This is a genomic window from Pseudomonas sp. BCRC 81390 (genome assembly GCF_030341915.1).
Classification (GTDB): domain Bacteria; phylum Pseudomonadota; class Gammaproteobacteria; order Pseudomonadales; family Pseudomonadaceae; genus Aquipseudomonas.
Genome location: NZ_JATAAG010000010.1, coordinates 261999 through 318057, shown reverse-complemented (window position 1 = coordinate 318057; position 56059 = coordinate 261999). Strand labels below are relative to the sequence as shown.

The 56059-nt window shown below is 63.4% G+C and carries 53 protein-coding genes and 1 other RNA gene; 39 read left to right on the top strand and 15 right to left on the bottom strand.

Annotated elements, in window-relative coordinates:
* The first annotated feature begins 207 nt into the window (after window positions 1–207).
* Both cysD and cysN read left to right on the top strand, forming a co-directional pair.
* Window positions 208–1125, top strand: coding sequence for a sulfate adenylyltransferase subunit CysD (gene cysD / locus QSV36_RS05940; RefSeq protein ID WP_186685362.1), 918 nt, complete (start codon window positions 208–210; stop codon window positions 1123–1125).
* A gap of 15 nt (window positions 1126–1140) precedes the next feature.
* A complete protein-coding gene (gene cysN, locus QSV36_RS05935; protein WP_289130777.1) occupies window positions 1141–3042 on the top strand; it encodes a sulfate adenylyltransferase subunit CysN in 1902 nt (633 codons plus the stop codon).
* A gap of 64 nt (window positions 3043–3106) precedes the next feature.
* Here cysN and QSV36_RS05930 read toward each other — a convergent pair whose 3' ends face one another.
* Window positions 3107–3586 (bottom strand): Lrp/AsnC family transcriptional regulator, encoded by a 480-nt coding sequence (locus tag QSV36_RS05930; protein WP_289130774.1) that lies wholly within the window; start codon window positions 3584–3586, stop codon window positions 3107–3109.
* Window positions 3587–3713: 127 nt separating this feature from the next.
* Between QSV36_RS05930 and QSV36_RS05925 the strand changes: the two genes are divergently transcribed.
* Entirely contained in the window at window positions 3714–4907 is a 1194-nt protein-coding gene (locus QSV36_RS05925; protein ID WP_289130772.1) for a methionine gamma-lyase, read from the top strand.
* Between the two features lie 183 nt (window positions 4908–5090).
* Here QSV36_RS05925 and QSV36_RS05920 read toward each other — a convergent pair whose 3' ends face one another.
* Complete coding sequence (locus tag QSV36_RS05920) at window positions 5091–5525, bottom strand: Z-ring associated ZapG family protein (protein ID WP_003257164.1); 435 nt, start codon at window positions 5523–5525, stop codon at window positions 5091–5093.
* A 135-nt stretch (window positions 5526–5660) separates the two neighbouring features.
* Between QSV36_RS05920 and QSV36_RS05915 the strand changes: the two genes are divergently transcribed.
* The 3 genes from QSV36_RS05915 (at window position 5661) to zapE (ending at window position 8851) form a co-directional block, all read left to right on the top strand.
* Window positions 5661–6296, top strand: coding sequence for an alpha/beta hydrolase (locus QSV36_RS05915; RefSeq protein ID WP_289130770.1), 636 nt, complete (start codon window positions 5661–5663; stop codon window positions 6294–6296).
* A gap of 25 nt (window positions 6297–6321) precedes the next feature.
* Entirely contained in the window at window positions 6322–7671 is a 1350-nt protein-coding gene (locus tag QSV36_RS05910) for a tryptophan--tRNA ligase (RefSeq protein WP_289130768.1), read from the top strand.
* An 85-nt stretch (window positions 7672–7756) separates the two neighbouring features.
* On the top strand, window positions 7757–8851 hold the full coding sequence (gene zapE / locus QSV36_RS05905; protein WP_289130765.1) for a cell division protein ZapE: 1095 nt from the start codon (window positions 7757–7759) through the stop codon (window positions 8849–8851).
* 33 nt (window positions 8852–8884) lie between these two features.
* Here zapE and QSV36_RS05900 read toward each other — a convergent pair whose 3' ends face one another.
* Window positions 8885–9805 carry a GlxA family transcriptional regulator gene (locus tag QSV36_RS05900; protein ID WP_289130907.1) on the bottom strand — a complete coding sequence of 307 codons (921 nt, stop codon included), beginning with the start codon at window positions 9803–9805 and terminating at the stop codon, window positions 8885–8887.
* Window positions 9806–10017: 212 nt separating this feature from the next.
* The gene (locus QSV36_RS05895; protein WP_289130762.1) at window positions 10018–11058 is read right to left on the bottom strand and encodes an NADP(H)-dependent aldo-keto reductase; all 1041 of its coding nucleotides are present in this window, start codon (window positions 11056–11058) and stop codon (window positions 10018–10020) included.
* A 258-nt stretch (window positions 11059–11316) separates the two neighbouring features.
* On the opposite strand from QSV36_RS05895, the gene rplM reads away from it, so the two are divergent.
* From rplM to QSV36_RS05860, 7 genes are all read left to right on the top strand, one after another.
* Window positions 11317–11745: a 50S ribosomal protein L13 gene (gene rplM / locus QSV36_RS05890; protein ID WP_003260798.1), complete on the top strand. Its 429-nt coding sequence runs from the start codon at window positions 11317–11319 to the stop codon at window positions 11743–11745.
* Window positions 11746–11759: 14 nt separating this feature from the next.
* On the top strand, window positions 11760–12152 hold the full coding sequence (gene rpsI, locus QSV36_RS05885) for a 30S ribosomal protein S9 (RefSeq protein WP_003260797.1): 393 nt from the start codon (window positions 11760–11762) through the stop codon (window positions 12150–12152).
* 263 nt (window positions 12153–12415) lie between these two features.
* The gene (gene petA / locus QSV36_RS05880; protein WP_170032444.1) at window positions 12416–13009 is read left to right on the top strand and encodes a ubiquinol-cytochrome c reductase iron-sulfur subunit; all 594 of its coding nucleotides are present in this window, start codon (window positions 12416–12418) and stop codon (window positions 13007–13009) included.
* Window positions 13009–14220 (top strand): cytochrome b, encoded by a 1212-nt coding sequence (locus QSV36_RS05875; protein ID WP_289130758.1) that lies wholly within the window; start codon window positions 13009–13011, stop codon window positions 14218–14220. The genes petA and QSV36_RS05875 overlap by 1 nt, the downstream gene beginning before the upstream one ends.
* Window positions 14220–14999 carry a cytochrome c1 gene (locus tag QSV36_RS05870; RefSeq protein ID WP_225779170.1) on the top strand — a complete coding sequence of 260 codons (780 nt, stop codon included), beginning with the start codon at window positions 14220–14222 and terminating at the stop codon, window positions 14997–14999. Before QSV36_RS05875 ends, QSV36_RS05870 begins: the two co-directional genes overlap by 1 nt.
* A gap of 117 nt (window positions 15000–15116) precedes the next feature.
* Window positions 15117–15740, top strand: coding sequence for a glutathione S-transferase N-terminal domain-containing protein (locus QSV36_RS05865; RefSeq protein ID WP_063913318.1), 624 nt, complete (start codon window positions 15117–15119; stop codon window positions 15738–15740).
* A 10-nt stretch (window positions 15741–15750) separates the two neighbouring features.
* Window positions 15751–16179: a ClpXP protease specificity-enhancing factor gene (locus QSV36_RS05860; protein WP_289130752.1), complete on the top strand. Its 429-nt coding sequence runs from the start codon at window positions 15751–15753 to the stop codon at window positions 16177–16179.
* 50 nt (window positions 16180–16229) lie between these two features.
* On the opposite strand, the gene QSV36_RS05855 is transcribed toward QSV36_RS05860, so the two are convergent.
* The 5 genes from QSV36_RS05855 to QSV36_RS05835 form a co-directional block, all read right to left on the bottom strand.
* The gene (locus QSV36_RS05855; protein WP_289130751.1) at window positions 16230–16448 is read right to left on the bottom strand and encodes a YgdI/YgdR family lipoprotein; all 219 of its coding nucleotides are present in this window, start codon (window positions 16446–16448) and stop codon (window positions 16230–16232) included.
* A gap of 97 nt (window positions 16449–16545) precedes the next feature.
* Window positions 16546–17124 (bottom strand): BON domain-containing protein, encoded by a 579-nt coding sequence (locus tag QSV36_RS05850; protein ID WP_170032432.1) that lies wholly within the window; start codon window positions 17122–17124, stop codon window positions 16546–16548.
* A complete protein-coding gene (locus tag QSV36_RS05845; RefSeq protein ID WP_012274070.1) occupies window positions 17121–17714 on the bottom strand; it encodes a phosphoheptose isomerase in 594 nt (197 codons plus the stop codon). The genes QSV36_RS05850 and QSV36_RS05845 overlap by 4 nt, the downstream gene beginning before the upstream one ends.
* Before the next feature lie 86 nt (window positions 17715–17800).
* On the bottom strand, window positions 17801–18172 hold the full coding sequence (locus QSV36_RS05840; RefSeq protein WP_289130748.1) for a YraN family protein: 372 nt from the start codon (window positions 18170–18172) through the stop codon (window positions 17801–17803).
* Entirely contained in the window at window positions 18172–19989 is a 1818-nt protein-coding gene (locus tag QSV36_RS05835) for a penicillin-binding protein activator (protein WP_289130747.1), read from the bottom strand. The genes QSV36_RS05840 and QSV36_RS05835 overlap by 1 nt, the downstream gene beginning before the upstream one ends.
* A 186-nt stretch (window positions 19990–20175) precedes the next feature.
* On the opposite strand from QSV36_RS05835, the gene rsmI reads away from it, so the two are divergent.
* From rsmI to lpxC, 18 genes are all read left to right on the top strand, one after another.
* Window positions 20176–21051, top strand: a complete 876-nt coding sequence (gene rsmI, locus QSV36_RS05830; RefSeq protein WP_289130745.1) for a 16S rRNA (cytidine(1402)-2'-O)-methyltransferase — start codon at window positions 20176–20178, stop codon at window positions 21049–21051.
* A gap of 67 nt (window positions 21052–21118) precedes the next feature.
* Window positions 21119–21478, top strand: an RNA gene (gene rnpB / locus QSV36_RS05825) — RNase P RNA component class A.
* A gap of 307 nt (window positions 21479–21785) precedes the next feature.
* Entirely contained in the window at window positions 21786–22241 is a 456-nt protein-coding gene (mraZ, locus tag QSV36_RS05820) for a division/cell wall cluster transcriptional repressor MraZ (RefSeq protein ID WP_004575120.1), read from the top strand.
* A complete protein-coding gene (gene rsmH, locus QSV36_RS05815; protein WP_502945635.1) occupies window positions 22238–23185 on the top strand; it encodes a 16S rRNA (cytosine(1402)-N(4))-methyltransferase RsmH in 948 nt (315 codons plus the stop codon). Before mraZ ends, rsmH begins: the two co-directional genes overlap by 4 nt.
* Window positions 23182–23475, top strand: coding sequence for a cell division protein FtsL (ftsL, locus tag QSV36_RS05810; protein ID WP_056801817.1), 294 nt, complete (start codon window positions 23182–23184; stop codon window positions 23473–23475). Before rsmH ends, ftsL begins: the two co-directional genes overlap by 4 nt.
* Window positions 23475–25217: a peptidoglycan D,D-transpeptidase FtsI family protein gene (locus QSV36_RS05805; RefSeq protein ID WP_289130905.1), complete on the top strand. Its 1743-nt coding sequence runs from the start codon at window positions 23475–23477 to the stop codon at window positions 25215–25217. The genes ftsL and QSV36_RS05805 overlap by 1 nt, the downstream gene beginning before the upstream one ends.
* Complete coding sequence (locus QSV36_RS05800) at window positions 25214–26704, top strand: UDP-N-acetylmuramoyl-L-alanyl-D-glutamate--2,6-diaminopimelate ligase (RefSeq protein ID WP_289130738.1); 1491 nt, start codon at window positions 25214–25216, stop codon at window positions 26702–26704. The genes QSV36_RS05805 and QSV36_RS05800 overlap by 4 nt, the downstream gene beginning before the upstream one ends.
* Entirely contained in the window at window positions 26697–28064 is a 1368-nt protein-coding gene (locus tag QSV36_RS05795; protein ID WP_289130736.1) for a UDP-N-acetylmuramoyl-tripeptide--D-alanyl-D-alanine ligase, read from the top strand. Before QSV36_RS05800 ends, QSV36_RS05795 begins: the two co-directional genes overlap by 8 nt.
* Window positions 28064–29146 (top strand): phospho-N-acetylmuramoyl-pentapeptide-transferase, encoded by a 1083-nt coding sequence (gene mraY / locus QSV36_RS05790; protein ID WP_015271711.1) that lies wholly within the window; start codon window positions 28064–28066, stop codon window positions 29144–29146. Before QSV36_RS05795 ends, mraY begins: the two co-directional genes overlap by 1 nt.
* A gap of 6 nt (window positions 29147–29152) precedes the next feature.
* Window positions 29153–30499 (top strand): UDP-N-acetylmuramoyl-L-alanine--D-glutamate ligase, encoded by a 1347-nt coding sequence (gene murD, locus QSV36_RS05785; RefSeq protein WP_289130734.1) that lies wholly within the window; start codon window positions 29153–29155, stop codon window positions 30497–30499.
* A complete protein-coding gene (gene ftsW, locus QSV36_RS05780; protein WP_372241534.1) occupies window positions 30496–31710 on the top strand; it encodes a putative lipid II flippase FtsW in 1215 nt (404 codons plus the stop codon). The genes murD and ftsW overlap by 4 nt, the downstream gene beginning before the upstream one ends.
* Complete coding sequence (murG, locus tag QSV36_RS05775; RefSeq protein ID WP_289130731.1) at window positions 31700–32779, top strand: undecaprenyldiphospho-muramoylpentapeptide beta-N-acetylglucosaminyltransferase; 1080 nt, start codon at window positions 31700–31702, stop codon at window positions 32777–32779. Before ftsW ends, murG begins: the two co-directional genes overlap by 11 nt.
* Window positions 32772–34220 (top strand): UDP-N-acetylmuramate--L-alanine ligase, encoded by a 1449-nt coding sequence (murC, locus tag QSV36_RS05770; RefSeq protein ID WP_225779162.1) that lies wholly within the window; start codon window positions 32772–32774, stop codon window positions 34218–34220. Before murG ends, murC begins: the two co-directional genes overlap by 8 nt.
* Window positions 34217–35173, top strand: coding sequence for a D-alanine--D-alanine ligase (locus tag QSV36_RS05765; RefSeq protein ID WP_289130729.1), 957 nt, complete (start codon window positions 34217–34219; stop codon window positions 35171–35173). The genes murC and QSV36_RS05765 overlap by 4 nt, the downstream gene beginning before the upstream one ends.
* 5 nt (window positions 35174–35178) lie before the next feature.
* Window positions 35179–36048: a cell division protein FtsQ/DivIB gene (locus tag QSV36_RS05760; protein ID WP_186675142.1), complete on the top strand. Its 870-nt coding sequence runs from the start codon at window positions 35179–35181 to the stop codon at window positions 36046–36048.
* 14 nt (window positions 36049–36062) lie between these two features.
* Window positions 36063–37319, top strand: a complete 1257-nt coding sequence (gene ftsA, locus QSV36_RS05755) for a cell division protein FtsA (protein WP_015271706.1) — start codon at window positions 36063–36065, stop codon at window positions 37317–37319.
* A 55-nt stretch (window positions 37320–37374) separates the two neighbouring features.
* Window positions 37375–38571: a cell division protein FtsZ gene (ftsZ, locus tag QSV36_RS05750; protein ID WP_003251871.1), complete on the top strand. Its 1197-nt coding sequence runs from the start codon at window positions 37375–37377 to the stop codon at window positions 38569–38571.
* Window positions 38572–38683: 112 nt separating this feature from the next.
* Window positions 38684–39595, top strand: a complete 912-nt coding sequence (gene lpxC, locus QSV36_RS05745) for a UDP-3-O-acyl-N-acetylglucosamine deacetylase (RefSeq protein WP_112250319.1) — start codon at window positions 38684–38686, stop codon at window positions 39593–39595.
* A 190-nt stretch (window positions 39596–39785) separates the two neighbouring features.
* Here the strand turns inward: lpxC and QSV36_RS05740 are convergent, their stop codons facing one another.
* Window positions 39786–40241 carry a DUF721 domain-containing protein gene (locus QSV36_RS05740; RefSeq protein ID WP_289130904.1) on the bottom strand — a complete coding sequence of 152 codons (456 nt, stop codon included), beginning with the start codon at window positions 40239–40241 and terminating at the stop codon, window positions 39786–39788.
* 390 nt (window positions 40242–40631) lie between these two features.
* On the opposite strand from QSV36_RS05740, the gene secA reads away from it, so the two are divergent.
* The 4 genes from secA to QSV36_RS05720 all read left to right on the top strand — a co-directional run bounded on the left by secA (window position 40632) and on the right by QSV36_RS05720 (window position 46487).
* Window positions 40632–43367 (top strand): preprotein translocase subunit SecA, encoded by a 2736-nt coding sequence (gene secA / locus QSV36_RS05735; RefSeq protein ID WP_289130724.1) that lies wholly within the window; start codon window positions 40632–40634, stop codon window positions 43365–43367.
* Window positions 43368–43557: 190 nt separating this feature from the next.
* A complete protein-coding gene (gene argJ / locus QSV36_RS05730; RefSeq protein ID WP_225779159.1) occupies window positions 43558–44775 on the top strand; it encodes a bifunctional glutamate N-acetyltransferase/amino-acid acetyltransferase ArgJ in 1218 nt (405 codons plus the stop codon).
* 138 nt (window positions 44776–44913) lie between these two features.
* Window positions 44914–45546: a glutathione S-transferase family protein gene (locus QSV36_RS05725; protein WP_289130721.1), complete on the top strand. Its 633-nt coding sequence runs from the start codon at window positions 44914–44916 to the stop codon at window positions 45544–45546.
* A complete protein-coding gene (locus QSV36_RS05720; protein ID WP_289130718.1) occupies window positions 45543–46487 on the top strand; it encodes a Nudix family hydrolase in 945 nt (314 codons plus the stop codon). Before QSV36_RS05725 ends, QSV36_RS05720 begins: the two co-directional genes overlap by 4 nt.
* Window positions 46488–46526: 39 nt before the next feature.
* On the opposite strand, the gene QSV36_RS05715 is transcribed toward QSV36_RS05720, so the two are convergent.
* The 3 genes from QSV36_RS05715 to QSV36_RS05705 are packed head-to-tail and all read right to left on the bottom strand — an operon-like array spanning window position 46527 to window position 50081.
* Complete coding sequence (locus QSV36_RS05715; RefSeq protein WP_289130716.1) at window positions 46527–47093, bottom strand: cob(I)yrinic acid a,c-diamide adenosyltransferase; 567 nt, start codon at window positions 47091–47093, stop codon at window positions 46527–46529.
* A 1-nt stretch (window position 47094) separates the two neighbouring features.
* Window positions 47095–49125 (bottom strand): sensor histidine kinase, encoded by a 2031-nt coding sequence (locus QSV36_RS05710; RefSeq protein ID WP_289130714.1) that lies wholly within the window; start codon window positions 49123–49125, stop codon window positions 47095–47097.
* 38 nt (window positions 49126–49163) lie between these two features.
* Window positions 49164–50081 carry a putative 2-dehydropantoate 2-reductase gene (locus QSV36_RS05705; RefSeq protein ID WP_289130712.1) on the bottom strand — a complete coding sequence of 306 codons (918 nt, stop codon included), beginning with the start codon at window positions 50079–50081 and terminating at the stop codon, window positions 49164–49166.
* 100 nt (window positions 50082–50181) lie between these two features.
* On the opposite strand from QSV36_RS05705, the gene QSV36_RS05700 reads away from it, so the two are divergent.
* The 3 genes from QSV36_RS05700 to QSV36_RS05690 all read left to right on the top strand — a co-directional run bounded on the left by QSV36_RS05700 (window position 50182) and on the right by QSV36_RS05690 (window position 52984).
* Window positions 50182–50667, top strand: coding sequence for a YajQ family cyclic di-GMP-binding protein (locus tag QSV36_RS05700; protein ID WP_170032394.1), 486 nt, complete (start codon window positions 50182–50184; stop codon window positions 50665–50667).
* Window positions 50668–50780: 113 nt separating this feature from the next.
* On the top strand, window positions 50781–51623 hold the full coding sequence (locus QSV36_RS05695) for a mechanosensitive ion channel family protein (RefSeq protein WP_289130707.1): 843 nt from the start codon (window positions 50781–50783) through the stop codon (window positions 51621–51623).
* A 116-nt stretch (window positions 51624–51739) separates the two neighbouring features.
* A complete protein-coding gene (locus QSV36_RS05690) occupies window positions 51740–52984 on the top strand; it encodes an MFS transporter (RefSeq protein ID WP_289130704.1) in 1245 nt (414 codons plus the stop codon).
* Between the two features lie 64 nt (window positions 52985–53048).
* On the opposite strand, the gene QSV36_RS05685 is transcribed toward QSV36_RS05690, so the two are convergent.
* On the bottom strand, window positions 53049–54596 hold the full coding sequence (locus tag QSV36_RS05685; RefSeq protein WP_289130701.1) for an AmpG family muropeptide MFS transporter: 1548 nt from the start codon (window positions 54594–54596) through the stop codon (window positions 53049–53051).
* A gap of 43 nt (window positions 54597–54639) precedes the next feature.
* On the bottom strand, window positions 54640–54993 hold the full coding sequence (locus QSV36_RS05680; RefSeq protein WP_225779150.1) for an MGMT family protein: 354 nt from the start codon (window positions 54991–54993) through the stop codon (window positions 54640–54642).
* Between the two features lie 152 nt (window positions 54994–55145).
* Between QSV36_RS05680 and QSV36_RS05675 the strand changes: the two genes are divergently transcribed.
* Window positions 55146–56059 (top strand): DUF481 domain-containing protein (locus QSV36_RS05675; RefSeq protein ID WP_289130698.1); only part of this gene is annotated, 914 nt, incomplete at its 3' end.

Here is a 56059-nt window from a genome sequence, read left to right as displayed (position 1 = left end):
GGGATCGCATCAAGCCTGAGGCAATGCAGTACCTGTGGGAGCGGGTTTACCCGCGAAAGGGCCGGGCCTGGACGCGCGAAAATTCAGTCATATCGTTAGATTTTTTCGATCTAGCCCGCCTCCTAAATAGAAGCACCCGCTGTGATAAAGTGGCTCGCTCGAACACGGCCCGTAGGCCGTCCATAAGATCGTTTTTCGTGAGTAGCCATGGTCGACAAACTGACGCACTTGAAACAGCTGGAGGCGGAGAGTATCCACATCATCCGCGAGGTGGCCGCCGAGTTCGACAACCCGGTGATGCTGTACTCGATCGGCAAGGATTCCGCCGTGATGCTGCACCTGGCGCGCAAGGCCTTCTTCCCGGGCAAGTTGCCGTTCCCGGTCATGCATGTCGACACCCAGTGGAAATTCCAGGAGATGTACCGCTTCCGCGACAAGATGGTCGAGGAAATGGGCCTGGAGCTGATCACCCACGTCAACCCGGAAGGTGTGGCGCAGGGTATCAACCCGTTCACCCATGGCAGCTCCAAGCACACCGACATCATGAAGACCCAGGGCCTGAAGCAGGCGCTGGACAAATATGGCTTCGATGCCGCCTTCGGTGGCGCGCGCCGCGACGAGGAGAAGTCGCGGGCCAAGGAGCGCGTATACTCGTTCCGTGACAGCAAGCACCGCTGGGACCCGAAGAACCAGCGCCCCGAGCTGTGGAACGTGTACAACGGCAAGGTCAACAAGGGCGAGTCGATCCGGGTGTTCCCGCTGTCGAACTGGACCGAGCTGGACATCTGGCAGTACATCTACCTCGAAGGCATCCCTATCGTGCCGCTGTACTTCGCCGCCGAGCGCGAGGTCATCGAGAAGAACGGCACCCTGATCATGATCGACGACGAGCGCATCCTCGAGCATCTGACCGATGAAGAGAAGGCGCGCATCGTCAAGAAGAAGGTGCGTTTCCGTACCCTTGGCTGCTACCCGTTGACGGGTGCTGTCGAGTCGCAAGCCGAGACCCTGACGGACATCATCCAGGAAATGCTCCTGACCCGTACGTCCGAACGCCAGGGCCGTGTCATCGACCACGATGGCGCCGGCTCCATGGAAGACAAGAAACGCCAAGGCTACTTCTAATTTCAGGGTTACTCCATGTCGCACCAATCTGATCTGATCAGCGAGGACATCCTCGCCTACCTGGCCCAGCACGAGCGCAAGGAACTGCTGCGTTTCCTGACCTGCGGCAACGTCGACGACGGCAAGAGCACCCTGATCGGGCGCCTGCTGCACGACTCGAAGATGATCTACGAGGACCACCTCGAGGCCATCACCCGTGATTCGAAGAAGGTCGGCACCACCGGCGAAGAGGTCGACCTGGCGCTGCTGGTCGACGGCCTGCAGGCCGAGCGCGAGCAGGGCATCACCATCGACGTTGCCTACCGCTACTTCTCCACGGCCAAGCGCAAGTTCATCATCGCCGACACCCCGGGCCACGAGCAGTACACCCGCAACATGGCCACCGGCGCGTCCACCTGCGACCTGGCGATCATCCTGGTCGATGCCCGCTACGGCGTGCAGACCCAGACCCGCCGCCACAGCTACATTGCCTCGCTGCTGGGCATCAAGCACATCGTCGTCGCGGTCAACAAGATGGACCTCAAGGGCTTCGACCAGGGCGTGTTCGAGTCGATCAAGGCCGACTACCTGAAGTTCGCCGAGGCCATCAACCTGGTGCCGAGCAGCCTGCACTTCGTGCCGATGTCGGCGCTCAAGGGCGACAACGTGGTCAACCACAGCGAGCGCTCGCCGTGGTACGCCGGCCCGACGCTGATGGAAATCCTCGAAACCGTCGAGGTCTCGGCCGACCGCAACTTCACCGACCTGCGTTTCCCGGTGCAGTACGTCAACCGCCCGAACCTGAACTTCCGCGGCTTCGCCGGCACCATCGCCAGCGGCGTGGTGCACAAGGGCGACGAAATCGTCGTGCTGCCGTCGGGCAAGAGCAGCCGGGTCAAGTCCATCGTCACCTACGAAGGTGAGCTGGAAAACGCCGGTCCCGGCCAGGCCGTGACCCTGACCATGGAAGACGAGATCGACATCTCCCGTGGCGACCTGCTGGTGCATGCCGACAACGTCCCGCCGGTCACCGACCAGTTCGATGCCATGCTGGTGTGGATGGCCGAGGAGCCGATGCTGCCGGGCAAGAAGTACGACATCAAGCGCGCCACCAGCTACGTGCCGGGCTCGATTGCCAGCATCACCCACAAGGTCGATGTGAACACCCTGGAGCAGGGTGCTGCCAGCGCGCTGCAACTGAACGAGATCGGTCGGGTCAAGGTGTCCCTGGACGCCCCTATCGCCCTGGACGGCTATGACAGCAACCGCACCACCGGTGCGTTCATCGTCATCGACCGCCTGACCAACGGCACTGTCGGCGCTGGCATGATCATCGCCCCGCCAGTGCTGCCGCATGGCAGCACCGGCCACCACGGCAAGCAGGCCCACGTTTCCACCGAAGAGCGCGCCCTGCGCTTCGGCCAGCAGCCGGCCACCGTGCTGTTCAGCGGCTTGTCCGGCGCTGGCAAGAGCACCTTGGCCTATGCCGTGGAGCGTAAGTTGTTCGACATGGGCCGTGCGGTGTACGTGCTCGATGGCCAGAACCTGCGCCATGACCTGAACAAAGGCCTGCCGCAGGACCGTGCCGGCCGCACCGAGAACTGGCGCCGCGCCGCCCATGTGGCGCGCCAATTCAACGAAGCCGGCCTGCTGACCCTGGCTGCGTTCGTGGCCCCGGATGCCGAAGGCCGCGAACAGGCCAAGGCGCTGATCGGCAAGGAGCGTCTGGTGACCGTTTACGTCCAGGCCTCGCCGTTGGCCTGCCGTGAGCGTGACCCGCAGGGCCTTTATGCTGCCGGTGGCGATAACATCCCGGGTGAAAGCTTCCCGTACGATGTGCCGCTGGATGCCGACCTGGTGATCGACACCCAGACCACCAGTGTCGACGAGGGCGTGAAACAGGTGCTGGAGGTACTGCGTCAGCGTGGCGCGATCTAAGCGCTAGGCCGCAAGAAAAACCCCGCCTCGGCGGGGTTTTTTTTACAAGACGTCGCCAAGGTGTTCAGATGTGTTTTTCCGATACCGGAATCACTCGCCGTTCCTTGACCGCTTTGTAGGAAAAACTTGAGTAGATCTCTTTCACCCCGGGCAACCGCTGCAGGACTTCGCGGGTGAACTCACCGAACGACTCCAGGTCCCGCGCGAGGATCTCCAGCAGGAAGTCGTAGCGCCCGGAAATGTTATGGCAGGCGACGATCTCGGGAATCTCCATCAACCGTCGCTCGAATGCCAGCGCCATGTCCTTGGTGTGCGAATCCATCATGATGCTGACAAACGCGGTCACGCCGAAACCCAGCGACTTGGGCGAAAGGATCGCCTGGTAGCCGGTGATGTAGCCGTTGTCCTCCAGCAGCTTTACCCGCCGCCAGCAGGGCGAAGTGGTCAGTGACACCTGGTCGGCCAGTTCGGCAATGGTCAGGCGGGCGTTGTCCTGCAGGGCAGCGAGCAGGGCGCGGTCGGTACGGTCGAGGCTCGAAGGCATTTCTTGCCCTCCTGATCCGGTAATTATTGTTTTTGTTCCAGCAAGCGCACGGATATGTGGGCCATTTTGGAAAAAATCGGGCAGCTCGGTGGCATAAGCTTATAACAAACCACAAGAGGCTGTTGCCATGCGCGGCTCCGATAACAACACCGGTTTTTCCACACGAGCCATTCATCATGGCTACGACCCGCTTTCCCACGGTGGCGCGCTGGTGCCGCCGGTGTACCAGACCGCTACCTACGCCTTCCCCGACGTCGAGTACGGCGCTGCGTGCTTTGCCGGCGAACAACCGGGGCACTTCTACAGCCGCATTTCCAACCCCACCCTGGCCCTGCTCGAACAACGCATGGCCTCGCTTGAGGGGGGGGAAGCGGGGTTGGCCCTGGCGTCGGGCATGGGCGCCATTACCTCGACCATCTGGACCCTGCTGCGGCCCGGTGACGAGCTGATCGTCGGGCGCACCTTGTACGGTTGCACCTTCGCCTTCCTGCACCATGGCATTGGCGAATTCGGGGTCAAGATCCGCCATGTCGACCTCAACGACAGCAAGGCTTTGAAAGCGGCGATCAACAGCAAAACGCGGATGATCTACTTCGAAACCCCGGCCAACCCCAACATGCAACTGGTGGATATCGCGGCGATTGCCGAGGCCGTACGCGGGCATGATGTGCAAGTGGTGGTCGACAACACCTACTGCACGCCGTACCTGCAGCGGCCGCTGGAGCTGGGGGCTGACCTGGTGGTGCATTCGGCCACCAAGTACCTCAGTGGCCATGGCGATATCACCGCCGGCCTGGTGGTGGGGCGCAAGGCGCTGGTCGACCGCATCCGCCTGGAAGGCTTGAAGGACATGACCGGGGCGGTGCTGTCGCCACACGATGCCGCGCTGTTGATGCGTGGCATCAAGACCCTGGCGCTGCGCATGGACCGTCATTGTGCCAATGCCTTGCAGGTTGCAGAGTTTCTCGCGCGGCAGCCGCAGGTGGAACTGATCCACTATCCGGGGTTGCCATCGTTTGCCCAGTACGAACTGGCGCAGCGGCAGATGCGTCTGCCAGGCGGGATGATCGCCTTCGAACTCAAGGGCGGTATCGAGGCGGGGCGGCGCTTCATGAATGCTTTGCAACTGTTTGCCCGGGCCGTGAGCCTGGGCGATGCCGAGTCGCTGGCGCAGCATCCGGCGAGCATGACGCATTCCAGCTATACCGCGAAGGAACGGGTACATCACGGGATTTCGGAAGGGCTGGTGCGCTTGTCGGTGGGGTTGGAGGACGTGGAGGACCTGCTGGCGGATATCGAGCAGGCAATGGGGCACCTGTAGGAGCGGCCTGGTGTCGCGAAGGGGCGCGTAGCGGCCCCAGGGATTCAGCCGCCCTGCAAGATCGCCGGGGCTGCTGCGCAGCCCTTTCGCGACACAAGGTCGCTCCTACAAGGGGCGCGCGCAGGCATGAAGATCGCGCTCACAAAAAAGGCCTCTATCGAGGCCTTCTTCATGTTCGGCAGATTAACGCTTGAGCCCGTAGCTCTCGTCGAGCATGCCCGGCGAGTTCGGCGCTTTCGGTGCATAGTCGCGCGGCACCTCGGCGTCCTTCGGCGGGGTCAGGCGGTCACGCGGGCCTTGCGCTGCCTCGGAGTGCAGGGCCGCCAGCAGGCGTTGGCGAGTGACGTCGTCGAGGGCCAGGCTGTTGGCGCCTTCGGCCAGGTGGTCCTGCACGTCCTGATAGCTCTGGGTCAGTTTCTTGACCAGTACGGCAGTGCTGTTGAAATGAGTTACCACTTCGTTCTGATAGCTGTCGAAGCGCTTCTGGATATCATCCAGTTGACGTTGGGTGCTGCTCGGCGCGGCATTGGGCAGCAGGCGAGCGACGACGAAACCGACCACCACGCCGATGACCAGGGCCAGGGTCGGCAACAACCAAACAAGGAGCGAGAGTTCCACGAGTCCTTCCTCTATAAACGGCTTTGCTTTACGTTAACGGCTCAGACCTGCGCTGTATACCGCGAGCGATCGCAAATCAGAACAGAATTCCTCACCTAGACGAATCGACCCCTTTCGAGGTCACGGAGTAGTGCCTTGCTTGTCCGCGAAACCCCCTTGTTCATCGATGGCCCCAGCGGCCAGCTGGAAGCCTTGTATCTGGAGGTGGCCGATGCCCGTGGTGCGGTGCTGATCTGCCACCCCAACCCGGTCCAGGGCGGCACCATGCTCAACAAGGTGGTCTCGACCCTGCAACGCACCGCCCGCGATGCTGGCTATGTGACCTTGCGCTTCAACTACCGCGGCGTCGGCCAGAGCGCCGGCAGCCACGACATGGGCGCTGGCGAAGTGGCCGATGCCGAGGCGGCCGCGTCCTGGCTGCGCGAAAAACACCCGGGCCTGCCGTTGGTGCTGATGGGCTTTTCGTTCGGCGGTTTCGTCGCTACCAGCCTGGCCGGCCGCCTGGAAGCGGCCGGGGCAGAGCTGCAGCACCTGTTCATGATTGCCCCGGCAGTGATGCGCCTCACCCCGGCGTTCCCGCTGCCGCAACAGTGCCCGATCACCGTGGTGCAGCCGGACGCCGATGAAGTCGTCGCGCCGCAGCTGGTTTACGATTGGTCTGACAGCCTGTCGCGCCCCCATGAGCTGCTGAAAGTGGCAGAATGCGGACACTTCTTCCATGGCAAGCTGACCGATCTGAAGGATCTGCTGCTGCCGCGCCTTTCGAACTGAGCCAAGCCTGAATAAGCGAACACCCATGACCACGCGCATCCTTACCGGTATCACCACCACCGGCACTCCGCACCTGGGCAACTATGCCGGCGCCATCCGCCCGGCCATCCTTGCAAGCCAGCAACCCGGTGTCGACTCGTTCTACTTCCTGGCTGACTACCACGCGCTGATCAAGTGCGACGACCCGTTGCGCATCCAGCGTTCGCGCCTGGAAATCGCCGCCACCTGGCTGGCCGGTGGCCTCGACCCGGACAAGGTGACGTTCTACCGCCAGTCCGACATCCCGGAAATCCCCGAACTGACCTGGCTGCTGACCTGCGTCAGCGCCAAGGGCCTGCTCAACCGCGCGCACGCCTACAAGGCCTCGGTGGACAAGAACCTGGAAAACGGCGAAGACCCGGACGCCGGCGTGACCATGGGCCTGTACAGCTACCCGGTGCTGATGGCCGCCGACATCCTGATGTTCAACGCCAACAAGGTGCCGGTCGGGCGTGACCAGATCCAGCACGTGGAAATGGCCCGTGACATCGGCCAGCGTTTCAACCACCTGTTCGGCCAGGGCAAGGACTTCTTCGCCCTGCCGGAGGCGGTGATCGAGGAGAGCGTGGCGACCCTGCCGGGGCTGGACGGGCGCAAGATGTCCAAGAGCTATGACAACACCATCCCGCTGTTCACCAGTGCCAAGGAAATGAAGGACGCCATTTCGCGCATCGTCACCGACTCGCGTGCACCCGGCGAAGCGAAAGACCCTGACAACGCCCACCTGTTCACCCTGTTCCAGGCCTTCTCGACGCCGGCGCAATGCGCCGAGTTCCGCGAAGAGCTGCTGCAGGGCCTGGGCTGGGGCGAGGCCAAGCAGCGCCTGTTCCAGCTGCTGGACGGCCAACTGGCGGAAAAGCGCGAGTACTACCACCAGCTGATTGCCCGCCCTGCCGACCTGGAAGACATACTGCTGGCCGGTGCTGCCAAGGCGCGCAAGATCGCCACGCCGTTCCTGGAACAACTGCGCGAAGCCGTTGGCCTGCGTTCGTTCCGCGCCAGTGTGCAGGCCAGCACCGAAGTGAAGAAAAAGGCCGCCAGGAGCGCGCGTTTCGTCAGTTTCCGTGATGAAGACGGCAGCTTCCGCTTCCGCCTGCTGGGTGCCGACGGCGAACAGTTGCTGCTGTCGCGCAGCTTCGCCGACGGCAAGAGCGCCGGCGCCGTGAGCAAGCAGTTGCAGCAGGGTGGCGAGGCGGATGTGCGCGTCGAGGGCCTGGGCTTCGGTCTGTGGCTGAATGGCGAACAGGTCGCCGACGGGCCGCGGTTCGACAACGCCGAGGCGCGTGATGTGGCTATCGAAAGCCTCCGCGTAGCGCTTCAGCCACCACAGGACTGAGGCATATTGACGCAAGTCTGATTGCCATTAAGCGGGCCTGTCGCTACAGTGACGGCCCGTTTTTTTGTTGCCCCGCTAGCGAATCATGACGCCCCTAGAACGATATCAAGCAGATCTGAAACGTCCCGACTTCTTTCATGACGCGGCGCAGGAAACTGCGGTGCGTCACCTGCAGCGCCTGTACGACGACCTCGTGCACGCGCAGAACAACAAGCCGGGCGTGTTCGGCAAGCTGTTCGGCAGGAAGGAGCAGACACCAGTCAAGGGCCTGTACTTCTGGGGTGGGGTAGGGCGCGGCAAGACCTACCTGGTCGATACCTTCTTCGAGGCGCTGCCGTTCAAGCAGAAGATGCGTACGCACTTCCACCGCTTCATGAAGCGTGTGCACGAGGAAATGAAAACCCTCAAGGGCGAGAAGAACCCGCTGACCATCATTGCCAAGCGCTTCAGCGAAGAAGCCAGGGTGATCTGCTTCGATGAATTCTTCGTCTCGGACATTACCGACGCGATGATCCTCGGCACGCTGATGGAAGAGCTGTTCAAGAACGGTGTATCGCTGGTGGCGACCTCCAACATCGTGCCGGACGGCCTGTACAAGGACGGTCTGCAGCGCGCGCGCTTCCTGCCGGCCATCGCCATGATCAAGCAGTACACCGACGTGGTGAACGTCGACAGCGGGGTCGACTATCGTCTGCGTCACCTGGAGCAGGCCGAACTGTACCACTACCCGCTCGATGAGGCGGCGCACCAGAGCCTGCGCGCCAGCTTCAAGGCATTGACCCCTGAATGCACCCAGGCGGTCGAGAACGACGTGCTGATGATCGAGAATCGTCCGATCCAGGCCTTGCTGACCTGTGACGACGTGGCGTGGTTCGACTTCCGCGCCCTGTGCGACGGTCCGCGTAGCCAGAACGACTACATCGAGCTGGGCAAGATCTTCCATGCCGTGCTGCTGAGCAACGTGGAGCAGATGGGCGTCACCACCGACGACATCGCCCGCCGCTTCATCAACATGGTGGACGAGTTCTACGACCGCAACGTCAAGCTGATCATCTCGGCCGAGGTTGAGCTGAAGGACCTGTATACCGGCGGGCGCCTGGCCTTCGAGTTCCAGCGTACCCTGAGCCGGTTGCTGGAGATGCAGTCGCACGAATTCCTGTCTCGCGCGCACAAGCCGTAAGACGCCGGGGGCTGCAAAGCAGCCCCTTGGCCCTCAAGCCTCCTGCATGAACTGCTGCCGATACTGGTTCGGCGACAACTCCGTGTGCTGGCGAAACAGCCGGGCAAAGAAACTGGCATCGTCATAACCGACCTCGTAGCTGATGGTCTTGATGCTCTTGCGCGTACTCGACAGCAAGCCCTTCGCTGTCTCGATCCGCAGCCGTTGCAGGTAATGCAGCGGCTTGTCGCCGGTCGCTCCCTGGAAGCGGCGCATGAAGTTGCGGATGCTCATGCCATGGTTGCGGGCCACGTCCTCGAAGCGGAACTTGTCGGCGAAGTGCTCTTCCAGCCAGTGCTGGATCTGCAGGATGACCAGGTCCTGATGCAGCTTCTGACCGCCAAAACCCATGCGCCCCGGGGTGTAGTTGCGCTGCACCTCGTAGAGGATGTCGCGTGACACGGCGCGGGCCACATTGGCGCCGCAGAAGCGTTCGATCAGGTAGATGTACAGGTCGCAGGCCGAGGTAGTGCCGCCAGCGCAATACAGGTTGTCGGCGTCGGTCAGGTGCTTGTCCTGGTTCAGGCGGATCTTCGGGAAACGTTCGGCAAAGCTGTTGAAGAAGCGCCAGTAGGTGGTGGCCTCCTTGCCGTCGAGCAGGCCGGACTCGGCCAGCCAGAACACGCCGCTGGCCTCGGCGCACAGCACCGCGCCACGGGCATGCTGCTCGCGCAGCCATGGCAGCACCTGTGGATAACGCTGCAGCAGGTTGTCGAAATCGTCCCAGAAGGCCGGCAGGATGATCACGTCGGCATCGTCCAGGCCACCATCGACCGGCAGTTGCACGTTGCTGAAGCTGTCCACGGGTAGGCCGTCCGGGCTCACCAGGCGAATCTCGAACATAGGCTGCAGGCCCAGGCCAAGCTGCTTGCCGTAGCGCAGGCTGGCGAGGTGGAAGAAGTCCTTGGCCTGCATCAAGGTCGAAGCGAACACCTTGTCAATGGCCAGGATGCTGACGCGCCGCAGCGACGCGGAGGGTTGGGTAAACATCATTGTCATTGTTCTTATAGGGTAGAGTGGTCAATCACCGGCTGGATCGTCTTATTTTTTGGCGATGGTGTCCAGCCCGATACACCGCGCTGGTTCTTCGCGGGCTTACCCGCGAAGAAGGCGGTACAGGATGACCCTCAAGGCGCCGGGTTCGGCTGCTCCTGGTGAATCGCCTCGATCGCCGCCAGCAGTTCATCGCTCAGCTTCAGTTCCAGGCTGGCCAGGTTGCTGTCCAGTTGCTCCAGGCTGGTCGCGCCGATGATATTGCTGGTCACGAACGGTTGCCGGGTGACGAATGCCAGCGCCATCTGCGCCGGGTCCAGGCCGTGCTCGCCGGCCAGCTGCACATAACGGCTGCAGGCGGCCACGGTCTGCGGGTTGGAGTAGCGGGCAAAGCGGCTGAACAGGGTCAGGCGTGCGTTGGCTGGCCGCGCGCCGTTCTCGTACTTGCCCGACAGCATGCCGAAGGCCAGTGGAGAGTAGGCCAGCAGGCCGCACTGCTCGCGGATGGCCACTTCCGCCAGGCCAACTTCGAAGCTGCGGTTGAGCAGGTTGTACGGGTTCTGGATCGACACCGCCCGCGGCCAGCCGCGGCTTTCGGCCAGTTGCAGGAACTTCATGGTGCCCCACGGCGTTTCGTTGGACAGCCCGACATGGCGGATCTTGCCGGCGCGCACCTGCTCATCGAGCACCTCGAGGGTTTCTTCCAGCGGGGTGAAGTGGTCCTGTGGCAGGTGCTGGTAGCCCAGCTTGCCGAAGAAATTGGTGCTGCGCTCCGGCCAGTGCAACTGGTAAAGGTCGATGCGGTCGGTGTGTAGGCGCTTGAGGCTCTCGTCCAGCGCCGCGACGATGTGCTGGCGGTTGTGCTTGAGCTGGCCGTCGCGAATGTGGCTGATGCCGTTGCCCGGGCCCGCAACCTTGCTGGCCAGTACCCAGTCGTCGCGATCGCCACTGGCGCGGAACCAGTTGCCGATGATGCGCTCGGTGGCGGCGTAGGTTTCGGGGCGGGGCGGCACCGGGTACATTTCGGCGGTGTCGATGAAGTTGACCCCGGCGGCCTTGGCCCGGGCAATCTGCTCGAAGGCCTCGGCCTGGTCATTCTGTTCGCCCCAGGTCATGGTGCCCAGGCACAGGGCGCTGACGTTGAGGTCGGTACGGCCGAGCTGGCGGTATTCCATCGGGTGGACACTCCTTGGCAATGAAAGCTCATCAAAGCAGGTTGAAAAATTTCGCGCAATCTGGATAATTCGGCCCCTCTCCGTGTGGCGGAAGTGATGCACCACCACGCAGGAAGAACCCCGTCGAACGTTGGCGTGCCTGACCCGAGCCCCCAAAAGCGTCAGTGTTCGGCTGCGCGCTTGCCCTTGGCAAGCTGTGCACTATCCAGTAAGATTCGCCGTCTATTTTTCGCTGGGCGGCCTCTGAGGCTTTAGAGAATGAAAACTTTTACTGCTAAACCGGAAACAGTAAAGCGCGAGTGGTTCGTAGTCGACGCCGCTGGCCAGACCCTGGGTCGTCTGGCTACCGAAATCGCTAGCCGTCTGCGTGGCAAACACAAGCCAGAATACACCCCTCACGTTGACACCGGCGACTACATCGTCGTTATCAACGCCGAGCAGGTTCGTGTGACTGGTGCCAAGTCTTCCGACAAGATGTACTACTCCCACTCCGGTTTCCCGGGCGGTATCAAGGAAATCAACTTCGAGAAGTTGATCGCCAAGGCCCCTGAGCGTGTTATCGAAACTGCGGTCAAAGGCATGCTGCCGAAGAACCCGCTGGGTCGCGACATGTACCGCAAGCTGAAAGTGTACGCGGGTGCTGCTCACCCACACACTGCTCAGCAGCCTCAAGAACTGAAGATCTAACGGGATAGTTCATTATGTCGGCGACTCAAAACTACGGCACTGGCCGTCGCAAGACCGCAACCGCTCGCGTATTCCTGCGTCCGGGTACTGGTAACATTTCCATCAACAACCGTTCTCTGGACGTGTTCTTCGGTCGTGAAACCGCTCGCATGGTTGTTCGTCAGCCGCTCGAGCTGACCGAAACCGTCGAGAAGTTCGACATCTACGTCACCGTTTCCGGTGGTGGTGTCAGCGGTCAGGCCGGTGCGATCCGTCACGGTATCACCCGCGCTCTGATGGAATACGACGAAACCCTGCGTGGCGCTCTGCGTCGTGCTGGCTACGTCACCCGCGACGCTCGTGAAGTCGAGCGTAAGAAAGTGGGTCTGCGTAAAGCGCGTAAGCGTCCTCAGTACTCCAAGCGTTAATACCGCTTCGGCAGTCGAAAAAAGCCCGGTTCCTTGGAACCGGGCTTTTTTTATGTCTTGAACTAACCTGTCAGCATGTCAGTGACCACTTGTCGCATAGACGCAGATCAAGCAAAGCGCGGGTAGGCGCCCTTGGTCGGGGTAATCACCTTGTCAGTGTGTGGATTTGTTTCTTACCATGGCGGCCAATTTTTAGTGCCACTGACACAACCTAAGTACAGGTCTGGTTCAACAGGCCAAGCAAGCTGATGGGAGAGGACTGAATGAGCAATGACGGCGTCAACGCAGGCCGGCGCCGCTTCCTCGTAGCCGCGACATCCGTAGTCGGGGCGGCGGGGGCAGTGGGGGCTGCGGTACCGTTCGTGGGGTCATGGTTTCCCAGTGCCAAGGCGAAAGCCGCAGGTGCACCGGTGAAGGTCAATATTGCCAAGGTCGAGGCCGGGCAGCAGATGGTGGCCGAGTGGCGGGGCCAGCCGGTGTTCATCGTACGGCGAACGGATGAAATCCTCGGCAACCTGAAAAAAGTTGCCGGTGATCTCGCCGACCCTGAGTCCAAGGCTTCGGTGCAGCCGACCTACGTCGACCCGCAGGTCCGTTCGATCAAGCCGGAAATCCTCATCCTCGTCGGTTTGTGCACACACCTCGGCTGCTCACCCACCTTCCGCCCGGAAGTCGCGCCTGCCGACCTCGGCCCGAAATGGGTGGGTGGTTATTTCTGCCCATGCCACGGCTCCCACTACGACCTGGCTGGTCGTGTCTACAAGTCGCAGCCGGCACCTCTCAACCTGCCCGTACCACCGCACTCTTACGAGTCGGACGAGATCGTCGTCATCGGCGTTGACCAGGAGAACGCATGATGAGCAAGTTCATGGACTGGATTGATGCTCGCTTCCCCGCCACCAAGATGTGGGAAGACCACCTGAGCAAGTATTACGCACCCAAGAACTTCAACTTCCTGTACTTCTTTGGCTCCCTCGCGTTGCTGGTGCTGGTCAACCAGATCGTCACCGGTGTGTGGCTGACCATGAGCTTCACCCCCTCGGCGGAAGAGGCGTTCGCCTCGGTCGAGTACATCATGCGTGACGTGGAATACGGCTGGATCCTGCGCTACCTGCACTCCACCGGTGCCTCGGCGTTCTTCATCGTGGTCTACCTGCACATGTTCCGCGGCCTGCTCTACGGCTCCTACCAGAAGCCGCGCGAGCTGGTATGGCTGTTCGGCATGCTGATCTACCTGGCGTTGATGGCGGAAGCCTTCATGGGCTACCTGCTGCCGTGGGGGCAGATGTCCTACTGGGGCGCCCAGGTGATCATCTCGCTGTTCGGGGCCATCCCGGTGATCGGTGGCGACCTCACCCAGTGGATCCGCGGTGACTACCTGATCTCCGGCATTACCCTGAACCGCTTCTTCGCCCTGCACGTCGTCGCCCTGCCGATCGTGATCCTCGGCCTGGTGGTGTTGCACATTCTTGCCCTGCACGAAGTGGGCTCGAACAACCCGGATGGCGTCGACATCAAGAAGAGGAAAGATGAAAACGGCATCCCGCTGGACGGCATTCCGTTCCACCCTTACTACACCGTCAAGGACATTGTCGGCGTGGTGGTGTTCCTCTTCGTGTTCTGCGCCGTGGTGTTCTTCTTCCCGGAAATGGGCGGCTATTTCCTGGAAAAACCGAACTTCGAGCAGGCTAACGCCTTCAAGACACCTGAGCACATTGCGCCTGTGTGGTACTTCACGCCGTTCTACGCGATCTTGCGGGCAGTGCCTGACAAGCTGATGGGCGTGATCGCCATGGGGGCTGCCATTGCCGTGTTGTTCGTGCTGCCCTGGCTCGACCGCAGCCCGGTGCGCTCCATGCGCTACAAGGGCTGGATCAGCAAGCTCTTCCTGCTGGTGTTCTGCATCGCCTTCGTCATCCTCGGCGTGCTCGGTGTACTGGCGCCGACACCTGGGCGTACCTTGCTGTCGCAGGTGTGCACGGTGTTGTACTTCGCCTACTTCCTGCTGATGCCGTTCTATACAAGGCTCGAGAAGACCAAACCGGTTCCGGAAAGGGTGACTGGCTGATGAAAAAGTTGATTGCAGTATTTTTGCTGGCAGTGATGCCTGCCTTTTCCTTCGCGGCCGAAACCGGTGTGGAGCTGGACAAGGTCGACATCGACCTGAGCGACAAGGCCGCCATGCAGGACGGTGCGCGGACCTTCGCCAACTATTGCATGGGGTGCCACAGCGCCAAGTTCCAGCGTTACGAGCGGGTCGCCGATGACCTGGGCATCCCTCACGAACTGATGCTCGAGAAGCTGGTGTTCACCGGTGCCAAGATTGGTGACCACATGCAGATCGGCATGAAGCCCAGTGACGCCAAGACCTGGTTCGGTGCCGCACCGCCCGACCTGACCCTGGTGGCCCGGGTGCGCGGCACCGACTGGTTGTACACCTACCTGCGCAGCTTCTATGAAGACCCGTCGCGGCCGTACGGGGTGAACAACAAGGTGTTTCCGAACGTGGGCATGCCTAACGTGCTGGTCGGCCTGCAAGGAAACCAGGTGATCGGTTGCAAGCAGGTGCAGACCGTGACCGATGGCAAGAAGCAGTTCGACCCGTTGACCGGCAGCCCGATTACCCATGAAGCCTGCGACCAGCTGACCATTACGCCGAATTCCGGTACCCTGACGGCCGAGCAGTTCGACGAGAAGGTCAAGAACCTGGTGACCTTCCTGGCCTATTCGGCCAACCCGGTCAAACTGGAAAGCCAGCGCATCGGTACCTACGTGTTGCTGTACCTGGCTTTCTTCTTCGTATTCGCCTATTTGCTCAAGCGTGAATACTGGAAGGACGTGCACTGATCACGCAGTAGTTTCTGGTTGTTGAACGCGCCCGTGGAGGCCAGGCAGAACTGCCTGGCCTCCACGGGCGCGTTTTCATTTACAGTTTCACAAGCATCCCGTGCGAGGAGGCGCTACATGGGCGCAACCAACAGGTTAGCCTGCTATTCCGACCCCGCTGATCACTATTCTCATCGGGTACGCCTGGTGCTGGCCGAGAAGGGTATCAGCGTGCAGGTCATCGATGTCGACCCTGGCCGCCTGCCGCCCAAGCTGGTCGAGGTGAACCCTTACGGGAGCGTGCCGACCCTGGTCGATCGTGACCTGGCGTTGTATGAATCCACCGTGGTGATGGAATACCTCGAGGAGCGCTACCCGCATCCGCCGCTGATGCCGGTATACCCGGTGGCGCGCGGCAACAGTCGTTTGCTGATGCACCGCATCCAGCGCGACTGGTGTGCCCTGGCCGATACCGTGCTCGATCCGCGCAGCAGCGAGGCTGCCCGTGCCGAGGCGCGCAAGGCCCTGCGCGAAAGCCTGACCGGGGTCTCGCCGTTATTCGGCGAGTTCGCCTGCTTCATGAGCGAGGAGCAAAGCCTGGTCGATTGTTGTCTACTGCCCATACTCTGGCGTTTGCCGGTTTTGGGTATCGAGTTGCCGCGGCAAGCCAAGCCGTTGCTGGATTACATGGAGCGGCAGTTCGCCCGCGAGCCTTTCCAGGCGAGCCTGTCCTCCGTAGAACGTGAAATGCGCAAGCTTTAAGGAGCCGTTGATGAACTCCAGTCGCCCCTATCTGGTTCGAGCACTGTACGAGTGGATCGTCGACAACGATTGCACCCCCCATATGCTGGTAAATGCCGAGTACCCAAAGGTCCAGGTGCCAGACGGTTTCGCCAGTGATGGCCAGATTGTCCTGAATATCTCACCGAACGCCGTGCGCAACCTGCACATGGACAATGACGCTGTCAGCTTCGAAGGCCGTTTCAGTGGCGTGTCCCATTCGCTGTTCGTGCCGTCTGGCGCCATCTTGGGCATCTATGCCCGGGAGAATGGCCAAGGCATGGTCTTCGAGCTGGAGCCGTCGCAGGATGACATGCTCGACGACGATGATGACGTGCAGCCGGATGATGACGGCCCACCGGAGGGGGGTGGGCAGCCACCGCGCCCGAGTGGCCGGCCAAGCCTCAAAGTGGTCAAGTAATGAAAAAAGGCGACCTGTCCAGGTCGCCTTTTTTTGCCGCCAGTATCGGATTACAGGTCGCTGATGGTGCGAATCTGGTCCTTGTTGATGCGGGTGCGTTTGCCGTCGAGTTGCTGGAACTCGTAGAAACCGGTATCGGCGTCGTACTCCGGTACGTCGACCGTCTGGATCTCACGGCCGTCGTTGAGGGTGATCTGGCTAGGGGTCGAGCAGCCGGCCAGGGTGGCGAAGGTGCCGATCAGCAAGGCAGGCAGCAGAAGCTTTTTCATGCGGTGTTTCCTGGATATCTGAAAGGGGTGGAGCATGGTTGCCTGCCATGGCCCAATCGCCGGCGTGCCAACGAACAGGGGCATGGCAGGCAATGAATCAGTCGATGTACTCGAACAGCTTGACGATCTTCTGCACGCCCGACACGCCCTGCACCACGGCGGTGGCCGAGTTGGCCTCCTGCTGGGTGACCAGGCCGAGCAGGTAGACGATACCGTTTTCGGTAATGACCTTGATGCGCGAGCTGGGCACGGCATTGTCGGTCAGCATCTGGGCCTTGATCTTGGTAGTCAGCCAGGCGTCATTGTTGCGCGCCAGGATGGAGGAGGGCTGCATCACCTGCAGCTCGTTGTGCACTTTCTTCACCCGCTGCACCTGGCTGGCGGTTTGCTCGGCGAGGCTCTTGAGGTCGGCGCGCGGGGTCTGGCCTGCCAACAGGACGATGCCGTTGTAGCTGGTGACGACGATGTGCGAGCCCTTGTCCAGGTCAGGACTGGCCTTGGCGATGTTGACCGCGGCCTTGGTTTCGATCAGCGAATCGTCGATCTTGCTGCCGATGGTGCGCGTGCCGCGGTCGTCTTCGATCGGCGAATTGCGGGTAGAGGTCAGTACCGAGCTGCAACCGGTAATGCTCAGGCACAGGGTCAGGGCCATCAGGCCGAGGCGCATAGGGGTCATTCTTCACTCCCGAACAGTTGGCTGTCGATCAGGTCGCACAGGCAGTGGATCGCCAGCAGGTGGACTTCCTGGATACGCGCGGTAACCGTCGAAGGTACGCGGATCTCCACGTCTTCAGGCAGCAGCAGTGAAGCCATGCCGCCGCCGTCGCGGCCAGTCAAAGCTACGACAATCATTTCGCGGTCATGTGCGGCCTGGATCGCCTGGATCACGTTTGCCGAGTTGCCGCTGGTAGAGATTGCCAGCAGAACGTCGCCGGGCTGGCCCAGGGCGCGGATCTGCTTGGAAAAGACCTCGTTATAGCTGTAGTCGTTGGCAATCGAGGTCAGGGTCGAGCTGTCGGTAGTCAGCGCGATAGCCGGCAGGCTCGGGCGCTCGCGCTCGAAACGGTTGAGCAGCTCCGAGGAAAAGTGCTGGGCATCACCGGCCGAGCCGCCGTTCCCGCAAGCGAGCATCTTGCCCTCGTTGAGCAGCGCGTTGACCATGACCAGGCTGGCCTGCTCGATGTGCGGTGCCAGGATGTCCATTGCCTGTTGCTTGGTATCGATGCTGGCCTGGAACAGCCGGCGAATTCGGGATTGCATGTCCATCTGGTGACCTTAAGTAGGGCGGTGGCCGGCGCGACGCGCAACAAGGACCAGCCCGCGAAACATAGAGCAAAAAAATCGAAGTGGGTTCAGCATTCGAAGGCGTTTTTCAGCCATTGCAGCGGCGTGCCTGCGTGGTGGCTACCCTGCAGGGCGACTACATCGAAGCGGCAGGGCTGGTTGCCCCAGTGGGCCTCCTGCTGCAGGAACAGGCTGGCGGCGAGCACCAACCGTTTCTGCTTGCGCCCGTCGATACTGCCGAGGGCGCCACCGAAGCCCGCGTGCAACCGGTAGCGGACTTCGACGAATACTACTGTATCGGCGTCGAGCATGACCAGATCAAGCTCACCGCCTTTGCATCGCCAGTTGCGCGCCAGCAGTTGCAGACCCTGTCCTTGAAGGTATTCAAGGGCCTGGGTTTCTGCGGCCTGGCCGGCACGGGTGGGCGACGCAGCGGCCATCAGCGCGGGGTGTCAGGCAGGCGCTTGACCTGGCCACTGGCGAACTCGGCCCAGGGCAACTGGCGCTCGACCCGCTGGCTGGCGTTGATGCTCAGGCTGCCCGAAAGGCCCATTACCCGGTTGTCCGGCAGCGCTTTCAGCTGGCCCAGGCGCGGCGCCAGGCTATAGGCATCGACGCCCATGGCATACAGGCGACCCAGGCTGCCGGCAGCTTGTGGCCATTGCTGTACCACCTGCTGGCGCAGGCTGTTGCTGGTGTCCAGCAGCCACGGCGTTTCGCAGAAGCGGATGCCGTTCATGTCGTTGTACTGGTTGACGTCGCCGCTGGCGCTGTACAGGTTCGAGGTGGCGTAGACCGGCACGTCACCGGCGTACTGGAAGTTCAGCGTCGGCTTGATCTGCTGCGCCTGTTGCGGGGTCGAGGCGAGGAAGATGAAGTCGATGTCCTGGCGGCGCGACGGCTGTGCGGCAATGCTGCCACCGACCGTGCTCTGCAGGCTCTTGGCGCGGCCTTCGCTCTGGCGCAGCTGGAACAGGTCGGCAATCTGCTGGGCCAATGCGACTGGCTGGGCAATGCGCTCGGCAGCAAGCAGGGTGCCGCCATTGCCTTCCCACTCCTGGCGGAAGGCGGCCAGGACGCGGTCACCCCATTCGCCACTCGGCACCAGGGCCACGGCGCGCTGCATGCCATCGGCACGGGCGCGGCGCGCCACTTCACGGGCTTCGTCCTCGGCAGCCAGGCCGAACTGGAACAGCTGCGGTGGCGCCTTTTGCCCGGCGTCGGCGTAGTTCAGCGCCAGGGTGGTGATCGGCAGTTGCGGTTTGCTGGCCAGTTGCTTGACCAGTGGCTTTTCCAGCGGGCCGATGACCAGTTGCACGCCAGCGGCCTGGGCCTGGCGGTAGAAATCGTCGAGCGAGCCGATGCGCGAGCTGTCGAACACCTGCACCGCCGGGGCCGGCTGGCCGGCTTGCTGGGCCTGGAAGTGCGCTGCCATGAAACCGTCACGCAGGGCGCGGGCGACACCGGCCAGCGGGCCGTCCTGGGGCAGCAGCAGGGCGATCTTGGTCAGCGGCTGGCTGGCCAGCTCCTTGAGCTTGGTCAGCGCCAGTGGCAGTTGTTGCGCGGCTGGGTGGCCGGGGTGCTGCTTGACCCAGGCGTCGATAGCGGCCTGTTGCTGCTCCAGGGTGCCGGCGCTTTTCACCGCCAAGGCCAGGCTGGCCCAGCCGGCCAGGGTCTGGTCATTAGCTGGCTGCTGCAGTTGCTCTGCCGGCAGCGAGGCGACCAGGGCCCAGATGGCGTCGTGGTTGGCGCTGGCAGCCTGGCCGCTGAGCAGTGGTGCCAGCAGCACACGCTGCTGCGCGGCGGCCAGGGCCTGGCCATCGGCTTCGAGGGCGGCGGCGTGCACGCTGTAGGTGCGCACTTGCTGTTCTTCCGGCAGCTCGGCGACGCGCTGCAGGCTGGGGTGGGCCAGGGCTGCCAGGGCGGCCTTGGGCTGGTTGCGGCTCATGGCCAGCTCGGCGCCGAGGGTGCTGGCAAACACCTGCTGGGCCGGCTTGAGCGTGTCCAGCGGCACCTGCTCGAGGATGCGTGCGGCGCGCGGGAAGTCCTTCTGCTTGTAGGCCAGGTCCGCCGCGCTCAGGCGCAGCAGGGCTGCGTCTTCCGCGGACTTGCTGGAAGCGGCCTTCTCGAGCAGTTGCTCGATGCTGGCGTCCGGGGTGCGCGGCAGTTCGCCCAGGCTGGATGAGGGCGAGCTGGCGCAGGCTGCCAGCAGGGCAGCAAGGCAGAGGGCTGTGAACAGCCGCAGGCAAGCGATCATGTAAAGGTCCTGTTACTCGATCAAGGTGGCCGGCAATTGTACCCAAGCGTTGGCCGGGGCGCGATGTTGCTGTGTCGATCCTTCACTATAGGCGCCCAGCCACCGCTCGCCGGCGAAGTTCTTTGCGCCCTGTTGCAGGCGCTCGGGCTACAATGGCGGCTTTGATCCGAACGACAGGTGTACGCAGTGACTGATGTGGCAGGGGCTTCGAAATCCACCGTGGGGACGCTGTATGTGGTCGCAACCCCCATCGGCAACCTCGACGACATGAGCGCCCGGGCGCTGAAAGTGCTGGCAGACGTGGCCCTGATCGCGGCCGAAGATACCCGTCATTCGATTCGCCTGCTGCAGCACTTCGGCATCGACACGCCGCTGGCCGCCTGTCATGAACACAACGAGCGCGACGAGGGCGGGCGTTTTCTCGCCAAGCTGCTGGCCGGCGAGAATGTGGCGCTGGTTTCCGATGCGGGCACGCCGCTGATTTCCGACCCCGGCTACCACCTGGTGCGCCAGGCGCGCGCGGCGGGGGTGAATGTGGTGCCGGTACCGGGCGCCTGCGCGCTGATCGCCGCCTTGTCGGCCGCCGGCCTGCCGTCGGACCGCTTCATCTTCGAAGGCTTCCTGCCGGCCAAGGCGGCGGGGCGCCGGGCGCGCCTGGAGCAGGTAAAGGAAGAACCGCGCACGCTGATCTTCTATGAGGCCCCGCACCGCATCCTGGAATGCCTCGAGGACATGGAGGCGGTATTCGGTGGTGAGCGCCCGGCGTTGCTGGCGCGCGAGCTGACCAAGACCTTCGAGACGCTCAAAGGCTTGCCCCTGGCCGAACTGCGCGCGTTCGTGGCCGGCGACAGCAACCAGCAGCGCGGCGAGTGCGTGGTGCTGGTCGGTGGCTGGAGTGCGCCGGAGGGTGAGCAGGCGATCAGTAGCGAGGCGCAGCGCGTGCTTGGGCTGCTGCTGGCCGAGTTGCCGCTCAAGCGGGCGGCAGCGCTGGCTGCGGAAATTACCGGGGTGCGCAAGAACCTGTTGTACCAATTTGCCCTGGAAAAGCAGAAGGCTGAGTAGTGGCACGTTGATATAGCTGCCGGTATTGCTTGTTCTTGGGCGCGCGTGCCGTTAATCTTGACGGCGGAGAGTCGATCGGACAGTCGCTGCCTGTTTTTGTTCCGCAAGAACGGGGGGAGGAAAGTCCGGGCTCCATAGGGCAGAGTGCCAGGTAACGCCTGGGAGGCGCGAGCCTACGGAAAGTGCCACAGAAAATAACCGCCTAAGCACTTCGGTGCCGGTAAGGGTGAAAAGGTGCGGTAAGAGCGCACCGCACGGCTGGCAACAGTACGTGGCTAGGTAAACCCCACTCGGAGCAAGACCAAATAGGGTTCCATCAGGCGTGGCCCGCGTCGGAACCGGGTAGGTTGCTAGAGGCGTCCAGCGATGGCCGTCGTAGAGGAATGACTGTCCTCGACAAAACCCGGCTTACAGATCGACTCTCCACCTTCCTTCCCTGCTTGATTCGATAGCAGATGCTCGCTGGTAATACCGAAAAGATCTTACTCTTCATAAATCACTTTAACTTCGAACTCCATCGGCTTGTGCGGGTTTGATTTTTCTTATGTTTTTTTCTCCTCGGCAGTCCTTCCCCCTTCCTTTAATGCGCTAAATCTCGGTCCTGTAAGGCTTTTCCTTCCGAACGTGCCTTGACGGTGCTGCGGGCGGATTCCTATAGTGTGCGCAAGTGGCAGAAAGTGGGATGAAGTGGGTTTTCTGGCACAAAAAAGATAACATTGTGGGGAATCGCAGCCGTGTTCCGCGGAGCCAACGCCGTCAGCCTCGATGCCAAGGGACGTCTCGCCATGCCGAGCCGGTACCGTGACGAGCTCGATTCGCGTTGCAATGGTCAGCTGATCGTGACCATCGACGCCGTTGACCCCTGCTTGTGTGTTTATCCCCTCGATGAGTGGGAACAGATAGAAGCCAAGTTGCGTGCCTTGCCATCGTTGCGTGAGGAAAACCGCCGCCTGCAGCGTTTGCTGATCGGTAACGCGGTTGACCTGGAGCTCGATGGCAGCGGGCGTTTCCTGGTGCCGCCCCGTTTGCGTGAGTACGCCAAGCTCGACAAGAAGGCGATGCTGGTGGGGCAACTGAACAAATTCCAGCTGTGGGATGAAGATGCCTGGAACGCGGTTTCGGCAGCCGACCTCGCAGCTATTCAACAACCGGGCGCCATGCCCGACGAATTGCGTGACCTGATCCTGTGACCATAGATAGCGGCTTCAACCACATTACCGTCCTGCTCGACGAGGCTGTCGAGGCATTGGCCCTGCGCGCCGACGGTTGCTATCTGGACGGCACCTTCGGCCGTGGCGGACACAGCCGGCTGATTCTCAGCAAGCTCGGGCCGCAAGGGCGGCTGCTGGGGTTCGACAAGGATCCACAGGCGATTGCCACCGGGCAAGCGCTGGCGGCCGAAGACGGCCGCTTTGTCATTGTGCAGCGCAGCTTTGCCGAGCTGGGCGCGGAAGTGGCCGAGCGCGGCCTGCATGGCAAGGTCAGCGGCGTGTTGCTGGACCTGGGCGTGTCCTCGCCGCAGCTGGATGACCCCGAGCGGGGCTTCAGCTTCCTCAATGATGGCCCGCTGGACATGCGCATGAACCCGGACCAGGGCATCAGCGCCGCCGAGTTCATCGCCACCGCACCTGAAGAAGAAATTGCCCGGGTATTCAAGGAATACGGCGAAGAGCGTTTCGCCAAGCGCATGGCCCGCGCCGTGGTGCAGCGCCGCGAACAGCAGCCGTTTACCCGCACCGGCGATCTTGCCGAAGTGCTGAAAGTTGCCAACCCGGCCTGGGAGAAGGGCAAGAACCCGGCGACTCGTGCGTTCCAGGGGCTGCGCATTCACGTCAATAACGAACTTGGTGACCTCGAGGCGGGTCTGGAAGCCGCGATCGATGCGCTGGAAGTGGGTGGCCGCCTGGCGGTGATCAGCTTCCATTCGCTGGAAGACCGCATCGTCAAGCTGTTCATGCGCAAGCTGGCCAAGGGCGAGGCTGACAACCTGCCGCGCAACCTGCCGGTACAGCACAAGGTCTTCGAACCGAAAATCCGGCTTATCGGCAAGGCGCAGTTCGCCTCCGACGCCGAGCTCAAGGCCAACCCGCGGGCGCGCAGCGCCGTCATGCGAGTGGCGGAGAAGCTGCGGTGAGCAGGTTGTTTGCCAAGCCCTTGCCAGGCGGAAGCTTCCTGATGCTTCTGCTGTTCGTTGCCGTGCTGGTTTCGGCCATCGCCGTGTCCTACAGCGCGCACTGGAACCGTCAGTTGCTCAATACCCTGTACGGCGAGCTGAACGAGCGCGACAAGGCGCAGGCCGAGTGGGGCCGGCTGATCCTCGAGCAAAGCACCTGGACGGCTGCCAGTCGTATCGAAAGCCTGGCTTCCGAGCAGCTGAAGATGCGCGTGCCCTCCGCTGACGAAGTACGGATGGTGGCGCCATGATGAAGCTCGAAGGGGCACTGTACCCGTGGCGCTTCCGCGTGGTGATCGGCTTGCTGGCAATCATGGTCGGTGCCATCTGCTGGCGCATCATCGACCTGCAGGTGGTCGACCGTGACTTCCTCAAGGGCCAGGGCGATGCACGCAGCCTGCGTCATATTCCCATCCCGGCACACCGCGGCCTGATCACCGACCGTAACGGCGAGCCACTGGCGGTCAGTACTCCGGTAACCACCCTGTGGGCCAACCCCAAGGAAATGCAGGCCTCCAAGGATCGCTGGCCACAGCTGGCCGCTGCATTGGGCCAGAACCCGCAACAGCTGACCGAGCGCCTGACCCAGCAGGCCAGCAAAGAGTTCATCTACCTGGTCCGCGGCCTGACTCCGGAACAGGGCCAGCACGTGCTCGACCTGAAAGTACCGGGCGTGTACGGCCTGGAAGAATTCCGCCGCTTCTATCCGGCCGGTGATGTCACAGCGCATATGGTCGGCTTCACCGACCTCGACGACCACGGTCGTGAAGGGGTGGAGCTGGCCTATGACGAGTGGCTGGCCGGAGTGCCCGGCAAACGGCAGGTGATCAAGGACCGGCGCGGCCGGCTGATCAAGGACATCCAGGTAACCAAGAACGCCAAGGCCGGAAAGACCTTGGCGTTGTCGATAGACCTGCGCCTGCAGTACCTGGCTACCCGTGAATTGCGAAATGCCATTGCCGAGCAGGACGCCAAGGCCGGCAGCCTGGTGATCATGGACGTCAAGACCGGCGAGGTCCTGGCGATGGTCAACCAGCCGACCTACAACCCCAACAACCGCCGCAGCATGTTCCCGGCCGCCATGCGTAACCGGGCGATCATCGACGTGTTCGAGCCGGGCTCCACGGTCAAGCCGATTTCCATGAGCGCGGCGCTGGAAAGCGGCCGCTGGAAACCGACCGACAAGGTCGAGGTGTACCCGGGCAGCCTGCAGATCGGCCGCTACACCATCAAGGACGTGTCCAAGAGCGAGGGCCCGATCCTCGACCTGACCGGCATCCTGATCAACTCCAGTAACGTCGGCATGAGCAAGATCGCCTTCGACATCGGTGGCGAGGCCATCTACCGGGTCATGTCCCAGGTCGGCCTGGGCCAGTACACCGGCCTTGGCTTCCCTGGCGAACGCGTCGGCAACCTGCCCAACCACCGCGAATGGCGCAAGGCCGAGACCGCGACCCTGTCCTATGGCTATGGCGTGTCGGTAACCGCCCTGCAACTGGTGCATGCCTACGCGGCGCTGGCCAACGACGGCAAGATGGTGCCGCTGTCGATCCTCAAGGTCGACAAGGCACCGGAAGCGGTGCAGGCCATTCCGAAGGAAACCGCCGAAACCATCCAGGGCATGCTGCAGCAGGTGATCGAAGCGCCGCGCGGCGTGTTCCGCGCCCAGGTGCCGTTCTACCACGTGGCCGGCAAGTCCGGTACCGCGCGCAAGGCGACCGTGGGTTCCAAGGGTTACACCGAGAACGCCTACCGCTCGCTGTTCGCCGGCTTCGGGCCGATGAGCGATCCGCGCTACGCGATCGTCGTGGTCATCGATGAGCCGGGCAAGGGCGGCTACTTCGGTGGCCTGGTTTCGGCGCCGGTGTTCAGCAAGGTCATGTCCGGCACCCTGCGCCTGATGAACGTGCCGCCGGACAACCTGCCGCCACCAGCCCCCGTCGAACAACCGCAAGTCACTGCCGCAGCAGCCGCCAAGGGAGGGCGTGGATGATGACAATGCCATTGAGCAAGCTTTTCGCCCACGCCAGCCGTGACCCGCTGATCCGTGAACTGACCCTGGACAGCCGCAACGTGCGCCCGGGTGACCTGTTCCTGGCTGTGCCGGGGGCCAAGGTTGATGGCCGCGAGCATATCGCCGATGCCCTGGCCCGTGGCGCTGCCGCCGTGGCCTACGAAGAGCAGGGCGCCAACGTGCTGCCGCTGACCGAGGTGCCGCTGATCCCGGTCAAAGGCCTGATCGCCCAGCTTTCGGATATCGCCGGTCGCTTCTATGGCGAACCGAGCCGCCAGCTGGACCTGGTGGGCGTGACCGGCACCAACGGCAAGACCAGCGTCACCCAGCTGGTGGCCCAGGCCCTTGACCTGCTCGGCCAGCGATGCGGCCTGATCGGCACCCTGGGTAGCGGCTTCTACGGTGAATTGCAGAGCGGTCGTCTGACCACGCCGGACCCGATCGCCGTGCAGTCGACGCTCAACGACCTGAAAAAGGCTGGCGCCAAGGCCGTGGCCATGGAAGTGTCTTCCCACGCCCTGGAGCAGGGCCGTGTCGCCGCGCTGGAGTTCGACATCGCGGTGATGACCAACCTGTCCCGCGACCACCTCGATTACCACGGCAGCATGGAAGCCTACGAGGCCGCCAAGGCCAAATTGTTCGCCTGGCCAAACCTGCGCTGCCAGGTGGTCAACCTGGACGACGCCTTCGGTCGCCGGCTGGCCGACGACTTTGCCCGGCGGCCGAGTTTCGACCATATCGAGACCCGCTTACTCAGTTACAGCCTGGAAAACCCGGGCGCCTCGCTGTTCTGCCGGGAAGCGCTGTTCAGTGACGATGGCGTGCGGGCGACCCTGGTTACTGCCCAGGGCGAGCGTACCTTGCGCAGCCAGCTGCTGGGCCGCTTCAACCTCAGCAACATGCTTGCCGCCGTGGCCACCCTGCTGGCGCTGGACTACGCGCTGGACGAAATCCTCGAGGTCACCCCGCAATTGCAAGGGCCGGTAGGCCGCATGCAGCGCCTGGGCGGTGGTGACAAGCCGCTGGTGGTAGTCGACTACGCGCACACGCCGGACGCCCTGGAGAAAGTGCTTGAAGCCCTGCGCCCGCACGCCCACGGCAAGCTGCTGTGCCTGTTCGGCTGCGGTGGTGACCGTGACCGCGGCAAGCGCCCGCTGATGGCCGAAGTGGCCGAGCGCCTGGCCGACCGCGTTCTGGTCACCGATGACAACCCGCGCAGCGAAAACCCGCAGCGCATCTTCGACGACATCCGTCCCGGTTTTGCCAAGCCAGGCGCGGTCGAGTTCATTGCCGGCCGTGGCGAAGCCATCGCGCACCTGATCGCCACGGCGTCGGCCAACGACGTGCTCGTGCTGGCGGGCAAGGGACACGAGGATTACCAGGAGATCAATGGCCAGCGCCATGCGTTCTCCGACCTGATCGAAGCCGAGAAGGCACTTGCAGCCTGGGAGGCGCCACATGCTTAAGCCGATGTCACTCAGCCAGCTGACCACAGCACTGGGTGGTCAGCAGATGGGTACAGACGCGACGTTCACCGGCGTCAGTATCGACAGCCGTAGTGTCAGCGCCGGGCAATTGTTCGTCGCCCTGGCTGGCCCGCGTTTCGATGGCCATGACTACCTGGCCGATGTGAAGGCCAAGGGCGCCGTGGCGGCGTTGGTCGAACGCGAAGTGGGCGATGTCGACCTGCCGCAGCTGCTGGTCGCCGACTGCCGCCTGGCCCTCGGCCAGCTTGGCGCGCTGAACCGTGCAGCCTTCGACAAGCCGGTGGTGGCCATTACCGGCTCCAGCGGCAAGACCACGGTCAAGGAGATGCTGGCCAGCATCCTGCGTACCCGTGGCCTGGTACACGCCACCCGCGGCAACCTCAACAACGACCTCGGCGCGCCGCTGACCCTGCTGGAAATTGCCCCCGAGCACAGCGCCGCAGTGATCGAGCTGGGTGCATCGCGGATTGGCGAGATCCGCTACACCGTCGGCCTGACCCAGCCCCAGGTGGTCATCATCAACAATGCCGGTACCGCCCACGTCGGCGAGTTCGGCGGCCCGGAGAAGATCGTCGAAGCCAAGGGCGAAATCCTCGAAGGCCTCAGCGAGGGCGGCACTGCCATTCTCAACCTCGCGGACAAGGCGTTCGATATCTGGCGCAAGCGCGCCGGCAACCACCGTATTGTCAGCTTTGCCCTGGACAACCCGCAGGCCGACTTCCACGCCAGCGACATCGGTCGTGACGCTCGTGGCTGCCCGTCGTTCACCTTGCACGGGCCTGCCGGCAGCGTGCCGGTGCAGCTGAACCTGCTGGGCACGCACAACGTCAGCAACGCCCTGGCCGCTGCCGCTGCAGCGCATGCCGTTGGTCTGAGCCTGAGCGGTATTGCTGCCGGCCTGGCTGCCGTGCAACCAGTCAAGGGCCGTACCGTAGCGCAGATCGCAGCGAACGGTGTGCGGGTGATCGACGACAGTTACAACGCAAATCCCACCTCCATGTGCGCAGCCATTGATATACTCGCCGGCTTTTCCGGGCGCACCGTTCTGGTGCTTGGAGATATCGGCGAACTGGGGCAATGGGCGGAAGAAGGCCACCGTCAGGTGGGCGCTTACGCGCAAGGCAAGGTCGACGCACTTTATGCAGTGGGGCCCAACATGGCCCATGCAGTGAAAGCGTTCGGCGCCAATGGGCACCATTTCGCTACTCAAGCTGAGCTGATCGGCGCAGTCAGTGCCGAGAATGCCAGCGACACCACTATCTTGATCAAGGGCTCGCGCAGCGCTGCGATGGAAAACGTCGTGGCGGCATTGTGCGGTGCCAGCGGGGAGAAACATTAATGCTGCTGCTGTTGGCCGAGTATCTGCAACAGTTCCACAAGGGCTTCGCGGTCTTCCAGTACCTGTCCCTGCGCGGGATCCTTGGTGTACTGACCGCGTTGTCGCTGGCGCTGTGGCTGGGGCCGTGGATGATCCGTACCCTGCAAATCCGCCAGATCGGCCAGGCCGTACGTAACGACGGCCCGCAATCGCACCTGTCCAAATCCGGCACCCCGACCATGGGTGGCGCGCTGATCCTGTCCGCCATTGCCGTCAGCACCCTGCTGTGGGCCGACCTGACCAACCGTTACGTGTGGGTGGTGCTGATCGTGACCCTGGCCTTCGGTGCCATCGGCTGGGTCGACGACTACCGCAAGGTGATCGAGAAGAATTCGCGCGGCCTGCCAAGCCGCTGGAAGTATTTCTGGCAGTCGGTGTTTGGCCTGGCTGCGGCGGTGTTCCTGTACAAGACCGCGCCGACCAGCGTCGAGACCACGCTGATCCTGCCGTTCATCAAGGATGTCACCATCCCGCTGGGCATTGGCTTCGTCGTGCTGACCTACTTCGTCATCGTCGGCTCGAGTAACGCGGTCAACCTCACCGACGGCCTCGACGGCCTGGCGATCATGCCGACGGTGATGGTCGGCGGCGCCCTGGGCATCTTCTGCTACCTGTCGGGTAACGTGAAGTTCGCCGAATACCTGCTGATTCCCTACGTGCCGGGCTCCGGCGAGCTGATCGTGTTCTGCGGCGCCCTGATCGGTGCCGGCCTGGGCTTTCTGTGGTTCAACACCTACCCGGCCCAGGTGTTCATGGGTGACGTCGGCGCACTGGCGCTGGGCGCCGCGCTGGGCACCATCGCCGTGATCGTCCGCCAGGAGATCGTGCTGTTCATCATGGGCGGCGTGTTCGTCATGGAAACCCTGTCGGTGGTGATCCAGGTCGCCTCCTTCAAGCTGACCGGCAAACGGGTGTTCCGCATGGCACCGATCCACCACCACTTTGAACTCAAAGGCTGGCCGGAGCCACGGGTGATCGTCCGCTTCTGGATCATCACCGTGATCCTGGTGCTGATCGGCCTTGCAACCCTGAAACTGAGGTAGATGAGCGTGTCTCTGATCGCTTCCGACCAATTCCGCATCGTTGTCGGCCTCGGCAAGAGCGGCATGTCCCTGGTTCGCTTCCTGGCGAGCCGGGGCATTGCCTTTGCGGTCGCCGACACTCGCGAGCAACCGCCGGAACTGGACACCCTGCGCCGTGATTACCCGCAGGTGGAAGTGCGCTGTGGTGAGCTGGACGTGGACTTCCTGTGCCGCGCCAACGAGCTGTACGTGAGCCCCGGCCTGGCCCTGGCCACCCCGGCGCTGCAGCAGGCGGCGGCGCGTGGCGTGAAGCTGTCGGGTGACATCGAACTGTTCGCCCGCCATGCCAAGGCGCCGATCATTGCCATCAGTGGTTCCAATGCCAAGAGCACCGTGACCACCCTGGTCGGCGACATGGCCGCCAAGGCTGGCAAGCGTGTCGCGGTTGGCGGCAACCTCGGTACCCCGGCGCTGGACCTGCTGGCCGACGACGTCGAGCTGTACGTACTGGAACTGTCCAGCTTCCAGCTGGAAACCACCGACCAGCTCAACGCTGAAGTGGCGACCGTGCTGAACATCAGCGAAGACCACATGGACCGCTACAGCGGCCTGCCGGCTTATCACCTGGCCAAGCACCGGATCTTCCGTGGGGCGCGCCAGGTCGTGGTCAACCGCCAGGACGCGCTGAGCCGGCCGCTGCCGGTGGAAGGCCGGCCATGCTGGACCTTCGGTCTCAACCAGCCGGACTTCAAGGCCTTTGGCCTGCGTGAAGTCGACGGCGAGAAATACCTGGCATTCGAGTTCCAGCTGCTGATGCCGGTGCGTGAGCTGAAGATTCGTGGCGCCCACAACCAGAGCAACGCACTGGCGGCGCTGGCCCTGGGGCATGCTGCCGGCCTGTCGTTCGAACCCATGCTCGAAGCCTTGCGCGAGTTCACCGGCCTGGCTCACCGGTGCCAGTGGGTACGCGAGCGCAACAGGGTGAACTGGTACGACGATTCCAAGGCCACCAACGTCGGTGCCGCCCTGGCCGCCATCGAAGGCCTGGGCGCCGATATCGAGGGCAAGCTGGTGCTGATTGCCGGTGGTGATGGCAAGGGTGCCGATTTCGCCGCACTGCGCGAGCCGGTCCAGCGCTTCTGCCGCGCCGTGGTGCTGCTTGGCCGTGATGCCGAGCGCCTGGCCCAAGCCCTTGGCGATGGCGTGCCGCTGGTGCGGGTCAGGACGCTCGACGAGGCCGTGCAGCAATGCGCCGAACTGGCCCAGGCCGGCGATGCCGTGCTGCTGTCGCCGGCCTGCGCCAGCCTCGACATGTTCCGCAACTTCGAAGAACGCGGGCGCCTGTTCGCCCAGGCAGCAGGAGGCCTTGCATGATCTTCGGCATCCTCAAGCCGTACCCGTCGCCGCTGATCAGCGGTCGCGGCATCGACCTGGACTTTCCGATGCTGGCCGGCTGCCTGGCACTGCTGGGCCTGGGCCTGGTGATGATCACCTCGGCCTCCTCGGAAGTGGCGGCGGTGCAGTCGGGCAACCCGCTTTATCACATGTTCCGTCACCTGGTGTACGTGTTCCTCGGCCTGGTGGCCTGTGGCGCGACCATGATGGTGCCGATCGCTACCTGGCAGCGCATGGGCTTCATGATGCTGCTGGGCGCCTTCGGCTTGCTGGTGCTGGTGCTGGTACCGGGTATTGGCCGCGAAGTGAACGGTTCCATGCGCTGGATCGGTTTCAGCTTCTTCAACGTGCAGCCTTCGGAAATTGCCAAGGTGTTCGTGGTCGTGTACCTGGCCGGCTACCTGGTACGTCGGCAGACCGAGGTGCGTGAAACCTGGATGGGCTTCTTCAAGCCGTTCATCGTGTTGCTGCCCATGGCTGCCCTGCTGCTGATGGAGCCAGACTTCGGCGCCACCGTGGTGATGATGGGCGCGGCGGCGGCCATGCTGTTCCTTGGCGGTGTCGGGCTGTTCCGCTTCAGCCTGATGGTGGTGTTGGCGGTGGTGGCGGTGTTCGTCCTGGTACAGGCACAGCCTTACCGCATGGCGCGCCTGATCACCTTTACCGACCCGTGGTCGGATCAGTTCGGCTCGGGCTACCAGCTGACCCAGGCACTGATTGCCTTCGGCCGTGGCGAGTGGCTGGGCGTTGGCCTGGGCAACAGCGTGCAGAAGCAGTTCTACCTGCCGGAAGCGCACACCGACTTCGTGTTCTCGGTCCTCGCCGAGGAGCTCGGTGTGGTCGGTTCGCTGCTGACTATCGCACTGTTCGTGTTCGTTACCGTGCGGGCACTGTACATCGGCCTGTGGGCCGAAAAGGCCAAGCAGTTCTTTGCCGCCTATGTCGCATTCGGGCTGGCCTTCCTGTGGATTGGCCAGTTCCTGATCAACATCGGCGTGAATGTCGGCCTGCTGCCGACCAAGGGCCTGACCCTGCCGTTCCTCAGCTACGGCGGCAGCTCGCTGGTGATCTGCTGTGCCTGCGTGGGCCTGTTGCTGCGTATCGAGTGGGAAAGCCGCACGCACCTGGGCAGTGAGGAACACGAATTCAGCGAAAGCGATTTTGCCGAGGAGACCAGTCATGGCCGCTGACGGCAAGAACGTACTGATCATGGCTGGTGGCACCGGGGGCCACGTGTTCCCGGCGCTGGCCTGCGCCCGTGAGTTCCAGGCCCGCGGTTACCGCGTGCACTGGCTGGGCACCCCGCGTGGTATCGAGAACGAGCTGGTGCCCCAGGCTGGCCTGCCGTTGCACCTGATCCAGGTCAGCGGCCTGCGCGGCAAGGGCAAGCTGTCGTTGCTCAAGGCGCCGTTCACCCTGGTCAAGGCCGTGCTGCAGGCACGGCGCATCATCCGCCAGCTTGAACCGGTGTGCGTGCTGGGCTTTGGCGGCTACGTCACCGGCCCCGGCGGCGTGGCCGCGCGGCTGTGCGGCGTGCCGCTGGTAATCCACGAGCAGAATGCCCGTGCCGGTACCGCCAATCGGTTGCTGGTGCCACTCTCGGCGCGGGTCTGCGAAGCTTTCCCGAACACCTTCGAGGCCAGCGACAAACGCCGCACCACCGGCAACCCGGTGCGCCCGGAGCTGTTCATGGACGCGCAACGCGCGCCGCTGGCCGAGCGCCGCGCCCGCCTGTTGGTGCTGGGCGGCAGCCTGGGTGCGGAACCATTGAACAAATTGTTGCCTAAGGCCCTGTCCGAAGTGCCCGTCGCGCTGCGGCCAGAGGTATTCCACCAGGCCGGCAAGCAACATGCGCCGGTTACCGCCGAGCGTTACCGCGAGGCCGGTGTCGAGGCTCAGGTAGAGCCCTTCATCAAGGACATGGCCCAGGCCTATGGCTGGGCCGACATGGTGGTGTGCCGGGCCGGTGCCCTGACCGTCAGCGAGCTGGCGGCAGCGGGCCTGCCTTCGGTGTTGGTGCCATTGCCCCACGCCATCGACGACCACCAGACCCACAACGCCCAATATCTGGCCCGGGAAGGTGCTGCCTTCCTCATGCCACAAGCGACAACTGGCGCAGCGCAGCTCGCTGAACGCCTGAACGAGGTGCTGATGCAACCCGAGAAACTCAACGTCATGGCAGGCACCGCGCGGCGCCTGGCCAAACCTGCTGCAACCAGCACTGTGGTCGATATCTGCCTGGAGGTGGCCCATGGTTGAGAGCCAGAAAGCCATGCCCCAGCCGAAAATGGGCCGCATCCGTCGTATCCACTTCGTCGGTATTGGCGGCGTGGGCATGTGCGGCATCGCCGAAGTGTTGTTGAACCTGGGCTATGAAGTGTCCGGTTCCGACCTGAAAGCCTCGCCGGTTACCGAGCGCCTGGAGTCGTTCGGCGCCGAGATCTTCGTCGGGCACCGCGCCGAGAATGCCGCTACCGCCGACGTGCTGGTGGTGTCCAGCGCGATCAACCCGGCCAACCCGGAAGTCGCCACTGCGCTGGAACGGCGCATTCCGGTGGTGCCGCGTGCCGAGATGCTCGCCGAACTGATGCGTTACCGCCATGGCGTGGCCGTTGCCGGTACCCACGGCAAGACCACCACCACCAGCCTGCTGGCCTCGGTATTCGCCGCCGGCGGCCTGGACCCGACCTTCGTCATCGGTGGCCGCCTGACGGCTGCCGGGACCAATGCCCAGCTGGGCACCAGCCGCTACCTGATCGCCGAAGCAGACGAAAGCGACGCCAGCTTCCTGCACCTGCAGCCGATGGTGGCGGTGGTCACCAACATCGACGCCGACCACATGGCGACCTACGAAGGCGACTTCAACAAGCTGAAGAAAACCTTCGTCGAGTTCCTCCACAACCTGCCGTTCTACGGCCTGGCCGTGATGTGCCTGGACGACCCGGTGGTGCGCGAGATCCTGCCGCAGGTCAAGCGCCCGACCGTGACCTACGGCTTCAGCGAAGAAGCCGACGTACGCGCCATCAACGTACGCCAGCAGGGCATGCAGACCCATTTCACCGTGCTGCGGCGTGACCGCGAGCCGCTGGAAGTGTCGGTGAACATGCCCGGCAACCACAACGTGCTCAATGCCTTGGCCACCATCGCCATCGCCACTGACGAAGGGATCACCGACGAGGCCATCGTCCAGGGCCTGTCCGGCTTCCAGGGCGTCGGTCGGCGCTTCCAGGTGTACGGCGAACTGCCGGTCGAAGGCGGCAGCGTGATGCTGGTCGACGACTACGGCCACCACCCGACCGAAGTGGCGGCGGTGATCAAGGCCGTGCGCGGTGGCTGGCCAAGCCGCCGCCTGGTGATCGTCTACCAGCCGCACCGCTACAGCCGCACCCGCGACCTGTACGACGATTTCGTCCAGGTGCTGGGCGATGCCAACGTGCTGCTGCTGATGGAAGTGTACCCGGCGGGTGAAGAGCCGATTCCCGGTGCCGACAGCCGCCAGCTGTGCCACAGCATCCGCCAGCGCGGCAAGCTGGACCCGATCTACATCGAACGTGGCGTCGAGCTGGCGCCACTGGTCAAGCCACTGCTGCGTGCTGGCGACATCCTGATCTGCCAGGGTGCCGGTGATGTCGGCGGGCTGGCCCCGCAATTGATGAAAAGCCCGCTGTTCGCAGGCGCCAAGCAGGAGAAGTCGAAATGACCAGCGCCTACGAAAAACTGCACTCGACCCTGGACGTCAAGGCGTTCGGCCGCGTCGCGGTGCTGTACGGCGGCAAGAGTGCCGAGCGTGAAGTGTCGCTGAAGTCCGGCGCTGCGGTTATCGACGCGCTGAGCACCGCCGGTGTCGACGTCGTCGCCATCGACGTGGGTGACGACCTGCTCCAGCGCCTGCAGAGCGAGCAGATCGACCGCGCCTTCATCATCCTCCACGGCCGTGGCGGTGAAGACGGCAGCATGCAAGGCCTGCTCGAATGCCTGGGCATCCCCTACACCGGCAGCGGCATCCTCGCTTCGGCACTGGCCATGGACAAGCTGCGCACCAAGCAGGTGTGGCAGAGCCTGGGCATTCCGACACCGCGCCACGCGGTGCTGGGCAGCGAACACGATTGCGTTGCCGCCGGCACGGAACTGGGCTTCCCCCTGATCGTCAAACCGGCCCATGAAGGTTCGAGTATCGGCATGGCCAAGGTGAACAGCGTGGAAGAGCTGGTCGCCGCCTGGAAAGATGCCGCCAAGTACGATTCGCAAGTCCTGGTCGAGCAATGGATCCACGGTCCGGAGTTCACCGTCGCGGTATTGCGCGGCCAGGTGCTGCCGCCGATCGCCCTGGGCACGCCGCACGTGTTCTACGACTACGACGCCAAGTACATCGCCAACGATACCCAGTACCGCATCCCGTGCGGCCTGGACAGTGTCAAGGAACAGGAACTGATCGACCTGACCGCGCGCGCCTGCGATGCCATCGGCATCGAAGGCTGGGGGCGGCTGGACGTGATGCAGGACGAGCAGGGCCGGTTCTGGCTGCTCGAAGTCAACACCGCACCTGGCATGACCGACCATAGCCTGGTGCCCATGGCGGCTCGCGCGGCCGGCCTGGACTTCCAGCAACTGGTGCTGGCGATCCTGGCCGAAAGCGTGGCGACGCGAGGTTAACCATCATGCAAGGCGCGATGATACGTCAGCAGCAACCCGTTACCGGCCGTAGCAAGCCGGTGCCGCGTGGTGCCAGCCGGCTGGTGGCCGACGAGCCCGTATCGGCGCGCCTGCCGCGGCCTAGCCTGGGCGGGCTGAAGCGCCTGCTGTGGCCGGTGGTGCTGGTGGCAGCCGGCTTTGGTGCCTATGAAGGCGCCATTCGCCTGATGCCGTACGCCGACCGGCCGATCACCAAGATCGACGTGCAGGGCGACCTCAGCTACATCAGCCAGCAATCGGTGCAGCAACGCATTGCGCCCTACGTCGCGGCGAGTTTCTTCAGTGTCGACCTGCCGGCGATGCGTGCCGAGCTCGAGCAGATGCCGTGGATCGCCCACGCCGAAGTGCGCCGGGTATGGCCCGACGAGGTGGTGATCCACCTGGAAGAGCAGTTGCCGGTAGCACGCTGGGGTGACGAAGCCTTGCTCAACAACCAGGGCCAGGCCTTCACCCCGCGCGAACTGGCCAACTACGAACACTTGCCGCAGCTGGCCGGGCCGCAGCGTGCGCAGCAACAAGTCATGCAGCAGTATCAGGTATTGAGCCAGATGCTGCGCCCCTTGGGCTTTTCCATCGCTCGCCTGGAGCTGCGCGAGCGAGGCAGCTGGTTCCTGACCACCGGTGCGAGCAGCGCCGGGCCGGGTATCGAGCTGCTGCTGGGGCGCGACCATCTGGTGGAGAAGATGCGCCGTTTCATTGCCATTTACGACAAGACGCTTAAAGAGCAGATCACCAACATCGCCCGCATCGATCTGCGATACGCCAACGGACTTGCCGTTGGATGGCGGGAACCGATTGCACCGACGACGGCCCAACCCGCCGTTGCGAAGAATTAGAGAGAGGCAGGACCATGGCAAACGCGCATAGCGGCAAAATGATCGTCGGGCTGGACATCGGCACCTCCAAGGTGGTGGCGCTGGTGGGTGAAGTGGGCGAGGACGGCACCCTGGAAATCGTCGGGATCGGTACCCATCCGTCCCGCGGCCTGAAGAAAGGCGTGGTGGTCAACATCGAGTCCACCGTGCAGTCGATCCAGCGCGCTGTCGAAGAAGCGCAGCTGATGGCCGGCTGCCGCATCCACTCGGCGTTCGTCGGCGTGGCCGGCAACCACATCCGCAGCCTGAACTCCCACGGCATCGTCGCCATCCGCGACCGCGAGGTCAGCCTGGCTGACCTGGAACGTGTGCTCGATGCCGCCCAGGCCGTCGCCATCCCGGCCGACCAGCGGGTGCTGCACACCCTGCCGCAGGACTACGTGATCGACAACCAGGAAGGCGTGCGCGAGCCGCTGGGCATGTCTGGCGTGCGTCTGGAAGCCAAGGTCCACGTGGTCACCTGCGCGGTCAACGCGGCGCAGAACATCGAGAAGTGCGTACGCCGCTGCGGGCTGGAGATCGACGACATCATCCTCGAGCAGCTGGCCTCGGCCTACTCGGTGCTGACCGACGATGAAAAAGAGCTGGGCGTGTGCCTGGTGGACATCGGCGGCGGCACCACCGATATCGCCATCTTCACTGAGGGCGCGATCCGTCACACCGCGGTGATCCCGATCGCTGGCGACCAGGTGACCAACGACATCGCCATGGCCCTGCGCACGCCGACCCAATACGCCGAAGAAATCAAGATCCGCTACGCCTGCGCCCTGGCCAAGCTGGCCGGTGCCGGCGAAACCATCAAGGTGCCGAGCGTGGGCGACCGTCCACCGCGCGAGCTGTCGCGCCAGGCCCTGGCCGAGGTGGTGGAGCCGCGTTACGACGAACTCTTCACCCTGATCCAGGCCGAGCTGCGCCGCAGCGGCTACGAGGACCTGGTGCCGGCCGGCATCGTCCTTACCGGCGGCACCGCGAAGATGGAAGGCGCCGTGGAACTGGCCGAGGAAATCTTCCACATGCCGGTACGCCTGGGCGTACCGCACAGCGTTCGGGGGCTGAGCGATGTGGTTCGCAACCCGATCTATTCCACCGGCGTGGGCTTGCTCACCTACGGCCTGCAGAAGCAGACCGAAGACCTGCCCCTGACCGGTAACAGCAGCAACAACAGCTATGGCGATGAACCGAAGGCCCCGGTGCTTGAACGCTTCAAGCGCTGGGTCCAGGGCAACTTCTAAGTTTCAAAGCAGTAGTGGTAGGCGCGACAACTAGAGAACTGTAAGGAGAGGGAAAATGTTCGAGCTCGTAGACAACGTCCCGCAAAGTCCGGTCATCAAGGTGATCGGCGTTGGCGGTGGTGGCGGCAACGCCGTCAACCACATGGTCAAGAGCAGCATCGAAGGTGTGGAATTCATCTGCGCCAACACCGATGCCCAGGCGCTGAAGAACATCGGCGCGCGCACCATCCTGCAATTGGGCACTGGCGTGACCAAGGGCCTGGGTGCCGGTGCCAACCCGGAAGTCGGCCGCCAGGCCGCGCTGGAAGACCGTGAGCGCATCGCTGAAGTGCTGCAGGGCACCAACATGGTGTTCATCACCACTGGCATGGGCGGCGGTACCGGTACCGGTGCTGCGCCGATCATCGCCGAAGTGGCCAAGGAAATGGGCATTCTCACCGTTGCCGTGGTGACCCGTCCGTTCCCGTTCGAGGGCCGCAAGCGCATGCAGATCGCCGATGAAGGCATCCGCATGCTGGCCGAAAGCGTCGACTCGCTGATCACCATCCCGAACGAGAAGCTGCTGACCATCCTGGGCAAGGATGCCAGCCTGCTGTCCGCCTTCGCCAAGGCTGACGACGTTCTCGCTGGTGCGGTGCGCGGTATTTCCGACATCATCAAGCGCCCGGGCATGATCAACGTCGACTTCGCCGACGTGCGCACCGTGATGGGTGAAATGGGCATGGCCATGATGGGTACCGGCTGCGCCAGCGGCCCGAACCGTGCGCGTGAAGCGACCGAAGCGGCCATCCGCAACCCGCTGCTGGAAGACGTCAACCTGCAGGGCGCCCGCGGCATCCTGGTCAACATCACCGCCGGCCCGGACCTGTCGCTGGGTGAGTACTCCGACGTGGGTAGCATCATCGAAGCCTTCGCCTCCGACCATGCCATGGTCAAGGTCGGCACGGTAATCGACCCGGACATGCGTGACGAGCTGCACGTGACCGTAGTGGCCACTGGCCTGGGCGCGCGCATCGAGAAGCCTGTGAAGGTGGTCGACAATACCCTGCAGACTGCCCAGCAGGCGTATGAAGCATCCAACCCGGCGCCGGTTCGCCAGGAGCAGCCTGCGGTGAACTACCGCGACCTGGAGCGCCCGACCGTGATGCGCAACCAGGCCCATGCAGGCGCTGCTGCAGCGGCTAAACTCAACCCGCAGGATGACCTGGACTACCTCGATATCCCGGCATTCCTGCGTCGCCAGGCTGATTAATGGAATTTATCAGGGGTATAAAGGTGATTGGTATTCATCAAAGGTTGGGTCTGTTATCATCCCCAGCCTTTGTTGATACCTGTTCGCAATTTGCGCTGAAGCGGCCAATGCCATGATTAAACAACGCACCCTGAAGAATACCATCCGTGCCACAGGTGTCGGTCTGCACTCCGGGGAGAAGGTTTACCTGACCCTCAAGCCTGCACCTGTTGACACCGGCATCGTCTTCCGCCGCGCCGACCTCGACCCTGTGGTCGAAATCCCGGCGCGCGCGGCCAACGTCGGCGAGACAACCATGTCGACGACGCTGGTCAACGGTGACGTCAAGGTCGATACGGTCGAGCACCTGCTCTCCGCCATGGCGGGCCTGGGCATCGATAACGCCTACGTCGAGCTCTCCGCCTCGGAAGTGCCGATCATGGATGGCAGCGCCGGACCCTTTGTATTCCTGATTCAGTCTGCCGGCCTGGAAGAACAGGACGCAGCCAAGAAGTTCATCCGCATCCTGCGCGAGGTTACCGTGGAAGAAGGCGACAAGCGCGCCACTTTCCTGCCTTTCGACGGTTTCAAGGTGAGCTTCGAGATCGACTTCGATCACCCGGTGCTTCGCAACCGGACCCAGAGCGCCAGCGTCGACTTTTCCAGCACCTCGTTCGTGAAGGAAGTCAGCCGCGCGCGTACTTTCGGTTTCATGCGTGACATCGAATACCTGCGCAAGCACAACCTTGCGCTGGGTGGCAGTGTCGAGAACGCCATCGTGGTCGATGAGGACGGCGTGCTCAACGAAGACGGCCTTCGTTACGAAGACGAATTCGTCAAGCACAAGATCCTCGACGCCATCGGCGACCTCTACCTGCTGGGCAACAGCCTGATCGGCGAGTTCAAGGGCTTCAAGTCCGGCCACGCGCTGAACAACCAGCTGTTGCGCAAGCTGATTGCCGAAACCGATGCCTGGGAAGTGGTCACCTTCGAAGATGCCAGTACGGCACCGATCTCGTACATGCGCCCTGTTGCGGCCGTGTAAGTTCGAACACTCTCTAGTTCATTAAGGCCACCTTCGGGTGGCCTTTTTTATGGCTGACGCATTTTGCCCGGCAGGTCCGGCCATTCGCGGGCACGCCCGCTCCCACAGGGTGCTCACCGCCTCTGGAGCGGCGCAGGACCTGTGGGAGCGGGCGTGCCCGCGAATGGACTGCGCAGCAGTCCCGAAGGTGTCAGCGCTTGTCCTGGGCGTGAGCTGCCAGCCTTTCCAGCGCTGCGCGCAGCTTGGGGTCAGTGATGCCCTCGGCGGTATCGAGCAGGCTTTCGGCTGCGTTATTGGACAGTTCCGCAGCATGGCCACCACGCTTGGCTGGCACCAGCGGGGGCTGGACCTTGTACAGGATGCGCCTGAGGTTGGCGAATGCCTCCATGGCCTGCAATGCCGACATCAGGCGTTTCTGCTGATAGCGCAGGCGGGTCGCCCAATGGCCATCGGTGACTACCAGCAACAACGTGCCATCGCGCCACGACGCGACATGGCAATGCTCGCGTGCGGCCGGTTGCAGCTGGCTTTCCAGCAGGCGCTGCAGGTGTTCCAGGCGCTCGGCCTGGTTCAGCAGCAGGCGCAACGGGCGGACCTGGCGGAGCAGGGCCGAGGGCGGCTGGGCGGGGGAGGGTTTGTAGGCCATGGGGGTACGCATGAGGTTACATGGCCCGCAGTCTAACATCTCTATAGCCCGCACTGGCCTCTTCGCGGGTAAACCCGCTCCCACAGGTACGGCACTGCCCTTGATGTGTAGATGATCCTGTGGGCGCGGGTTTACCCGCGAAGAGGCCGGCACAGATATCACAAGACAAGACTCATTCTCGATACGTTTCATCTTCCCGAACCTTGAACTCAGGGAAAATGCCCCTATCTAAAACAGGCCCCCGCCAAAGCGCTGTGCCAGCATCGTGGAAATCCACCACTTTCCTCACCATCGTTTCCGGGTAGAATGCTCGTTCGCATGCGGCCTCAGGGCTGCACGGGCGACTCATGGGGCCGCCCTCCATCCCTACGTGTGGAAGATCCTGCCGATATGTTTGCGCCTTTGTTAAAGAAACTTTTTGGAAGCAAGAACGAGCGTGAAGTGAAACGCATGCTCAAGACGGTGAACATCGTCAATGCTCTCGAAGAGAAGATGGTGGCCCTCTCCGACGAGCAACTGCGGGGCAAGACCGCAGAGTTCAAGGAGCGCCTGGCCAAAGGCGAGACACTGGACCAGCTGCTGCCGGAAGCCTTCGCCGTGGCCCGTGAGGCCGGCAAGCGCGTGATGGGCATGCGCCACTTCGACGTGCAGCTGATCGGCGGCATGACCTTGCACGAGGGCATGATCGCAGAAATGCGTACCGGTGAAGGCAAGACCTTGGTCGGTACCCTGGCCGTGTACCTCAACGCATTGTCCGGCAAGGGCGTGCACGTGGTCACCGTCAACGACTACCTGGCCCGCCGTGACGCCAACTGGATGCGCCCGCTGTACGAGTTCCTCGGCCTGTCCGTGGGCATCGTTTCGGCCTTCCAGCCGCCGGAAGAAAAGCGCGCGGCCTACGCGGCCGACATCACCTACGGCACCAACAACGAGTTCGGTTTCGACTACCTGCGCGACAACATGGCGTTCAGCCAGGAAGAGAAGTTCCAGCGTGAACTGAACTTCGCCGTGATCGACGAAGTGGACTCCATCCTCATCGACGAAGCGCGTACCCCGCTGATCATCTCCGGCCAGGCCGAAGACAGCTCCAAGCTGTACATCGAGATCAACCGCCTGATTCCGCGCCTGAAGCAGCATATCGAGGAAGTGGAAGGCCAGGTCACCCAGGAAGGCCACTTCACCATCGACGAGAAGAGCCGCCAGGTCGAGCTGAACGAAGCCGGTCACCAGTTCATCGAAGAGATGCTCACCCAGGCCGGCCTGCTGGCCGAGGGCGAGAGCCTGTACTCGGCGCACAACCTGAGCCTGCTGACCCACGTCTATGCCGGCCTGCGCGCGCACAAGCTGTTCCATCGCAACATCGAATACATCGTCCAGGACGGCCAGGTCCTGCTGATCGACGAGCATACCGGCCGTACCATGCCGGGCCGTCGTCTGTCCGAAGGCCTGCACCAGGCCATCGAAGCGAAAGAGAACCTGAACATCCAGGCCGAAAGCCAGACCCTGGCTTCGACCACCTTCCAGAACTACTTCCGCCTGTACACCAAGCTGTCCGGCATGACCGGTACCGCCGACACCGAAGCGTTCGAGTTCCAGTCGATCTACGGCCTCAACGTGATGGTCATTCCGCCGAACAAGCCGTTGGCGCGCAAGGACTTCAACGACCTGGTGTACCTGACCGCCGACGAGAAATACGCCGCGATCATCGCCGACATCAAGGAAAGCATGAAGCAGGGCCGCCCGGTGCTGGTCGGTACGGCGACCATCGAAACGTCGGAGCACATGTCCAACCTTCTGAAAAAGGAAGGTATCGAGCACAAGGTGCTCAACGCCAAGTACCACGAGAAGGAAGCCGAGATCATCGCCCAGGCGGGTGCGCCAGGTGCGCTGACCATCGCCACCAACATGGCCGGCCGTGGTACCGACATCCTGCTGGGCGGTAACTGGGAGGCCGAAGTGGCCGCCCTGGAAAACCCCACCGCCGAGCAGATCGCCCAGATCAAGGCCGACTGGCAGAAGCGTCATCAGCAGGTGATCGAGTCGGGTGGCCTGCATGTGATCGCCTCCGAGCGTCACGAGTCGCGCCGTATCGACAACCAGCTGCGTGGCCGTTCCGGCCGTCAGGGTGACCCGGGTTCCAGCCGCTTCTACCTGTCGCTGGAAGACAGCCTGATGCGTATCTTCGCCTCTGACCGGGTGAAGAACTTCATGAAGGCGCTGGGCATGCAGTCGGGCGAGGCGATTGAACACCGCATGGTCACCAACGCCATCGAGAAGGCCCAGCGCAAGGTCGAAGGCCGCAACTTCGACATTCGCAAGCAATTGCTCGAATACGACGACGTGGCCAACGAGCAGCGCAAGGTGATCTACCACATGCGCAACAGCCTGCTGGCCGCCGAGAACATTGGCGACACCATCGTCGAATTCCGCAAGGAAGTGCTGGACGCTACCATCAGCCAGCACATTCCGCCGCAGTCGCTGCCCGAGCAGTGGGACGTGGCCGGCCTGGAGGCTTCGCTGGCCAGCGATTTCGCCATCAAGCTGCCGATCCAGCAGTGGCTCGACGAGGACGATCACCTCTACGAAGAGACCCTGCGCGAGAAGCTGCTGAACGAGATCACCACTGCGTACACCGAGAAGGAGGACCAGGCCGGTATCGAGGCCCTGCGCACCTTCGAGAAGCAGATTCTGCTGCGTGTGCTGGACGACCTGTGGAAAGACCACCTGTCGACCATGGACCACCTGCGTCACGGTATCCACCTGCGTGGTTATGCGCAGAAGAACCCGAAGCAGGAGTACAAGCGCGAATCCTTCAGCCTGTTCCAGGAGCTGCTCGAGTCGATCAAGCGCGACACCATCCGCGTGCTGTCGCACGTTCAGGTGCGCCGCGAAGACCCGGCCGAAGAGGAAGCCCGCCTGCGCCGCGAGGCCGAGGAACTGGCCAGCCGCATGCAGTTCCAGCACGCCCCTGCCCCGGGCCTGGAAAGCGAGCAACTGAGTGAAGAGGGCGCCGAAGTGGCGGTTGCCTCGGCGCCGGTACGCAACGACCAGAAGCTGGGCCGCAACGAGCCGTGCTGGTGTGGTTCGGGCAAGAAGTTCAAGCATTGCCACGGGCAGATCGAGTGATCTGACCAGGCTGTTGTAACCTGAAACATCCGGGGCCGCTTTGCGCCCCATTCGCGGCGCGAGGCCGCTTCTACCGGGACCGCGCCAATGGTTGCGATGTCCTTGTAGGAGCGGCCTCGTGCCGCGAATGGGGCGCGAAGCGGCCCCGCTCTTCCATCACCTGTTCACCGTATTTTCTAGGAGCGCTCTAATGGCTGTTGGTCTTGGTCCTTTGCCCACCTTGCACCCGGTTCCGGGTTTTGAACTCGGTATCGCTTCTGCCGGTATCAAGCGCCCGGGGCGCAAGGATGTGGTGGTCATGCGCTGTGCCGAAGGTTCCAGCGTGGCGGGTGTATTCACCCTCAATGCCTTCTGCGCAGCGCCAGTGATCCTCTCCAAGCAGCGTGTCCAGGGCACCGTGCGCTACCTGCTGACCAACACCGGCAACGCCAACGCCGGTACCGGCGCGCCAGGCCTGGCCGCAGCCGAGCGCACCTGCGCCAAGCTTGCCGAACTGGCCGGCGTACCGGCCGAGTCGGTACTGCCATTCTCCACCGGCGTGATCGGCGAACCGCTGCCGGTGGAAAAGATCGAAGGCGCGTTGCAGGCTGCCCTCGACAACCTGTCGGAAAACCACTGGGCCGAAGCCGCCACCGGCATCATGACCACCGACACCCTGCCCAAGGGCGCCAGCCGCCAGTTCCAGCATGATGGTGTGACCGTTACCGTGACCGGCATCAGCAAGGGGGCCGGCATGATTCGCCCGAACATGGCCACCATGCTCGGCTACATCGCCACTGACGCCAAGGTTGCCCCGGCGGTGCTCAAGGACCTGATCCTCGACGGCGCCAACAAGTCGTTCAACCGCATCACCATCGATGGCGACACCTCGACCAACGACTGCTGCATGCTGATTGCCACCGGCAAGGCCAACCTGCCGGAAGTCACCGAAGCCAGCGGCGCACTGTTCGAAGCGCTGAAGAAAGCCGTGTTCGAAGTGTGCATGGAAGTGGCCCAGGCCATCGTCCGTGACGGCGAAGGTGCCACCAAGTTCGTGACCGTGCAGGTCAACGGCGGCGGCAACCACCAGGAATGCCTGGATGTCGGTTACGCCGTGGCCCACTCCCCGCTGATCAAGACTGCGCTGTTCGCTTCCGACCCGAACTGGGGCCGTATCCTTGCAGCCGTCGGCCGTGCCGGCGTGCCGGAGCTGGATGTGAACCTGATCGACGTGTACCTGGACAACGTCTGCATCGCCAGCAAAGGCGGGCGCAGCCCGAGCTACACCGAAGACCAGGGCGCCAAGGTCATGGCCCAGGAGGAAATCACCATCCGCATCGAGCTGGGCCGCGGCCAGTGCAGCGAAACCATCTGGACCACCGACCTGTCCCACGAGTACGTGAAGATCAACGCCGAATACCGTACCTGATTCAATTGGGGCGCTGTGCAGCCCTTTCGCGACACAAGGCCGCTCCTACAAGCGCTCGCGATCTCCTGTAGGAGCGGCCTTGCGTCGCGATGGGCTGCAACGCAGCCCCAAAAATCCCAAACCGAATGGAGCCGAACCATGAGCTATCACCTGATCATCGGCGACAAGCTGTATTCCTCCTGGTCGCTGCGCGGCGCTTTGGCCCTCGAACTGGCTGGCGTGCCCTACGAAGAAACCCTGATCAAACTCAACCAGCCTGACACCCGTCAGCGCATCCTGGCTTTCTCCGCCACCGGCAAGGTGCCACTGCTCAAGACCGAGCACGGCGTGATCGCCGACTCGCTGGCTATCGCCGAATACCTCAACGAACGCCACCCCGAGGCCCAGCTGTGGCCAGCCGACGTGGCTGCCCGGGCCCAGGCCCGCTCGGCCTGCGCGCAAATGCACAGCGGCTTCCTCGCCCTGCGCGGTGCCATGCCGTTCAACCTGTCGCGCGACCAGGCACTGGACAGCGTGCCGCTGGAGGTACAAATCGATATCGACCGTATCGTTGCGCTGTGGTCCGAATGCCGCCTGGTGGCCAAGGACAGCGGCCCGTTCCTGTTCGGCAAGCCGAGCCTGGCCGATGCCTTCTTCGCCCCGGTGGCCGTACGCCTGCGCACCTACCGCGTGGAAGTGCCGGCCGAGGCGGCGGCCTATATCGAGACCATTTATCAATGGCCGGCCTTCCAGGCTTGGCAGCGGGCTGGCCTGGCGGAGCGTGAAGGGTGAAACGGATTCATGTTGTAGCAGCTGTCATTCGCGGTAACGATGGCCGCATCCTGATCGCGCGCCGTGCCGATACCCAGCACCAGGGTGGCCTGTGGGAGTTCCCCGGTGGCAAGGTGGAGGAGGGCGAGGGCGTCGAAGCAGCGCTGGCCCGTGAGCTGCGCGAAGAGCTGGGCATCAAGGTCAGCCGTTCGCGCGCGCTGATCAAGGTCAGCCACGATTACCCGGACAAGCAGGTGCTGCTGGACGTTCGCGAAGTCGAGGCGTTTACCGGTGAACCACATGGCGCCGAGGGCCAGCCGCTGGCGTGGGTTGCCCCGCGCGATCTGTCGCAATACGAATTCCCCGAGGCCAACAAGCCGATCGTTGCCGCCGCACGCCTGCCGGACCAGTACCTGATCACCCCGGATGGCCTGGAAGTACCGCAACTGCTCAAGGGTATCCAGAAGGCCGTGGCCAACGGTATGCGCCTGATCCAGTTGCGCGCGCCGGACATGTACGACCCCAAGTACCGCGACGTGGCGGTGGACGCGGTCGGGCTGTGCGCGGGCAAGGCACAGCTGATGCTCAAGGGACCGCTGGAATGGCTGGGTGACTTCCCTTCGGCGGGTTGGCACCTGACCGCCGCACAATTGCGCAAGTATGCGCCGAATGGCCGGCCATTCCCCCGGGAGCGTTGGCTGGCGGCCTCCTGCCATAGCGCCGAAGAGCTGGCGCTGGCGGAGCAGATGGGTGTGGATTTCGTGACCTTGTCGCCGGTGCAGGCTACCCAGACTCACCCTGGCGCGGTGCCGCTGGGGTGGGACGAAGCGCAACGGATGATCGCCGGGTTCAACAAGCCGGTCTATCTGCTGGGTGGCGTCGGGCCGGGTGAGCGGGAGCAGGCCTGGGCTGCCGGGGCACAGGGCGTGGCCGGGATCCGGGCGTTCTGGCCGGAGCTTTGAGTGGCCTGTAACCGGGTGCTGCAAAGCAGCCCCGGAATCTCAGCCTTCAGATTTGACAGCAGGCTGCCACAACACTTCGGCAACCCCCTGCCGCCGCCCGATGATCCGTGCCGCCACGAACAGCAGATCGGATAGCCGGTTGATATACGCCAATCCAACCCCCGCCAACGGTTCCACGGCATTCAACTGCTGGCAGCGCCGCTCCGCACTGCGCGCCATACTGCGGCATACATGCGCCTGTGCCACCAGCGCCGAGCCACTGGGCAAGATGAAGTTCTTCAGCGGCCCCAGTTCTTCATTCCATACATCGATCGCGGCTTCCAGGCGCTCCACCTCGGCCAGGTCCAGCGCCTGGTAGCTCGGCATGGCCAGTTCACCGCCGAGATCGAACAAGCGGTGTTGGCAGGGTGCGAGCACCTTGCTCACTTCATCCAGCCCTTGTTCGGCCAGCCCTGCCAGCAGCAACCCCAACTGGCTGTTCAGGCTGTCCACCTCGCCGATCGCCTCGATCCGCGGATGGTCCTTGGGCACCCGGCGGCCATCGCCCAACCCGGTCTCGCCCTGGTCGCCAGTGCGTGTGTAGATCTTCGACAGGCGAAAGCCCATGTCATGCCTCCGTTGTGGCCGGCACCGTCGCGGCCGGCTGGGCAAGGGGCAGGCGCAGGGTGAAGCAGGTGCCCTGGCCGGGCGTGGACTGCACTTCCATCTGCCCCTTGTGGTTGTTGGTGATGATGAAGTACGAAACTGACAGGCCGAGCCCGGTGCCCTGGCCGATCTCCTTGGTGGTGAAGAACGGCTCGAAGGTACGCTTGCGTACCCCCTCGGGCATGCCGACGCCGTTGTCCTCGACCTGGATTTCCGCCCACGGCGGGTTCAGTCGGGTGCGCAGGGTGATGCGTCCCGGCTCGCTGGGCTGCGGCCTTTGATGGATGGCCTGGGCGGCGTTCTTCAATAGGTTGAGCAGCACCTGCTCCAGTTCGTTGGCGGTGCATGGCACCGGCCCCAGTTCCGGGTCGAACTGGCGCACGATAGCTGTGCCCTTGAAGTCGAAGCCGATGGCCAGGTCGAAGTCGTTGCCGGCAATCTCCACCGCCTGGTCGATCAGTGCCGGCAGGTCGCACGGTGCCAGCTGGCGGTTGCTGCGTCGGCTGAAGCTGAGCATGTGGGTGACGATTTTCGCCGCCCGGGCGCCGGCCTGCTGGATGCCGTCAAGCAATTGCGGTACATCGCGGCTGTCCAGGTAGCGGTTAACTGTAGCCAGGTCGATGCCCAGCTCTTCGGCCTGTTCGAGGTTGCGCGGCAGCTCTGGCGACAGGCGTCGGCGGATGTTCTGCACGTTATGCAGGATCGCGCCCAGCGGGTTGTTGATCTCGTGGGCCATGCCGGCCGCCAGGCCGCCGACCGAAAGCATTTTCTCCGATTGCACCATCATTTCTTCCAGCGACAGGCGCTGGGTGATGTCGTCGATGCGGATGACCACGCCACGGCCACCGCCACCGGTCAGCGGGTAGAAGGTCAGGGCGTAGTGGCGCAGGTCGTCGCCCTTGGGCCAGGTGACCCGCTCGATCTTCGCCACACGGTGCTTTTCCACGGTTTCCTTCAGTTGCGGCAGGAACGGCTTGAGCGGTTCGAAGGCAATGAAGATCGGCTGGTTCAGCGCCTCGTCCAGCGGCGTGCCGGAGAGCACCGTGGCTTCGTGGTTCCACTGCGTCACGTAGAGCTGTTCGTCAAGGGCGATCAGCGCCGAGGGCATCGAGTCGATGATGCTGTTGAGGTAGTTCTGGAAACCGGTGAGCTTCTTCTCGATCTTGCTGCGCACCTGCACTTCCAGCTCCAGCTTGCGGTTGGTATGGCGGGTTTCCTCGGCCAGGCCCTGGGCCTGGTCATAGGCTTCCTGGAACTCGTCGCGGGTGCGCTTGAGCTGCTGTTCGCGGGCTTCGATGCGTGAAAGCATGGTGTTGAACGCTTCGGCGAGGCTGCCGATTTCGTCGTCGTTACCGCGCTGGGCACGCAGGGCGTAGCTTTCTTCACGGGTGACCTGGCGGCTGAGTTCCTCGAGCTGGTTGATCGGCTGGGTGATCAGGCGTTTGATCTGCCGGGCAATGAAGATCCACAGCAGGACGCTGAACACCAGGATGGCCAGGCTGGCGCTGAGGGTGCCGGTGTAGAAGGCGGTAGGCAGCTCACTGCTGGCTACCAGCAACAGGTGGGCCGGCGGGTTGGCCTCGCGTGGCATGCGGATCAGCTGGGTGCTGCGAAACTCCATCAGGCGCCAGCCATCGATGTTGCGAAAACGCTTGGGCAGGGTCAGCGGCTCGCCATGCTGCAGCTGCGCCAGCATGCGGCCGTCGCCACCGTAGACGGCGGCGGCACGCAGCGGCGTGTAGCTGTCCAGCTCCTTGAGCAGGGCGCTGGCGGCGTCCGGGTTGTCGCCGGCGCGGGCGGCCAGCTGCGGGTTGGCCACCAGCCGGCCGATGGTGTGCAGCGCCTGTGGCGCCATGCTCTCCTGGGTGATCCAGTAGGCGGCGCTGATGAAGGTGAGGTTGGCCACCAGCAGGATGGTCACCAGCAATACCAGCAGGGCTGCCAGCAGCTTCTGCCCGACCGGGAGGTTTTCCAGGCGTTGGCGCAAGGTCATGGGCGAGGCAATGTCCTTATCCGGTTGAAGGGGCCGCGTCAGTCGCAGGGCAAGCCACGCACGCGCAGGTTATCGACCAGGCGCTGCTGCAGGCGTTCCAGCGCCGGCAGTTGCAGGCCATGACGGCCGGCGACGCGGCAGGCGTGGCCGAGCAGGTAATGCACCTCGGTGCGGCGGCCGGCGCGAACGTCCTGGTACATGGAAGAGTAGTTGGCTGCGGTGGCGACAATCACCCGCTGGACCTCTTCGTTCAGTTCGACCGCTGCCTCCGGCTGGCCGCAGTGGCGCAGCAACTGGGCCAGCTCGGCGCACACTGCGTCCACTTCGCCCAGGTGCCCGAGCAGCCCGCCGTTCTGGCAGTCATGCAGCACGGTCAGCGGGTTGATGGCGCAATTGAGCGCCAGTTTGCGCCACAGGCGAGTGAGGATATCCACCGTCCATTCGGCGGGGATGCCGGCTTCGTGCAGGTCATCGAACCAGGCCGGCGCTGCGGGGTTGCGCGGGTCGCCCAGCCAGTTGAAACCGTGGCCGGCAAACCGTACCTGCCAGCCGCCCTCGCGAAACGCACCTTCGGTGCTGGAGGCGAAGATGCAGCGCGCGCGCGGGACCAGGTCGGCGACCTCGTCCTGGCTGCCCAGGCCATTCTGCAACAGCACGACCTCGGCGTCGTCGGCCAGCCGCGCTGCCACGCCGGCTATCGCCGGGGCGGCGTCGTAGGCCTTGCAGGCCACCAGCAGGCGGTGGATCGGGCCGTGAGCCTGCGCGGTTTCGGCAGGGATGGCGTAATGGCGCGGCTGGTCCTGTTCGACCAGGGTCAGGCCGCCGGCCTGCTGGTAGGCCTGCAAGCGTTGCCCGTCGCGCAGGATCAGGCGCACTGCCTTGCCTGCGCGCGCCAGGCGGCAGGCCCACAGGCTGCCCAGGCTACCGGCGCCGAGAATATGCCAGGTGCTGCTCATATGCGTTTCGCAACCCGTTATAATGAGCCCGCATTTTAACCATCAAACCCAGCGCGCTCCATCTTCAGCCCGAGCGCGCTTTTATTTTGGGAGAACAACCATGCCTTCGTTCGACGTGGTATCGGAACTGGACAAGCACGAAGTGCAGAACGCGGTCGACAACGCCATCAAGGACCTGGACCGCCGCTACGACCTCAAGGGCAAGGGCAGCTTCGAGTTCAAGGACAAGGAGCAGACCGTGATGCTCACCGCCGAGGAAGAGTTCCAGCTCGAGGCGATGCTGGAAATCCTGCGCCTGGCGCTGGTCAAGCGCAAGATCGACGTGAAGTGCCTGGAAACCAAGGACCCGTACGCCTCGGGCAAGGAAAAGAAACAGGAAGCCAAGTTCCGCGAAGGCATCGACAAGGACCTGGCGAAGAAGATCGTCGCCACCATCAAGGACGCCAAGCTGAAGGTGCAGGCCGCTATCCAGGGCGAGCAGGTGCGTGTTACCGGCAAGAAGCGCGACGACCTGCAGGAAGCCATTGCCCTGCTGCGTACCAAGGAATTCGACATGCCGCTGCAGTTCAACAACTTCCGCGACTGATGCAAGTGCCACCCGGAACCCGGATGGCGAAATGATGTCCATGGGGCCCGGGCTGCGCAAACGCGCGCGGCCTGTTCTACCGTGTACTTGCCGCTCGGCATCAGGAGATGAATATGGATTTGAACGCTGAAGTCGATCAGCTGGTCCGCCAATCGCAGACCTGGATTCCCTTGATCATGGAATACGGCAGCCGTGTGCTGCTGGCGTTGCTGACCCTGGCGGTCGGCTGGTGGATCATCAACAAGGTCAGCGCCCGCCTGGGCAAGCTGGTCGGCCTGCGCAACGCCGACCTGGCGCTGCAAGGGTTCATCAGCACCCTGTCGAACATCGTGCTGAAGGTGCTGCTGCTGGTCAGCGTGGCCTCGATGATCGGTATCGAGACCACCTCGTTCGTCGCCGCCATCGGTGCCGCCGGCCTGGCCATCGGCCTGGCCTTGCAAGGCAGCCTGGCGAACTTCGCCGGTGGCGTGCTGATTCTGATGTTCCGCCCGTTCCGCATCGGTGACTGGATCGAGGCGCAGGGCGTGGCCGGTACCGTCGACAGCATCCAGATCTTCCACACCGTGCTGCGCACCGGTGACAACAAGACCGTGATCATGCCTAACGGCAGCCTGTCCAACGGCATCATCACCAACACCAACCGTCAGCCGACGCGCAAGGTGGTGTTCGATGTGGGCGTGGATTACGAGGCCGACCTGCAGAAGGCGCGCAACGTGTTGCTGGAGCTGGCGCAGGATCCGCGCGTGCTGCAAGACCCGGCGCCGCAGGCGGTGGTCGCCACCCTGGGCGACAGTGCCATTACCGTGTCGTTGCGCCTGTGGACCAAGACCGCTGATTACTGGGACGTGATGTTCATGCTCAACGAGCATGCGCGCGACCGGTTGAAGGCCGAAGGGATCGACATACCATTCCCGCAGCGGGTGATTCGTGTGGTGCAGGAGACTGCAGCGCAGTAATACCGTGTGAAGCCGGGGCAGCACAGCTGCCCCGGTTTTTTTTACACTTGTTCACAGCAATATCCCGGCATTTCTGGCATATAGCCTGACCCACCTGCCACACCCGATACGCCATCATGAAACCACTGCTGTACATCACCCCCCTGCGCGCCTTGCTGTTCGGCCTTACCTTGGCTTTGTTCGAGTTGCTTACCTATCTGGCCAGCGATGCGGTCATGCCGGCCATGCCGGTGGTGGTCGGCGACCTGAACGCCAGCCCCGAATATATTCCCCACGCGCTCAACCTGTACCTGCTGGGTGGGGTGGTACTGCAGTGGCTGATCGGCCCGCTGGCCGACCGCTATGGCCGGCGCCCGCTACTGCTGACCGGCTGCGCCTGCTTCGGTGTTGCCTGCCTGGCAACCTTCTGGGTCGACAACATCGGCCTGTTCAACCTGTTGCGCCTGCTGCAGGGCATCGGCCTGGGCTTTGTGGTCACGGTCAGCTACCCGGCCTTGAACGAAGCCTTCAGCGAGGCAGACGCCGTGCGCATGATGGCGCTGCTGGCCAATATCGCATTGCTCTCGCCTTTGCTCGGGCCGCTGGTGGGAACCTTGATGCTGCAGTGGCTGGATTGGCGCTGGCTGTTCGTGGCCTTTGCCGTGGGCGCGGTCCTGGCTTGGCTGTTGCTTTACCTGCTGATGCCGGAAACCCTGGGGGTGGAGCGCCGGGACGGTTCGCGCCTGGCATTCACGCCGATTCATCTGTTGCCGCTGCTAGCCGGCTATGGCCAGTTGCTGGTCAACCGGCGTTTTGTCGCTGGCAGCGCTGCGCTGGGCCTGGTCGGCCTGCCGTTGATTGCCTGGATTGGCCTGTCGCCAGTGCTGCTGATCCATGATGAAGGGCTGAGCACCCTGGAATACGCCTTGTGGCAACTGCCGGTATTTGGCGGGCTGATCCTGGGCAACCTGATCATCAACCGTATCGCCGAGCGCTACCCGCTGGCGTCCTTGGTGCGTGGCGCGCTGTGGCCGTATCTGGCTGGCCTGGGCCTGATGGTGCTGGCGACCTGGTACCGGCCGAGCGTGACCAATGTGGTGGCGGGCATGTCGCTGTATGCGCTGGGGCTGGGCGTGGCCAATGCGGTGCTGTACCGCATGACGCTGTTCGCCAGCGAACAGAGCAAGGGCCTGGTCTCGGCCATGCTGGGGATGATCACCATCGCCCTGCTAGGGCTGGGTGGCGCACTGCTGGCGATGATGGGGGCCGGGGCGAGTTTGCTGCATTTCGCCCTGGCGGCAGGGGTGGCAGGGGCGCTGGCGCTGTGGCCGTTGTGGTTCGTGGTGGGGCAGCGACCTGGGGAAGGGGCTGTTGCCGAGTGACCTTTCTTGCCTGAACCGGGCTGTTCGCAGGCAAGCCCGCGAACAGCCCGGTTCAGGCAGTCTCTCAGGGCCGTTCGGCTGCTGAGTGTTCCGCTGCCACCGGTTTGCCCGGCCCGGCCTCCTGGCGCCACTGCAGGGCAATCAGGATCAGGGTCGGCACGCCCAGCAAGGCGGTGATCAGGAAGAAGTCGTGGTAACCGAACTTCTCCACCATGACTCCCGAATAGCCGCCGATCAGGCGTGGCAACAGCAGCATGATCGAGCTGAGCAACGCGTACTGGGTCGCCGAGAACTTCAGGTTGGTCAGGCTCGACAGGTAAGCGACGAAGGCCGAGGTGGCCAGCCCGGAGCTGAAGTTGTCCAGCGAAATGGTCACCACCAGCATCTGCAGGTTCGGGCCCATGTCGGCCAGCATCAGGAACAGGATATTGGTAGCTGCCGAGGCCGCGCCGCCGATGAACAGGATCGGCATGATGCCGAAGCGCACGATCAGCAGGCCGCCAACCCCGGCGCCGACCAGGGTCATGATCAGGCCGAAGATCTTGCTGACGCTGGCGATCTGGTCCTTGGTGAAGCCCATGTCGATGTAGAACACATTGGCCATCACGCCCATCACCGTGTCCGACATGCGATACGTGGCGATCAGGCCGAGCAATAGCAACGCCTGCCAGCGGTAGCGGGCAATGAAGTCGTTCACCGGCGTCAGCACCGGGGCCAGGCCGCGACGGCCCAGGCTCGACAGGCAGGCCCAGGTCAGCAGTACATAGAGAATCAGGCGCAGGAAGGCGCGGTCTTCCAGTAGCAGGTCCAGGGGCGTGGCATCCCCGGAGATGACGCTGGACCAGCCGGTATTGAACATCTGGGTGAAGCTGGCCGGTACCGACACCAGTAGAATGATCAGTACGAACACCGAGGCCAGCTGGTGCGCCAGCCCATAGCGTGCTGCCGACAGTTGGGTCCGCATGGGGACGGGCGGCTCGCGCATGACCAGGGTGGTGAACACTGCCGGCAGCATCATCACCGCGAACATCACGTAGGTGCCGGCCCAGGCCTTGTGCAGGTAGCTGAAGCCCGTGGAGCCGAACCACTCGGCGAAGAACAGGGCGCCAGCGGTCGCCAGCAGGGCCGCTACCCGGTAGCCGGCCATGTAGCTGGCAGCGAGCGCGGCCTGGCGCTGGTCATCGGCGATTTCCAGGCGGTAGGCGTCGACGGCGATGTCCTGGGTCGCCGAAGCGAAGGCCACCAATACCGCCAGGGCAATCAGCCAGGACAGGTGCTGCTGTGGGTCGCACAGGCTCATGCCGACCAGCCCAATCACCACCAGGGATTGTGACAGCAATAGCCAGGACCGGCGGCGCCCCAGGCTGCCGAGCAGGGGCAGGCGCCATTGGTCGAGCAGCGGCGACCACACCCACTTGAAGGCGTAGGCCAGGCCGATCAGGCTGGCGTAACCAATGGTTTCGCGGGCTACGCCTGCTTCGCGCAACCACACCGAGAGGGTGGAAAACACCAGCATGTAGGGCAGGCCGGCGGCGAAACCGAGCAGCAAAAGTACCAAGGTTGATGGGCTGGCATAGGCAGCAAGCGCAGCGCGCCAGGTTTTACGGGGCATGGGCCAACATCTGCCTCAAGTTTGCGAAAACAAAGCGCGCACTCTAACCGCTGTGCTCCATCGGGCGCCAGCCATGGCGCGTCATATCCACACGATTGTTGGTTACATTCACACCCTCCGCGCGCAGCCGCGCCCGTTGTTCATCCCCCGACGGGGTACCCAATGCCAGGCTCAGCCTGCCGCCGGCGCCGAGCACCCGGTGCCAGGGCAGGCGAGTGTCCGCAGGCAGCTGCCCGAGGGTGCGTCCGACCCAGCGGGCGGCCCGGCCAAGGCCCGCCAGCTCGGCCAGCTGGCCATAGCTCACCACCTTGCCGGCCGGCACCTGGCCCAGTACCGAATATAGCGCCGTTCGTCGGCCCTCGGCGTTGTCGAGGACGTGCTCATGGGCAACAGACATCAGGCTTCCCCTGGGCTGCAGATGAAACCGGACCAACGGTTCGGCAAATGAGAGTTGAACTCAACGGCATGCTTCCGGTCTGTCCTTGCTCTGGTCGTCGGTATCTGGATAATGCCCGGCTTTTTTCGTCAAATCGAACCCGTAGTGCGTTTATGTATTCTAGATCCTTGTTGTGCCTGCTTGCTGTCTCCCTGTGCGCCTCGCCGGTGTTCGCCGACACCGTGTGGATGAAGAACGGTGACCGGCTCAGCGGCAAGATCAAAGTCTTCGACGGTGGCAAGTTGCTGCTGGAAACCCCGTATGGCGGTTCCATCGCCCTGGACTGGAAAGAAGTCCAGACCCTGGAAAGTGATCAGGAGCTGCTGGTCAAGCAGGACACCTACAGCGGTGAGCGAGCCAAGTCGCTGAAGGCTGCCGAGCCTGGCAAGGTGACCTTGGCCAATGGTGAAGCGCCGAAGACCGTCGAGCTGGCCAGCATCGAGCAGATCATGAAGCCCAAGCCGCTGGTCGAGGACTTCGTGTGGAAGGGCAACGTCGACGTGGCGCTGGACTACAAGCGTGCCGAGAACGATACCGACGACTATGACGTCGGCTTCAAGACCAGCGCCCGCCACGGTCGCTGGCGGCACAACGCCGAAGGCGAATACAACCGCGAGACCAAGGACGACGTCACTACCACCGACAACTGGAGCGCCGAGTACGCCCTGGACCGCTTCCTGACCGAGAAATGGTTCTGGCAAGGGCGCATGGAATACAAGCGCGACCATGTCGAGGACCTGGCCCGCCAGCGCACCGTGGGTACCGGCCCGGGTTACCAGTTCTGGGATGATGAACTGGGTGCGTTCTCGCTGGGTTCACTGATCAACCGCACCGACTTCGAATACCAGGACGGGGCCAAGGACAACTTCTATTCCGCGGCGCTGAAGTGGGACTACACCCGCTACCTGATCGGCAAGAACGTGCAGCTGTTCACCAACGGCGAGTTCGCCAAGCCGCTGGGTGGGGTGGCCGACTACGCGCTGGATGCCGAGGTTGGCCTGCGCTACAAGGTGACCGAGTGGGCCTC

Bases quoted from the DNA above. Each gene is read 5' to 3' on its own strand.
- ftsA (WP_015271706.1), top strand. From the start codon at position 36,063: ATGGCAAACGCGCATAGCGGCAAAATGATCGTCGGGCTGGACATCGGC.
- QSV36_RS05710 (WP_289130714.1), bottom strand. From the start codon at position 49,125: ATGACCTTGCGCCAACGCCTGGAAAACCTCCCGGTCGGGCAGAAGCTG.
- ftsW (WP_372241534.1), top strand. From the start codon at position 30,496: ATGATCTTCGGCATCCTCAAGCCGTACCCGTCGCCGCTGATCAGCGGT.
- secA (WP_289130724.1), top strand. From the start codon at position 40,632: ATGTTTGCGCCTTTGTTAAAGAAACTTTTTGGAAGCAAGAACGAGCGT.
- mraY (WP_015271711.1), top strand. From the start codon at position 28,064: ATGCTGCTGCTGTTGGCCGAGTATCTGCAACAGTTCCACAAGGGCTTC.
- QSV36_RS05800 (WP_289130738.1), top strand. From the start codon at position 25,214: ATGATGACAATGCCATTGAGCAAGCTTTTCGCCCACGCCAGCCGTGAC.
- QSV36_RS05865 (WP_063913318.1), top strand. From the start codon at position 15,117: ATGGGCGCAACCAACAGGTTAGCCTGCTATTCCGACCCCGCTGATCAC.
- QSV36_RS05705 (WP_289130712.1), bottom strand. From the start codon at position 50,081: ATGAGCAGCACCTGGCATATTCTCGGCGCCGGTAGCCTGGGCAGCCTG.
- QSV36_RS05695 (WP_289130707.1), top strand. From the start codon at position 50,781: ATGGATTTGAACGCTGAAGTCGATCAGCTGGTCCGCCAATCGCAGACC.
- QSV36_RS05895 (WP_289130762.1), bottom strand. From the start codon at position 11,058: ATGGAATACCGCCAGCTCGGCCGTACCGACCTCAACGTCAGCGCCCTG.
- QSV36_RS05930 (WP_289130774.1), bottom strand. From the start codon at position 3,586: ATGCCTTCGAGCCTCGACCGTACCGACCGCGCCCTGCTCGCTGCCCTG.
- QSV36_RS05740 (WP_289130904.1), bottom strand. From the start codon at position 40,241: ATGGCCTACAAACCCTCCCCCGCCCAGCCGCCCTCGGCCCTGCTCCGC.
- QSV36_RS05680 (WP_225779150.1), bottom strand. From the start codon at position 54,993: ATGTCTGTTGCCCATGAGCACGTCCTCGACAACGCCGAGGGCCGACGA.
- zapE (WP_289130765.1), top strand. From the start codon at position 7,757: ATGACGCCCCTAGAACGATATCAAGCAGATCTGAAACGTCCCGACTTC.
- QSV36_RS05870 (WP_225779170.1), top strand. From the start codon at position 14,220: ATGAAAAAGTTGATTGCAGTATTTTTGCTGGCAGTGATGCCTGCCTTT.
- QSV36_RS05910 (WP_289130768.1), top strand. From the start codon at position 6,322: ATGACCACGCGCATCCTTACCGGTATCACCACCACCGGCACTCCGCAC.
- cysD (WP_186685362.1), top strand. From the start codon at position 208: ATGGTCGACAAACTGACGCACTTGAAACAGCTGGAGGCGGAGAGTATC.
- lpxC (WP_112250319.1), top strand. From the start codon at position 38,684: ATGATTAAACAACGCACCCTGAAGAATACCATCCGTGCCACAGGTGTC.
- QSV36_RS05725 (WP_289130721.1), top strand. From the start codon at position 44,914: ATGAGCTATCACCTGATCATCGGCGACAAGCTGTATTCCTCCTGGTCG.
- QSV36_RS05860 (WP_289130752.1), top strand. From the start codon at position 15,751: ATGAACTCCAGTCGCCCCTATCTGGTTCGAGCACTGTACGAGTGGATC.
- QSV36_RS05875 (WP_289130758.1), top strand. From the start codon at position 13,009: ATGAGCAAGTTCATGGACTGGATTGATGCTCGCTTCCCCGCCACCAAG.
- QSV36_RS05805 (WP_289130905.1), top strand. From the start codon at position 23,475: ATGAAGCTCGAAGGGGCACTGTACCCGTGGCGCTTCCGCGTGGTGATC.
- cysN (WP_289130777.1), top strand. From the start codon at position 1,141: ATGTCGCACCAATCTGATCTGATCAGCGAGGACATCCTCGCCTACCTG.
- rplM (WP_003260798.1), top strand. From the start codon at position 11,317: ATGAAAACTTTTACTGCTAAACCGGAAACAGTAAAGCGCGAGTGGTTC.
- murG (WP_289130731.1), top strand. From the start codon at position 31,700: ATGGCCGCTGACGGCAAGAACGTACTGATCATGGCTGGTGGCACCGGG.
- QSV36_RS05690 (WP_289130704.1), top strand. From the start codon at position 51,740: ATGAAACCACTGCTGTACATCACCCCCCTGCGCGCCTTGCTGTTCGGC.
- ftsZ (WP_003251871.1), top strand. From the start codon at position 37,375: ATGTTCGAGCTCGTAGACAACGTCCCGCAAAGTCCGGTCATCAAGGTG.
- QSV36_RS05850 (WP_170032432.1), bottom strand. From the start codon at position 17,124: ATGACCCCTATGCGCCTCGGCCTGATGGCCCTGACCCTGTGCCTGAGC.
- QSV36_RS05795 (WP_289130736.1), top strand. From the start codon at position 26,697: ATGCTTAAGCCGATGTCACTCAGCCAGCTGACCACAGCACTGGGTGGT.
- QSV36_RS05760 (WP_186675142.1), top strand. From the start codon at position 35,179: ATGCAAGGCGCGATGATACGTCAGCAGCAACCCGTTACCGGCCGTAGC.
- QSV36_RS05855 (WP_289130751.1), bottom strand. From the start codon at position 16,448: ATGAAAAAGCTTCTGCTGCCTGCCTTGCTGATCGGCACCTTCGCCACC.
- QSV36_RS05835 (WP_289130747.1), bottom strand. From the start codon at position 19,989: ATGATCGCTTGCCTGCGGCTGTTCACAGCCCTCTGCCTTGCTGCCCTG.
- QSV36_RS05685 (WP_289130701.1), bottom strand. From the start codon at position 54,596: ATGCCCCGTAAAACCTGGCGCGCTGCGCTTGCTGCCTATGCCAGCCCA.
- petA (WP_170032444.1), top strand. From the start codon at position 12,416: ATGAGCAATGACGGCGTCAACGCAGGCCGGCGCCGCTTCCTCGTAGCC.
- QSV36_RS05765 (WP_289130729.1), top strand. From the start codon at position 34,217: ATGACCAGCGCCTACGAAAAACTGCACTCGACCCTGGACGTCAAGGCG.
- QSV36_RS05845 (WP_012274070.1), bottom strand. From the start codon at position 17,714: ATGGACATGCAATCCCGAATTCGCCGGCTGTTCCAGGCCAGCATCGAT.
- argJ (WP_225779159.1), top strand. From the start codon at position 43,558: ATGGCTGTTGGTCTTGGTCCTTTGCCCACCTTGCACCCGGTTCCGGGT.
- QSV36_RS05900 (WP_289130907.1), bottom strand. From the start codon at position 9,805: ATGCAGGCCAAGGACTTCTTCCACCTCGCCAGCCTGCGCTACGGCAAG.
- QSV36_RS05700 (WP_170032394.1), top strand. From the start codon at position 50,182: ATGCCTTCGTTCGACGTGGTATCGGAACTGGACAAGCACGAAGTGCAG.
- rpsI (WP_003260797.1), top strand. From the start codon at position 11,760: ATGTCGGCGACTCAAAACTACGGCACTGGCCGTCGCAAGACCGCAACC.
- QSV36_RS05840 (WP_289130748.1), bottom strand. From the start codon at position 18,172: ATGGCCGCTGCGTCGCCCACCCGTGCCGGCCAGGCCGCAGAAACCCAG.
- QSV36_RS05925 (WP_289130772.1), top strand. From the start codon at position 3,714: ATGCGCGGCTCCGATAACAACACCGGTTTTTCCACACGAGCCATTCAT.
- QSV36_RS05715 (WP_289130716.1), bottom strand. From the start codon at position 47,093: ATGGGCTTTCGCCTGTCGAAGATCTACACACGCACTGGCGACCAGGGC.
- murC (WP_225779162.1), top strand. From the start codon at position 32,772: ATGGTTGAGAGCCAGAAAGCCATGCCCCAGCCGAAAATGGGCCGCATC.